The sequence below is a fragment of the Marichromatium bheemlicum genome (assembly GCF_012276755.1).
GTDB lineage: Bacteria > Pseudomonadota > Gammaproteobacteria > Chromatiales > Chromatiaceae > Marichromatium > Marichromatium bheemlicum.
In genome coordinates this window covers 285,676-343,088 of record NZ_JAAXKX010000001.1, presented here as the reverse complement: position 1 = coordinate 343,088, position 57,413 = coordinate 285,676, and the positions used below count along the sequence as shown (strand labels likewise).

Here is a 57,413-nt window from a genome sequence, read left to right as displayed (position 1 = left end):
GCGTTGCGCGAGGGGGGGCGAGAGCTGGCCTTGCCGTTGCTGGTCTCGACCCTGATCACCATCCTGGTGTTCCTGCCGCTGATGCTGGCCGAGCACACCGCCGGCGAGTACACCCGCTCCATCTCGCAGGTGATCCTGATCGCGCTGCTGAGTTCCTGGGTGCTGGCGATGACGGTGACGCCAACGCTCTGTCACCGCTTCATCGCCGTGGGCGAAGCCCGGAGCCTACCCGATCGCGTCTTCGCCTGGCTCGCCGCGATCTATGGGCGGCTGCTGCGTCGGGTGTTGCGTCACCGTATCTGGCTGCTGGCGATCATGCTCGGGCTGCTGGCGGTGGCCGTCGTCGGTATCGCCCAGGCGCCCAAGCGCTTCTTCCCCAACAGCGACCGCGCCCAGGTGCTGGTCTACATCGACCTGCCGGCCGGGGTGACCACGTGCACCACGGACGCCGCCATGCGCCGCATCCTCGCCGTGCTCGAACAGTCCCCGGGTATCCCCAACGTCGTCAGCCACGCCACCTACGTCGGACATGGCGGACCGCGCTTCGTGCTCTCGCTCACCCCCATCGATCCGGCGCCGAACGTGGCCTTCATGGTCGTCAACGTCGCCGGTATGGCGCACCTGGATCAGGTGGTGCACGACCTGCGGGCACTGTTCCGCACCCAGGCCCCGGAATTGGCCGCCCGCGTCAGCGAGATGTTCCTGGGTCCGAGCGACTCGACCCGGCTCGAGGTGCGGGTGCGTGGGCCGGATCCCGCTGTGTTGCGGGCTGCTGGGCAGCGTCTCGAACGCGCGCTGGCGGACCTGCCCGGGGCGATCGATATCCACTCCGACTGGTACAACCGCATCCCCAAGGTGGTGGTAGCGATCGATCAGGCGCGGGCGCGCCGCGCCGGGGTCAGTTCGGCCGAGATCGCCGAGGCGCTGGCGCGTGTGCTCGACGGCCAGCCCGTCACCGCGCTGCGCGAGACCGATGAGAGCGTCCCCATCCTGGTCCGTGCCCCGCGCGCCGAGCGCATCGACCTGGGACAGCTCGGCGCGCTGGAGATCTTCGCCCGCGAGCGCGCCACCAGCGTGCCGTTGGCGCAGCTGGCCGATTTGGAGCTGACCAGTGCGCAGGGGCGCATCGTCCGCGTCGACATGATGCGTACCCTCACCGTGTCGGCGCGCAACACCCGACTCACCGCTGAGGACATGGTGCCGCTGATCGCCCCGGCGCTGACCGCAATCGCCTCCGAGCTGCCGCCGGGACACTGGGTCGACTTCGATGGGGTCGTGGTCGACTCCGGCGAGTCGCGTGCCGCGCTCGCGGCCAACGTGCCCCTGGCGTTGGCAGTGATCCTGGTCCTGCTGGTGGGTCAGTTCAACGGCTACCGCCGTCCGCTCATCATCCTCGCGACCATCCCGTTGGTGTTGATCGGTGCCTCGGCCGGGCTGTGGGCCATGGGGGCGAGCTTCGGCTTCATGGTCATCCTCGGTCTGTTCTCGCTCTCGGGCATCATCACCATCAACGCCATCGTGTTGATCGAGCGCATCGACATCGAGCGCGCCGCTGCTGCCGATCCCCACGAGGCCATCGTCGTCGCCGCCACGCGGCGCCTACGGCCGATCCTCATGACCACCATCACCACCATCCTCGGCCTGATGCCGCTGATCCTCACCCAGGACCCGCTGTTCCACGGCATGGCCAGCGTCATCGCCTTCGGCCTGCTGGTCGGGACCCTGCTGACCCTGGGAGTGGTGCCGGTGCTCTATAGTCTGTTGGTGGTGGGACGGCTGGGGGCGGGCGCGGGCCTGTCACGGGCCAGGTCGGAGCGGGGCGGCGTCGGCGCAGGAACCGCACGCATCAGGTCGGCGCCGCACGGACGATCCATGTCTTGCGATCCGGGTCGAGGGAAAGCATGAGAATTGGTGGAGGTGTCGGCCATGGGGATGTCAGCATGCTGGGCGTGTTCATCGAGTGTATTGCGCCTTGTATGACATGACGATTCAGGGCTTGCATCCGTGAATCTTGCGCAGACGGCCTCCCCCGGCGCCCGTCGCTCAGGGCGACGACACCACTCCTGTCCATGACGCTCCGAGACCATCCTCCCCGCAGCCGCCAGCTCCCCGATCTCCCCGGGGTCGAGGTGCTGTGCGGGACCTTCCGTGACCATGCCTTTCCCCGTCACTGTCACGACGGGCTGATGATCGCCTTGATCGACGGCGGGGCGCAGCGGGTGGCGTCCGCCGGCGCCCGGCTGGTCGCCACGCCCGGGCAGATCGTCGCCATGCCGGCCGGCGTGGTCCATGCCGTCTCGGCGATCGACGCCGAGGGTTGGCGTTATCGCGTGCTAACCATTCCCGAGCGCCTGCTGCAGCAGGTGAGCGAGCGTCCACCCGCTGGGTTCGCGTCCGCCCCCGTCATCAGTGACCGGGCGCTTGCAGCGGCCTTGGCCGCCACGCATGAGGCGCTGACCGATCGCGTGACCTCGCTGAGCTTCGAGACCCGGTTGCTCGATGTGCTCGCCCACTTCCTCGCGCGGCACGCGCGCCCGTGCCCCACGATCGTGCGCAGCGGGCGCGAGCCCGAGGCGGTGCGCCGCGCGCTGGAGTATCTCGGCGACTGCCCGGAGCGCGGGGTCTCGCTCACCGAGCTGGCCACGGCAGCGCGGCTCGATGCCTACCGCTTGGTCCGTGCCTTTACCCGTGAGCTGGGGTTGCCGCCCCATGCCTGGCACCTGCAGCATCGGCTGCGTACGGCGCAGTCGCGACTCGCCCGGGGTGAGGCGGTCGTCGCCGTCGCCCTGGCGCTGGGGTTCGCCGACCAGGCCCACTTCACCCGCGCCTTCAAGCGCTTGACCGGGGTGACCCCGGGGCGTTATCGCGCCGACCACGGTCATCCGCGGACACGGTGCCGACGCTAGGCGCCAAGATCGTTCAAGACAGTGCCGTCGGCGCCTCCTAGCCTGCGTGCGTCTTGAGGCGATGAGGGGGGGCACTGTGCTGCGAGGGATGAGACTGACGGGTTCGGTCGAGGTGGTCGGACTGGGGGCCGCGCTGGTGACCCCGGTGGCCTGGGGGTTGACCGGGGTCTTCGTGCGCTTGTTGCCCGACCTGCCGGCGACGGAGATCGTCGTCGCCAGACTGGGTGTCGGGCTACTCGTACTGGCGCCCTTCCTGCTGATCCATCGGCGCCAGGCCGTGCAAGCACTGCGCACGCCCTTGCCGCTGACGATGGGGCTCTACTATGTGCTGGCCACCGAGGCCTTCGTGCGTGCGCCGGTCGTCGAGGTGACCCTGGTGATCGGTGCGGCGCCGGTGATTGCGGTGCTCCTACAGTGGGTTGGTGGCGTGGCGCCGAGTGGACGTCAGCTCTGGTGTGTCGCGCTTGCGCTCGCGGGGCTGGTGCTCTATCTCGCCCCGGCCTTGGGCACGGGTAGCCTGGGTGTCGGTCACGGGCTTGCGTTCGGCTGCGCCCTGGTCGCGGCGCTCTATGCGCTCGGGGTGCGCCGGCGCGCGCTCGCTGGGGGCTGTCCACACCCACTGGCGCTCACTGCGGTGGCCTGTCTCTGGGGGTTGGTCGTGAGCCTGCCCTGGCTGTGGGGCTCAGCCCCACGCTGGCCGGTTGCTGCGGAGTTGCCGGTGATCCTGGCGCTCGCCCTGGTCTCGACCGTGTTGCCGACCTTGTCCTATGGGATCGCTGCCGCTCGTCTGTCCCCGGTGATCACTACGACCCTGGGGCTGCTCACGCCCCTGGTCGCCGCCCTGGCCGCTGTCGCGGTGCTCGGTGAATGGCCGCACCCGGCCTCGCTGCCGGGTGCGGTGATGACGCTCGCGGGTCTGTTCCTGCTGGTACGGACACCGGCGCGGGGGTGACGCGCTTAGTCGCGCGCGCGCTGCGCGGCCTCGAGGTCGGCGAGCAGCTCCAGTGGGTCGACCACCATGCCACTGCCGTCGGGGGCGGCGAACACCGAGACCAGGCGCTCGTCGCGGTCCATGCCGGGGAGCCAGCGCTCCATGAAGATGTCGAGCGCGAGCGCCTCGGGGCGGCAGTCGGCCCAGTCGTCGTCGGCCAGGGCGGCGGCCAGCTCCGCGGCCGGCCAGAAGGGGAAGCAGTCGGTGTCGTCCTCGTCGCTGAAGGCGACGAAGCCGTCCTCGGCGCACAGCGTCCACACCTGGCCGTGCTCCAGCACCTCGGTGAGGAACAGGGTGTAGCGCTCGGGGGCCGGGAGGTCGAACAGGGCGGCGAGTTCCTGGGTGGAGCGTGGTGCGTTCATCGTAGGGCCCCCTTGCGGTCGGGTGGTTTGGGTTGCACTCCGCATTGTATGACAGCTGGGCGCATCCCGGGGGCTCAGGGTGCGGGCGCGGCGCGCACGACCCGCTGTCGCCAGCCGGCGTGGCAGGCGATGCAGGCATGATCGAGCCGGGCGAGGGCATCGAGTGCCGTGCCCCAGTCGGCCTCGCGCGCGGCCTCGAGTGCGGCGCCGGCATGGCGGTCGAGCTGCGGGTCGAAGACGAGCAGCGCCTGCTTGAAGGCGTCACGATCGGCCGGGGCCATGATCGTCCAGGGGCGATGACGCGGCGCCGGGTGGTCGAGGATCATGCGCGCGCCGATGGCCACCAGTTCGGCGTTCTCGCGCAGGATGCCGCGCTGGATGGTGCCGACGGCCTCGCCCATCAGCTCCATCAGCTGGCGGTAATCGATATCGGCGCGGGTCTTGCCCGCGACCAGTTCCTCGGCGCTCTCGGCATGCACCGTGGTGCCGAGCAGTGCGGTGACGAGCAGGATGGCGAGTCGTTTCATCGATCGGGCCCGGATCACCAGGGGACCATGGCGTCCATGACGCGGAAGGGCACGCCCATGGCTCGGGTGTCGCTGGCCATGCCGCCGACGCCCTGGCGCATCAGCAGGGTGTCGTACTGGATGCGGCCGATGGTGGCGTTCATCTGGGTCATGTCGCGGCTCATCGCGGTGATGTCGGTGGACAGGCCGTCGATGCTCACACGCATCCGGCTCATGTCCTCGCGCATCGCCTCGATGCTGGTGCGCATCGCGCCCATGTCCCCGGCCATCGTGGCCATGTAGCTCTCTCCCTGGGCCTTGAACTCGAAGGGGCGGGTGCGGGCGTCGTCGGCGGCATGGCCCATGTTGTACATGTAGTCCTCCATCCGGTTCATGTCACGGGCCATCATGAACACCAGGTAGAAGAGCACGGCGCCGATGAGCAGCGCAAACAGGCCGAGTACGCTGGTGTACCACTTGGCACGGGTGTGGCGTCGCTCCTCGATGCGCAGCTGTTGCTCGAGTCCGCGGATGTCGGTGAGCTGGCGCTCGGGGCCGCTCGCCGCGAGCAGCCGTTCGAGCTGTGCGCTGAGTCGGGTGCGCTGTGCGGTGTCTTCCCGCAACGCCTCGATCAGCGCCTCGATTCCGTGTCGGGGTGCGTTGTCCCCGGTAGTTGGCTCGGCCATGTGCCCCTCGTCCTGAGTGTTGCTGGGGGGGCGATTATAAGGGGATTGGTCGGGGGGAGAGGAGGCGAGGTGCGTCCCTGCACCGGGGCGTGCTCAGCGCTTGCGCGAGGTGAACTTCTTGAGCCGCTGGCGGCTCTTGATCTGGCGCGGGGTGAGCGGGTTGCGCTTGCCCTCGTAGGGGTTATCGCCGCTCTTGAACTCCAGGCGCAGCGGGGTGCCGAGGAGATCGAGTTCGCGACGGAAACGGTTGATCAGGTAGCGCTTGTAACTCGCCGGGGTCGCATCGGTCTGGTTGCCGTGGATGACCACGATCGGTGGGTTGCGCCCGCCCTGGTGGGCATAGCGCAGTTTGATGCGTCGCCCGCGTACCAGCGGTGGTTGGTGCTCCTGCACCGCCGCCTCGAGCAAACGGGTCAGCTCCGGGGTGGAGAGGTCGCGGGTGGCATTGGCATAGGCCTGGTCGACATCGTCGAGCAGCAGCCCGACGCCGCTGCCGTGCAGCGCCGAGATGCGGTGCAGCTTGGCGAAGTCGAGGAAGCCGAGCTTGCGGGTGAACTGTGCCTTGATCCGCTCACGCTCGTCGGCGTCGAGTCCGTCCCACTTGTTGATCGCCACCACCACGGCGCGACCGCTGTCGATGACATGGCCGGCGAGGGTGGCGTCCTGCTCGCCGATGCCGGCATGGGCGTCGATCACCAGGACCACCACGTTGGCCGCCTCGATCGCCTGCAGCGTCTTGATCACGCTGAACTTCTCGATCGCCTCCTTGACCTTGGCGCGGCGGCGCAGTCCGGCGGTGTCGATCAGGGTATAGCGTCGGCCCTCGCGTTCGAAGGGCACGAAGACGCTGTCGCGGGTGGTGCCGGGGCTGTCGAAGGCGACCACGCGCTCCTCGCCGACGAGACGGTTGATCAGGGTCGACTTGCCGGCATTGGGGCGACCGACGATCGCCACCTTGACGCCCCGCTCGTCGTCGTCCTCGGGGGGTTCCTCCTCGACGGACTCGGGGAGCTGGGCGAAGACGTGCTCGACCAGCGGGCGGATCGCCATCCCCTGGGTGGCCGAGATCGGTAGCGGATCGCCGAGCCCGAGGGCGTGAAACTCGGCACTGGCGAGCAGCGGGTCGAGGGCATCGCTCTTGTTGACCACCAGGGTCATCGGTTTGCCGATGCGGCGCAGCCGCTCGGCGATGGCGACATCCTCCGGGGTGCAGCCGTCGCGCGCGTCGACCACGAACAGCAGGTGGTCGGCCTCTTCGATGGCCAGCTGTACCTGACGCTCCATCAGCGTCTCGACGCCCTCGGCGACGGTGGCGATGCCGCCGGTGTCGACGATGACGTAGGGGCCGGGGCCGACGCGGCCGACCCCGTACTGGCGATCGCGGGTGAGCCCGGGGAAGTCGGCGACCAGCGCGTCACGGGTACGCGTGAGCCGGTTGAACAGGGTCGACTTGCCGACGTTGGGACGGCCGACCAGGGTGATGACGGGGAGCATGGTATTCAGGGACTCGCGTTGTCGGCTTGCTCGGGGGCGTGTTGCGCCGTCCGCGCCGGGATGGCGCCGACGCTGAGGGCGCTCAGTGTCCCGTCGTCGGCATAGACATAGAGCCGCCCATCGGCGGCCAGCGGCGGTGCGGTGATCGGGGCCCTCTTGGTGATGCGGATGCGACCGAGCAGTTGGCCGTCGGTGGCGTCGAGCAGGTGCACATAGCCCTCCAGATCGCCGACCGCGACCACCGGCCCGAGCAGCGCCGGCGCGGTGAGGCGGCGATAGCGCAGCGCCTCCTGCACCCAGCGCCCGGCGCCGGTGACTGGGTCGGCGCCCCACACCTGATCGCGCGAGTCGGTGACAAACAGCGCCTCGGGGGTGGCGGCGAGACCGGCGTGAGCGGAGAGCTCGCGGCGCCACAGCACGGTGCCGGTGATGGCGTCGACCGCCGCCAGGTCGCCATTGTAGGTGCCGACGAACACCGTGGTGCCGACCAGTACCGGGTCGGCGTCGATGTCGGCGATGCGCGAGAGCTCGGAACGCCCGCTCGGTCGGGTGATGGTGACCTCCCACAGCGGGGTCCCGTCGGCGACATCGAACTTCAGCAACTTGCCGCCGGAGAGCCCGACGATGACCCCGTCCGGGGCGACTGCTGGGGTGCTGCTGCCGCGCAGGGTGAGTACCGGGGCGGGATAGCTGAGGTGCCAGCGCTGCTCGCCACTGTTCGCGTCGATGCCATAGACGCTGTCGTCGAGGGTATGGACGACGATGGTCTCGGCGGCGGCGAAGCGCGGGATCGAGAGCACCTCGCTGCCGAGCTGAGTGCGCCACAGCTCGGTGCCGTCGGCGGCGGCAAAGGCCGCCAGTTCACCACCAGTGGTGCCCAGCACCAAGCGCTCGCCCCGAACCTCGGGGCCGCCGCTGAAGGCCAACTCGGTCTCCTGGCGCCACAGCACGCGACCACTGTCGGCGGCCACCGCAGCGAGGGTGCCGCGGGCGTCGGCGACATAGAGCCGGTCGGCGGCGAGCGCCGGCACCAGATACAGCCGTCGCCCATCGGTGCCCTCGGTGACACGCGCCGACCACAGCGTGGTCGGGGTCAGCGCCTGGTCGAGTTCGGGCAACTCGCTCGGTGGCGTCGGGTCCTCCTCGCCCCCGAACCAGGGGATGAGGCCGCAGCCACCGAGCAGGGTGCTCAACAGCAGTGCGCCGGCGCTGGTGATCGCCGCTCTGGTGTGGATCGCCATAGCTTCCTTCCGTGTGTCGTCTAGCCGGCCGAGGGCAGGTTGTCGAGCTTGAGCTGGATCAGTTGCGACAGCGCAGCGCCACCCTCGATGGCCGTCTGGTAGGCGTCGCGGGCGGTGGCGAGGTCGCCACGCGCGGCGGCCAGATCACCGCGTACCGCGGCGAAGTCGGCGCTGAACTCGGGGCTGTCGTCATGGGCCGCGATGGTCGACTCGGCGGCATCGAGCGCGCCCTCGGCGAGCTGGACCCGTGCCAGGCGCAGCGCGGCGAGGCGTGCCAGCGCCGCGTCCGGGGCGTCATCCACCACCCGTTCGAGTCGGGCGATGGCCGCCTCGGCATCACCCGCTTGATAGAGCCCCTTGGCCGCGATCAGGGCGCCGAGCGCGGCATAGGGCGTGGCGCCGAAGTCGGCGTCGAGCTGCTCGGATTGCTTGGCCAGCACCGTGGCCGCGTCCGTGTCCTCGGCGCTGTAGAGCATCTGCTCGAAGTGGGTCGAGGCCTGGGCGGCGAGGTCGTTGCGGTAGTCGGTCCAGTAGCGCCAGCCGAAGATGATGACCAGGCCGAGCGCGAGACCGGCGATCACGGCGACGCCGTTGTCACGCCACCACTTCTTGATGGCCTCGGCCTTTTCCTCGTCGGTTTGGTAACTCACGGGTCTGTCCTCTGTGGGTGCGCGCGCGCTGTCGAGCGGCGCGGATGGTCTCGATGGGGCTCAGGCCGCTGTCTCGGCGAGCAGCGCGGTCAGCGCGGTGAAGTCGAGTTCGCGCTGCTCGATTTGCTCGCGCAGCGCCTTGACGCCGACCACACCGCGCTCGACCTCGTCCTCGCCGAGGATCAGCGCATAACGCGCGCCGCTCTTGTCGGCGCGCTTGAATTGGCTCTTGAAGCTGCCGCCGCCGGCGTGCACCTGCAGGCGCACGCCGGTGACGGCGTCGCGCAACCGCTCGGCGAGCACCGGCGCCTCTTGCTGGGCGCGCTCGCCGAGTGCGACCAGATAGGCGTCGATGCCGGGATCGGTCTGCGCGCCGCTCAGCTCGAGCAGCTCGACCAGGCGCTCGATGCCCATGGCGAAGCCGACGGCGGTGGTCGGACGACCGCCGAGCTGGGCGACCAGGCCGTCGTAACGACCGCCGGCGCAGACCGTGCCCTGGGCGCCGAGTTCATCGGTGATCCATTCGAACACGGTGCGGTTGTAGTAGTCGAGCCCGCGCACCAGGCGCGGATTGACCTGATAGTCGATGCCGGCGCGTTCGAGCCCGGCGCGGATGTGGTCGAGATGGGCGCGACTGCTCTCGCCGAGGTGATCGAGCAGCGAGGGCGCGCCGGCGACGATCTCGCGGGTCTGCGGATGCTTGGAGTCGAGCACCCGCAGCGGGTTGCTGTGCAGTCGCTTGCGGCTGTCCTCATCGAGTTGGTCGATGCGCGCCTCGAGGTAGGCGATCAGCTCGGCGCGATAGGCCGCCCGCTCCTCGGCATCGCCGAGCGAGTTGATCTCCAGGCGAAAGCCTTCGAGTCCGAGCGCGCGCCACAGTCGCGCGGTCATCAGCATCAGCTCGAGGTCGATGTCCGGCCCCTCGAGCCCGAAGACCTCGACCCCGATCTGGTGGAACTGGCGATAGCGCCCGCGCTGCGGGCGTTCGTAGCGGAACATCGGGCCGCGATACCACAGCCGCTGCGGCTGCATCAGCAGACCGTGCTCGATGGCCGCGCGCACGCAGCTCGCCGTCCCCTCGGGGCGCAGGCTGAGGCTGTCGTCGTTGCGGTCGGCGAAGGTGTACATCTCCTTCTCGACGATGTCGGTGACCTCGCCGATGGAGCGCTTGAACAGGTCGGTGACCTCGACGACCGGGGTGCGGATCTCGCGATAGCCGTAGCCCTCAAGGACTTGGCGTGCGGTGTCCTCGAGACGGTGCCAGGTGGGGATGCGGTCCGGCAGGATGTCGTGCATCCCGCGGATGGCTTGGATCTTCTTGCTCATGCTGGGCGGATACTGATGGCCTGTGGGATCGCAGCGCGCCGGACTCAGTCGGGCTGGCTGGGATCGAGGGTGAAGCGGGCGACATTGCCGCGGGCGCGCGCATCCAGATCGAACGGCTCGCCGTCGATGGTGAGACGCGCCATGGCAGTGTTGCCGATGATGAAGCGATAGGGCGGCTCGCCCTCGAGCACGCGTCGATCGCCGGCACGCAGCTCGCCGGTGAGGATGATGCGGCGGTTGACGTCGCGCACCTCGATCCAGCAGTTGCCGGTGAACTCGAGGGCGACCTCGGGGGGCGCCGCCGGGGATGTCGGAGACTCGATCACCACCTCGGGCGGCGTCTCGGTGTCCACCGGTGCGGATTCGGCCGTGGCGAGCGTCCTCGGCAACGCCGTGCTGCGTGGTACGGGTTCCAGGGGCGCTGGCTGCACTGGAACGGTGGGGACGGGTGCGGGCGTCGGCCGCGGCTCCGCCTGGGGGGCCGCGCTCATCGGCTGCGCCGGTGCCGCCGGGGGGGCGGTGACGGGGGCTGGGCCCGGGGTCGATGGCGTTACCGCTGTCTGCTGTGGCGGTGTGCGCGGGGCGCTCTGCGGGGGCTCGTCGGTCTGTTCGGCGATCGGCTCGGGGGTGAGTTCGGGGCGGCTCTGCCACCACAGCGCGAGCATGCCGATGGCCGCAGCGACGAGCGCCAGGCTGATCAAGCGCATCATCCAGCGCGAGGTGGCTTCGGCGAGGTTGCGTTGTGGGCGCGACCGCGTGGGCAGTGTCTTCTGCTGTTGAGGCGCGGCACGTGCTGCCTCGATCAGCGGGGTCGGATCAACGCCGAGCAGCCGGGCGTAGTTGCGCAGATAGCCGATCGCGAACACGGGGCCGGGCAATTGGTCGTAGCGATCCTGTTCGAGCGCCTCGATGGTCTCCGGGCGCAGGTGTAGCTGCGAGGCCACGCGCGTGATCTCGAGACCACGTGCCTCGCGCTGCTGGCGCAACCGTTGGCCGGGGTGCATGACGGTGTCTGGCGTGCTCGGCGCCTCAGGACTCGGTGATCTGATCTCGCTCATCCAACTGGACTCCCTGGGGTTCTCTGGCTGCCGCCGCATCGGAAAAGCGCTCGCGCAGCGCTTGCTGATAGAAATCGGCGCGCTGGTGGTTGCCGAGCTGTCGCTCGATGCGTACGCCGAGTTGCAGGGCCTCGCGCGAACTGGCCGCGGTGCGCAGGGTCTCGGGACCGAAGTAACGGTCGATGTCTCCCTTCGCCGCCTCGATCTCGCCGCGCGCATAGGTCAGCGCGGCGCGCTTGACCAGGGCCGGGCCAAAGTTCGGGTTGGCCGCGACGGCGGAGCGATAATACGCCTCCGCCTTGCTCACGTCGCCTGCCTTGCGGGCGCAGTCACCGGCGTTGGTCATGGTCACCCAGGGGGTGGCATAGAGCGGATTGTCGAGCGCCCGCTGGAAGTGGGCATCGGCATCGGCGTAGCGTTCCTCGCGGCACAGATAGGAGCCGTAGGCGTGGAGGACGTCGGGGTTCTTCGGCGCCAGGGCGACGGCGCGGGCGTAGTGCTCGGCAGCGAGCGCGTCCTGACTCAGCTGTTCGTAGAGAAAGGCCATCCAGACGTGGGCGCGGGGATAGCGACCGTCGGCCGTGATGGCTTGACGCGCGCGCCGGAAGGCGATCTCCATCTGACCACGGGCATAATACTGCTCGGCCATGCGGACATAGATCTCGGCCGGGCTGTTGTCGGGGCTGAGGCCGAGCGGATCGTCCTCAGGGCGCACCTCGGATTTGTCGACGCAGGCGGTCAGAAGGGTCAGACACAACAGGGCCAGCGCGATCGGGCGAGGCCAGCGAAGGATCATGGCGTTCCTATCCAGTCCTGTTTGAGTTGTACCTGGGCCTGGCGACGGGTGCGGTCCTGCACCCGGCCAACGAGTTGGCCACAGGCGGCGGCGATCTCCTCGCCCCGGGTCTTGCGGGTGGTCGCGATCAGCCCGGAGCGGATCAGGCGCTGGCGGAAGGCCTCGACCTGTTCGGGGGGGCTGGTGGCGTAATCGACCCCGGGGAAGGGGTTGAAGGGGATCAGGTTGATCTTCGACGGCGTGCCCTCGAGCAGACGGATGAGCTGCTTGGCATGGGCGATGCTGTCGTTGAGCCCGGCGATCATGATGTATTCCCAGGTCACCTTGCGGCGCTTGTCGGCGGCGACATAGCGGCGGCAGGCCGGGATCAGGTCGGCGAGCGGATATTTGCGGTTGATCGGCACCAGTTCGTCGCGCAACGCGTCGTTGGGGGCGTGCAGCGAGACAGCCAGCGAGACGTCGCTGACCTCGCGCAGGCGCTCGATCGCGGGGACGATACCGACGGTGCTTACGGTTACCCGCTGCTTGGCGAGCATATAGGCGAGATCGTCCTGCATGACGGCCATCGCCTTGACCACCGCGTCGAAGTTGGCGAGCGGCTCGCCCATGCCCATCATCACCACGTTGGTCGGTGATGCCTGGAGGTGGCGCGTGGCATGCCACACCTGGGCGACGATCTCGCTGACCGCGAGGTTGCGGTTGAAGCCCTGCTTGGCGGTGGCGCAGAAACGGCAGTCGAGTGCGCAACCGACCTGCGAGGAGACGCAGATGGTACTGCGGCGGCCCTCGGGGATGAATACGGTCTCGATGTGCTGACCATCGGTCAGCTCCATCACCCACTTGATGGTGCCATCGGCAGAGGGGTGGGCGTGGACGATTCGCGGCAGGCGAATCTCGGTGCGCTCGCGCAGCTGTTGGCGCAGCGCGAGCGGCAGATCCGTCATGGCGTCGAAGTCGACGACGCCATGCTTGTGGATCCACTTGAACAGGTTGCGGCCATGGAACGCCTTGCGGCCGAACTCGACGGCGAGCGCCTCGCAGTCGGCGCGGTCGAGGTCGAGCAGATTGGTCTTGGTCTCACTGGCGTTCATGGCCGTCACCGGATCAGGATCAGCGGGTGCGCTCGCAGACGCCCTCGGGGAAGAAGAAGGCGATCTCCTCGGCGGCGGTCTCGGGGGCGTCGGAGCCGTGCGCGGCGTTCTCGGTGAAGGAGTCGGCGAAGTCGGCGCGGATGGTGCCCGGGGCGGCCTCGGCCGGGTTGGTGGCACCCATGATCTCACGGTTCTTGGCGATGGCGCCCTCGCCCTCGAGGACCTGGACCATGACCGGGCCGGAGGTCATGAAGTCGACCAGCTCACCGAAGAAGGGACGCTCCTGGTGCACGGCGTAGAAGGCCGAGGCCTGCTCACGGCTCAGGTGCATCATGCGCGCGGCGACGATGCGCAGGCCAGCGGCCTCGAAACGCCCGAGGATGGCGCCGATGGCGTCCTTGGCGACGGCGTTGGGCTTGATGATGGAGAGGGTACGTTCGATGGCCATGGGGGCTCCTGAAGAACTCTGTGTAAGGATGTTAGGACACACGGACTTCTCCGGCTCTGGCAGCCACCAAACACGGTACCGTCGCCGGTCGTGCGCGAGGTCGAGCGGGGGGCCGATGAACCTGAGAAGACTAAAGAAGTCGGTGAATCAGCAAGTCTAACGTCAGCGGCGATACCGGGCAATGCCGGCGCACGATTGTCAGGGGCCGCTGGTGCTGGTTAGGCTGATACGGTTTTGGTCGAAGTCAACCGGGCTGGTGACGGCCGCAATGGAGGTGCGCATGGCCCTGTACGATGTCTTCAACGGCGACGCGGACGGACTCTGCGCGCTCCTGCAGCTGCACCTGGCCGAGCCACGCGCGAGCGTGTTGGTGACCGGGGTCAAGCGCGACATCGCGCTGCTCGATCGCGTCGAGGCCGGTGCCGGCGATGAGGTGCGGGTGCTCGACCTCTCGCTCGACAAGAACCGCGCCGCGCTCGAGCGGTTGCTCGCCGCCGGCGTGCGGGTGCGCTACTTCGATCATCACTTCCCCGGCGAGATCCCCTCGCACCCCGGACTCGAGGCCCATATCGACATCGCCCCCGATCGCGGCACCAGCCTGCTGGTCGACGCCGCGCTCGGCGGCGCCCAGCGCGCCTGGGCGGTGGTCGGTACCTTTGGCGACAACTTCGACGCCGCCGCGCGCCAGGCCGCCGCGCCGCTGGGGTTCGACGCGCCGACGCTCGAACGGCTGCGCGAACTCGGCATCTATCTCAACTACAACGGCTATGGCGCGCGGGTCGCCGACCTCCACTTCGATCCGGCGCTGCTCTTCGAGCGGCTGCGCCCCTATGCCGATCCGCGCGAGTTCATCGCCGCCGACCCGGTCTTCGGCCAGCTCCGCGACGGCTATGCCGACGACATGGCCCGCGCTGAGGCGTTGCGCCCCGAGGTCGACGAGACGGCGGGGCGGGTATTCGTGCTGCCCGATGCACCCTGGGCGCGGCGGGTCAGCGGGGTGTTTGCCAACGCCCAGGCCCAGGCCGCCCCGGAGCGCGCCCATGCGCTGCTCACCCGGCTGCCCGAGGGCGGTTTCCTGGTCAGCGTGCGCGCCCCGCTGGCGCGCCCCGACGGGGCCGACGCGCTGTGCCGCCAGTTCCCGAGCGGTGGTGGCCGCAAGGCCGCCGCCGGCATCAACCGCCTCGCCGAGGACGACTATCCACGCTTCGTCGAGACTTTCCTCACAACTTTTACCCTGTGATGGGGAAGTGCGTCCCTGGGTTAGGTTGATGCCTGGATAATCTGATTCTATAGGGGTAGAGTCGAAGGCGTTTTCTGGTCTCTCATGATTGGAGCGCGAGTACGGTCGCGCCAGTGATCCCGGTTGCTGGCCTTGATTGTGCGCGGTGTGCACAGGACGCGATTGGATGCAGCCCCCCAAGGATTGTGATTGCTTCGCCCATTCCTCGGATTCGGGCCGTTGGCAGCCGCTCGCCGAGCACCTGCACGCTGTTGCGCGCCTGGCCGCCGCTCGCGCTGCCCCCTTCGGTTGCGAGACGCTCGCCGAGGTCGCCGGGCTGCTCCACGATCTCGGCAAGTACACCACCGACTTCCAGCGCCGCCTGGCGGGCGAGGCGGTGCGGGTCGATCACGCCACCCGGGGCGCGCAGCTCGCGCTGGAGCACTACCCGGGGCTCGGCCAGCTGCTCGCCTATGCCATCGCCGGGCACCACGGCGGACTCGCCAACGGCGCCGAGTCCGGTGAGCGCACCGCGCTGCGCGAGCGGTTGGCGCGAGACGGGCTGCCGCCGCTGCTCGATGTCTGGCGCCACGAGATCGCGCTACCCGAGACACTGGAGCGACCGCCGCTCGTCGCGCACAGCCGCGAGCGCGGCATGTTCCAGCTCTCCTTCCTGGTGCGGATGCTGTTCTCGTGTCTGGTCGATGCCGATTATCTCGACACCGAGGCCTTCTACGATCGGGTCGAGCGTCTGCCGGGCGTTCGTCGCGAGACCTTGCGCGCGGCGCCCTCGCCGTCGCTGGCGGCGCTGCGCGATCGGCTCGACGCGCATCTCCTGGGGTTTGCTGCGTCGCGCCCCGTCGATCGGCTGCGCGGCGACATCCTCGATCATGTCCGGGGCCAGGCCGCGTTGCCGCCTGGGCTGTTCTCGCTCACCGTCCCCACCGGGGGCGGCAAGACCCTGACCTCACTGGCCTTCGCGCTCGATCACGCGCTGGTGCACGGGCTGCGGCGGGTGATCTGCGTCATCCCCTTCACCAGCATCGTCGAGCAGACCGCCGCGAGCTTCCGCGCGGCCCTCGGCGAGCTGGGCGAGCGCGCGGTGCTGGAGCATCACAGCGCCTTCGTGCCCTCGGCCGTGGACGAGGGCACGAAGGTGAGCGACAAGCTACGCCTGGCGATGGAGAATTGGGATGCCCCGATCGTCGTCACCACCGCCGTGCAGTTCTTCGAGAGTCTGTTCGCGGCGCGCCCCTCGCAGTGCCGCAAGCTCCACAACATTGCCGGCAGTGTGGTGATCCTCGACGAGGCCCAGACCCTGCCGCTGAAACTGCTGCGCCCCACCGTCGCCGCCATCGACGAGCTGGCACGTAACTACGGCTGCACCCTGGTGCTGTGCACCGCCACCCAGCCGGCGCTGAACGCCCCAGAGTTTCGCGGCGGGCTGGATGACGTGCGCGAACTCGCGCCCGACCCGCCGGCGCTCTACCGCCGGCTCGAACGGGTACGGATCGGTCATCTCGGCGAGGTCGATGACGCCGCCCTGGTCGCGCGTCTACAAGGGCACGCGCAGGTGCTCTGCATCGTCAACAATCGCCGCCATGCCCGCGCGCTCTATCAGGCGATCGCCGAGCAGCCGGGCGCCTGCCACCTCTCCACCCTGATGTGCGCGCGCCACCGCAGCGCGGTACTCGCCGAGGTGCGCGCGCGGCTGGACCGGGGCGCGCCCTGCCGGCTGGTGGCGACCTCACTGATCGAGGCCGGGGTGGATGTCTCCTTCCCGGTGGTCTATCGCGCCGAGGCCGGGCTCGACTCGATCGCCCAGGCCGCCGGGCGCTGCAACCGTCATGGCGAGGACCGGGCCGAGGACAGCCCGGTGTGGGTGTTCGCGCCCGCCGGCGACGCCTGGGCGCCACCGCCCGAGTTGAAGCAGTTCGCCCAGGCCGGGCGCGAGGTGCTGCGTCGACACGGCGAGGCACCGCTCGCCCCGGCGGCGATCGACGCCTATTTCCAGCACCTCTACTGGCAGCAGGGCGACGAGGCCCTGGACCGGCACGACCTGCTCGGGCTGCTGCGGCGCAGCCGCCCCGATGGGCTGCCGCTGGAGATGCTGGCGGCGTGCTATCGCCTGATCGAGACCACCCAGGTGGCGGTCATCGTGCCCTATGACGAGGCGGCGCGCGGTGCACTCGCGGCGCTGGAACACGTGCCGCGCTGCGGCGGCGTGGCGCGGCGGCTACAGCCCTATCTGGTGCAAGTGCCGGGGCGCGCCCTGGCCGAGTTGCGCGCTGCCGGTGCGGTACAGCCGGTGGCCGAGACCCGTTGGGGTGAACAGTTCCTGGCGCTCATGAACCCGGATCTCTACAGCTCCGACTTCGGGCTGTGGTGGGAGGAGCCGACCTTCGTGAGCACGGCCAACACGATCATCTGAGAGGAGAACAGCCGTATGAGCTTCGGCGTCCGATTGCACGTCTGGGGGGAGCGCGCCTGCTTCACCCGCCCGGAGATGAAGGTCGAGCGGGTGAGCTACGACATCATCACGCCCTCGGCGGCGCGCGGCATCCTCGAGGCGATCCACTGGAAGCCGGCCATCCGCTGGCACGTCGAACGCATCCAGGTGCTCCGCCCGATCCGTTTCGAGTCGATCCGGCGCAACGAGGTCGGGGGCAAGCTCTCCGCGGCGACGGTGCGCAAGGCGATCAAGGCGGGGACCACCGCCGGCGTGGCGAAGTGGGTCGAGGAGGACCGTCAGCAGCGCGCCGCGACCGTGCTGCGCGATGTCGGCTACGTGATCGAGGCCCACTTCTCGCTGACCGAGCGCGCCGGTGACGAGGACAACGTGGGCAAGCACCTCGACATCTTCAACCGGCGTGCGCGGCGCGGGCAGTGCTTCCACATGCCCTGTCTCGGGGTGCGCGAGTTCCCGGCCAGCTTCCGCCTGCTGGAGGACGACGAGCCGTCCCCCGCGGTCGCCGAGGCGCTCGCCGGTGAACGCGACCTCGGCTGGATGCTCCACGACATCGACTTCGCCAGCGGCATGACGCCGCGCTTCTTCCGCGCCCGCATGATCGACGGCCAGGTCGATGTCCCGGCCTGGGACGACACGGAGGTCCGGGCATGATCCTGCAAGCGCTCTATCGTCATTACCAGCACCTGCTGGAACGCGACACCGAGGGCGTCGCCGCGCTCGGCTACAGCCAGGAAAAGGTGAGCTACGCCATCGTGCTCGACCCGACGGGCGCGGTCGTCGCCGTCGACGATATCCGCGACACCAGCGGTAAGAAGCCCCGGCCTCGGTTGCTGGAGGTGCCGCAGTCGCAGCGAACTTCCAATGTCAAGCCCAATTTTCTGTGGGATAAGACCAGCTACGTGCTGGGGGTGAGTGCCTCCAGCAAGCGCGCAGCACAGGAGCACGCAGCCTTCGTGGCGTTGCATGAGTCCGCCCTGGCCGGGACCGAGGACCCCGGCCTGCTGGCGCTGCTGCGCTTCCTGCAGTGGTGGACGCCGGAGCGGTTCGTCCCCCCCATGTTCACCGACGAGGTGCTCGATACCAACCTGGTCTTCCGCCTCGACGGCGAGCGGCGCTATCTGCACCAGCGCGAGGCGGCGCGTCAGGCACAGGCAGTCTTGCTGGCGGATACCTGTGATGATGGTGTGCGCTCGATCTGTCTGGTGACTGGGGGGTGGCAACCCTTGGCGCGACTGCACCCACTAATCAAAGGGGTTAAGGGTACGAAACCAACGGGAGCTGCGATCGTCTCCTTCAATCCCAAGGCTTCTGAATCCTACGGTAAAGAAAAGGGTGGCAACGCCCCGGTCTCCCAGGCGGCAGCCTTCGGCTACACCACGGCACTCAATCACCTGCTGCGCCCGGGCGAGCACAACCATCAGCGTCTGCTGATCGGCGACACCACCGTGGTGTTCTGGGCCGAGACCGCCGCTGGTGCGCCGGCGCCCGAGGCCGAACTGTTGTTCGACCTGTTGCTCGATCCGCCGAGCGGTGACGCACCGCCCGACGAGGCGCAGGAGACACAGCGGGTGCGCGAGGTGCTGGAGGACGTGCGCCGGGGACGCCCCCTGGTCGGGCGTGATCCCGGACTGGCGCCGGACACGCGGATGTTCGTGCTGGGGCTTGCGCCCAACGCCTCGCGGTTGTCGGTGCGCTTCTGGCAGGTCGATACCCTGGATGCATTGACCCGGCGTCTCGCCCAACATGCCGAGGACCTGCGGCTCGAACCCGTGCCCTGGCGCACCGCGCCCGGGGTGCGGCGGCTGGTGCTGGCGACGGTGCCGCATCGCGACGGCGCCATGCCGAAGATGGACGACGCCTTCGACAACCTGGTCGGTGAGCTGCTGCGCGCCATCCTCGGCGGTGGCCGCTATCCGCGTAGCCTGCTGGCCAATACCATCATGCGCATTCGTACCGACGGCCATCTCAGCGGGCTGCGCGTGGCCATCTGCAAGGCCGTGCTGACGCGCGAGCAGCGGCTCGGTAACCCACCGCGCCCGGCAGCGGCGCGCGGCTCGATACACACGTCCGAGGAGGAGATCCCCGTGAGTCTTGACACCCGATCGACCCAGCCCGGCTATCTGCTCGGGCGGCTGTTCGCGCTGCTGGAGCACATCCAGCGCGGCGCGCTCGGCACGCAGGTCAACGCTACCATCCGCGATCGCTATTACGGTGCAGCCTCGGCCACGCCGGCCTCGATCTTTCCGGTGCTGCTGCGCAACACCCAGAATCATCTCGCCAAGCTGCGCAAGGAGCGCACGGGGTTGGCGGTGACGCTGGAGCAACAGCTCGGCGCGATCGTCGACGGGTTGCCGGAGCGCTTCCCGCGCAGCCTGCGCATCGAGGACCAGGGGCGCTTCGCTATCGGTTACTACCACCAGACCCAGGCGTTCTATACCAAACGCGCCGCCGCCGACGATACCGACTCAGAAGGAACCGACGCATGACTGCCATCGCCCACCGCTACGAATTCGTCTATCTGTTCGACGTCACCAACGGCAACCCCAACGGTGACCCGGACGCGGGCAATCTGCCCCGACTCGACCCCGAGACCAACTGCGGTCTGGTCACCGACGTCTGTCTCAAGCGCAAGATCCGCAACTTCGTCGGCCTCGCCAAGGAGGCCGAGCCGGGGTACGAGATCTACATGCAGGAGAAGGCGGTGCTCAATCAGCAGCACCAACGCGGCTACGCGGCGATCGAGGTCGAGCCGGTCTCTAAGAAGCTGCCTAACGACAAGGCTAAGGCCCAGGAGCTGACCGACTGGATGTGCCGCAACTTCTTCGACGTGCGCACCTTCGGCGCGGTGATGACCACCGAGGTCAATGCCGGCCAGGTGCGCGGGCCGGTGCAGCTCGGCTTCGCCAGCTCGATCGAGCCGGTGTTGCCGCTGGAGGTCTCGATTACCCGCATGGCCGTGACCAACGACCGCGACGTCGACAAGGAGCGAACGATGGGGCGCAAGCACATCCTGCCCTATGGTCTGTATCGCGCCCACGGCTTCGTCTCGGCCAAGCTCGCCGAGCGCACCGGGTTCTCCGCTGCCGACCTGGAGCTGTTGTGGCAGTCGCTCATCAACATGTTCGAGCACGACCGCTCGGCCGCGCGCGGCGAAATGGCCGCGCGCAAGCTGATCGTCTTCGAGCACGAGAGTGCGCTCGGTAATGCCCCGGCGCACCAGTTGTTCGATGCCGTGGAGGTCTGCCGTGCCCCCGGCGAGGACGACCGACCCGCGCGCAGCTTCAAGGACTATCGTGTCGACATCGCGCATGCCGCCATCCCGCAGGGCGTGCGGGTGATCGAGAAGCTCTGACCCCGAGGAGGAGGGCCGGGACATGGACGACACCGATTTCATCCCGCTCTCGGCCCTCCAGCACTATCTCTACTGTCCGCGCCAGTGTGCGCTGATCCATCTCGAACGGCTCTGGGAGGAGAACGCCTATACCGCCCAGGGTCGCCTGCTCCACGATCGCGCCGACCGGCCCGGCGCCGAGCTGCGTCACGGCGTGCGGACCCTGACCGCGTTGCCGCTGGCCCAGGCCGAGCTGGGGATCGGCGGTGTCGCCGATATCGTCGAGATGCACCCTCGACCGGATGGGCCGTGCCCCTATCCGGTGGAGTACAAGCGCGGGCGACCGAAGTCGCACCGCGCCGACGAGGTCCAGCTCTGCGCCCAGGCGCTTTGTCTGGAGGCGATGTTCGGGCGGGCCGTGCCCGAGGGCGCGCTCTACTATGGTCGGGCGCGGCGGCGCAAGCTGGTGTGCTTCGATCCCGCCCTGCGCGAGCTGACGCTGGAGACCATCCAGGCGGTGCGTGCCATGTTCACCGCCGGATGCACGCCTACCGCACGCTATCTGGCGTCGCGCTGCGACGCCTGCTCGTTGATCGAGCACTGTCAGCCCCGGTTGCTGGGGCGCACGGACGGTGTCGATGCCTGGTTGCACGGCCAGCTCGACCGGGAGGACTGAGGGATGCGTCGTCTGCTCAATACGTTGTACGTGACCACCGAAGGGGCCTGGATCAGGAAGGATGGCGCCAATATCGTGGTCGAAGTCGAGGGGACCGAACGGGGACGGCTCCCCATCCACATGCTCGAATCACTGGTGTGTCTCGGGCGGATGATGGTCTCGCCTCAGTTGCTCGGTTATTGCGCCGAGCAGGGGGTCTGCGTCTCCTTCCTGTCACCGAACGGACGCTTTTTGGCACGCATGGAAGGACCGGTCTCGGGCAACGTGCTGTTGCGGCGCGAGCAGTACCGGCGCAGCGATGAGTCCTCGCGCTGTGCCGCACTCGTGCGCAACCTGCTGACCGGCAAGGAGCACAACCAGCGCGCCGTGATCGGTCGGGCACTGCGTGATCACGGCATGAACCTCGCACCAGAGGCGCGTGCCGCGTTGGAGCAGGTCCGCAAGGGGTTGCGACGCATCATCATCCGCCTCCGTGAGGAGGCGTCGCTGGAGGTGCTGCGCGGGCTCGAAGGAGATGCGGCGCGCGCCTACTTCGGTGTCTACGGTCATCTGGTGCGGGTCGATCTGGGCGAGCATGCCTTCAACGGTCGCAACCGTCGCCCGCCACGTGACCCCGTCAACGCGCTGCTGTCCTTCCTCTATACACTGCTCACCCACGACTGTCGCTCGGCGCTGGAGACCGTCGGGCTCGATCCGGCGGTGGGATTCCTGCACCGTGACCGACCCGGACGGCCCAGCCTCGCGCTCGATCTGGTCGAAGAGCTGCGTCCGGTCGTCGCCGACCGTCTGGCGCTGACCCTGCTCAATCGCAAGCAGCTCACCAGGCGCGACTTCATCGTCCTCGACAATGGTGCCGTGTTGCTCGAAGAGGGGGCGCGCAAGACGTTGCTGAGCGCCTATCAGGAGCGCAAGCGCGAGATGGTGCAGCATCTCTTCTTCGAAGAGCAGGCGCCGCTCGGCCTGTTCCCGCTGCTCCAGGCGCAACTGCTCGCCCGCCACCTGCGCGGCGATCTCGACGCCTATCCGCCCTGTCTGTGGAGGTGAATCCACCATGATGGTGTTGGTCAGCTATGACGTCAGTACCCGCGAACCGGAAGGGCCGAAGCGGCTGCGGCAGGTGGCCAAGGCATGCCTCGATTATGGGCAGCGTGTTCAGTTCTCGGTCTTTGAGATCGAGGTCGAGCCGGGACAGTGGGCGCTGCTCAAACAACGGTTGCTAGACCTGATCGACCCGCAGCAGGACAGCCTGCGCTTCTACTATCTCGGCAAGAATTGGCAGCGTCGTGTCGAACACATCGGCGCGAAGGAGACGCTCGACCTGCATGGCCCCTTGATCCTCTAGCGGGAAAAACGCGAACCACAAGTGACCGGCGAAACCCCGGGAGGTTCGCGAATTTTCATCTCGATGATTTTTAAGCGTATTTTTTCGTGGTTCGCCGGTTCAAGCCTGGTTTGACAAAAAATCACCGCCGGTTCGCGAAATCGGCCGAAGTGCCATCGGCGTTTCAGTGAGTTAGGATGACCGCGTCGCGCCCTATACGGGCGCGTGGATTGAAACTGCGGCTCCGGCAAGAGGGGGATGGTAGGCGCGTGTCGCGCCCTATACGGGCGCGTGGATTGAAACCAACCGCATCCATGTCGGCCGGCACGACATCGGCTGTCGCGCCCTATACGGGCGCGTGGATTGAAACAGCAGGGAGTTTAGCAGGACTAAACATGCTGTCAAGTCGCGCCCTATACGGGCGCGTGGATTGAAACGCACATCAGCAGGTTCGCGAACGCCTCGGCGCTGGTCGCGCCCTATACGGGCGCGTGGATTGAAACGCGGCACGCGCCCCTCAGGCGCGCTCAGCTGCGCGTCGCGCCCTATACGGGCGCGTGGATTGAAACGATGTCGACCCGGTCGATCACGCGCGCGTCGACATGTCGCGCCCTATACGGGCGCGTGGATTGAAACCGGGCCTATGGTGACGTGCTCGGCGTCAAGACCGGTCGCGCCCTATACGGGCGCGTGGATTGAAACTGCTCGCGAGCGCCGGTATCGGCGCACTGACTCCGGTCGCGCCCTATACGGGCGCGTGGATTGAAACCTGCGGTAGAGCATCTCTCACTCCTCGGCTCCGCCGCGTCGCGCCCTATACGGGCGCGTGGATTGAAACAATGGCGTCGCGGTCCAGCTCGAAGACCCTGACGTCGCGCCCTATACGGGCGCGTGGATTGAAACCAAAGGGAATTATCGCCGAGGACGAAAACAAGAATCGGTCGCGCCCTATACGGGCGCGTGGATTGAAACACTCCGCCGTATCCGGCCGAGCACATCACCTTCCGGGTCGCGCCCTATACGGGCGCGTGGATTGAAACTCTGGCGCCGGGATATAGAGGTTGCGGCGCCACGGTCGCGCCCTATACGGGCGCGTGGATTGAAACCCTTGGCCGATGTGGATTCGTCCGCCTCCGAGAAGTCGCGCCCTATACGGGCGCGTGGATTGAAACAATTACCCCGGCGCCGCCTACCCCAAGGTCTGGCGGTCGCGCCCTATACGGGCGCGTGGATTGAAACGCGAGCAGGCGGTCGAACTGCTCAGTGTCGTCTCGTCGCGCCCTATACGGGCGCGTGGATTGAAACATCCGCGCCACCTGATCCTCTGTCATCCCGGTAAAGGTCAGGGCTATCGCATCAAGCACCTCTAATATTCGATTACGCTAATATTAGATATAATTCAAAGCGATAGGGGGTTCTGCACTCGTTGCTTAAGACGAGGTTTCGCCGAGGGCTCGCTTCTTGGCGCCATGATCAAGACGAAGCCTCGCTCCAGTTGCGGATCTTGTCTTGCACAGTCCGAGATCTTTCGTGGGAATAAGGACGGAGTTTCGATGCACGATGGCGACAATAGACTGATATCAAAAGATATTGGCATCTTATAATATTAGAGATCCTTGATGCGATAGCCCTGCGGTAAAGGTCGCGCCCTATACGGGCGCGTGGATTGAAGCCTGGGTCTCGATCCCGGTAGAACTCCGGGGCCGTTGGGGCGTGCCCTATTGTTCGTGATACGGATTTACGGGCCTGTGTCTGGGTGGGGCGGGGGACTTCGGGCTCGGGTCAAGTGACCGGCTCTGTGGCTTGTAAAGGCTCTCGTCGTGGGTGCTGCTCGCCGGGGGCTGGACAGGTTACGGGGACGATGGCCTCCTCGATCGAGGTCTGTCGGAGCCGGGGACCTTTCTCTTGCTTCTTACAGGCCGTGTTCGCGGCCTGTCGCGCGGCAAGGGTCGGCAGAGGAACTGCATGAGCGGTTCGAGATCATGCGGTTTGTACCCGGGTCGTCCTCGGTGCGGTTGCGTTCTACAAATGTCTCGTTCAGCGCTCCTGTCATCTCGGTCTGTCCTGCGTCGTCTGGATCCTAGTGGTGCGGGCGGAGTACCATCGGCCGCGCCCTTGCCGGAGCGACGCGCATGAGCGTGTCGGGACTAGGATTGCTCCGGGGTCTCCCCGCTGCGGGTGCGGCGGATGTGTCTGACTCGCGGAGACCGGCTGCGGCTGACTGGAGTGCCGCGTTCCATCTTGAAGCCACCACCCCGACAAGCAGAGACCACATGCCTACGATCGGAACCCCCTTCTCTCCCAACGCGACCAAGGTCCTGCTCTGCGGGGCGGGTGAACTCGGCAAGGAGGTCGTCATCGAGTTCAAGCGCCTCGGGCTCGAGGTCATCGCCTGTGATCGCTATGCCAATGCGCCGGCCATGCAGGTCGCCGATCGCGCCTACAGTTTCTCGATGCTCGACGGTGCCGAGCTGCGCCGGGTGATCGAACTCGAGCGCCCCGACTACATCGTCCCCGAGATCGAGGCGATCGCCACCGACACCCTGTTGGAGCTGGAGGCCGAGGGCTTCAATGTCGTGCCGACGGCGCGGGCGACTCGATTGACGATGAACCGCGAGGGCATCCGCCGGCTGGTCGCCGAGGAGTTGGGGCTGCCGACCTCACCCTATCGCTTCGCTGACACGCGTGAGGCGTTCGGGCAGGCGGTCGCCGAGATCGGGTTGCCCTGCGTGGTCAAACCGATCATGAGTTCCTCGGGCAAGGGGCAGAGCCTGGTGCGCGATGCCGCTGAGCTCGATCATGCTTGGGGCTATGCTCAGGCCGGTGGACGCGCCGGTGGCGGGCGGGTGATCGTCGAGGGGTTCATCGCCTTCGATTACGAGATCACCCTGCTGACCGTGCGTCACCGTGACGGCACCGCCTTTTGCGCGCCGATCGGGCATCGTCAGGAGGACGGCGACTATCGTGAGTCCTGGCAGCCGCACCCGATGACCCCGACGGCACTGGCGCGGGCGCGTGAGATCGCGGCGCGGGTGACCGAGGCGCTGGGTGGGCGCGGGATCTTCGGGGTCGAGCTGTTCGTGCGCGGCGACGAGGTGATCTTCAGCGAGGTCTCGCCGCGTCCTCACGACACCGGCATGGTCACCCTGATCTCGCAGGATCTCTCGGAGTTTGCGCTCCACGCTCGCGCCATCCTCGGGCTGCCGATCCCAGAGATCCGCCAGCACGGCCCGGCGGCCTCTGCGGTCATTCTGGTCGAGGGGGAGTCGCCCCGACCCCGTTTCACCAATCTGGCCGAGGCCCTGGCCGAGCCGGGTACGGATCTGCGCCTGTTCGGTAAACCCGAGGTGTTGGGACGTCGTCGCATGGGGGTGGCGCTGGCGTGTGGCCATGATATCGAGGATGCCAAGGCGCGGGCGCTGCGGGCTGCATCGCGGGTGCGGGTCGAACTTTGAGCGAGGGGCTGCGGTGTCGCCGGCTCGGGCCCTGGCCTCGGTCGGTGTCACCGGGTCCCTGCCGCGCTGCGGTGGGTAACACGGGTAGGCGCGGGTGTGCTGGGCTGGGAATCACCCCGGGGCGTGTCGTCGTCTCGAACACGTTAAGAGGACGTGAGGCGTGGCCTGAGGTGTCTGTGGTGGGTGCCCGCCAGGTAAATCGGTCGGCGATTGCGATGGGCTGACGGGAGACGCGAGGCTTACCGCTGGTGGTGGGGTTGCCTGTCTTGCGAAGTGGGGGCGCTGGTGAGCCGGGACGGGAGGACGGCATGCCCGCCGTCGCCGGCTCGTCGCCTGTGAGGCCCTCAGCTGGGGTGGTTGGCGAGGGTCTCGGTGGTGATGGGCTGCGGCTCCGTGGCGCAGAACGGGGGGCATCCGGCGACCCAACCCGCGACGGGTTCGAGCATCTGGTTATCGGCCGCGTCCTTGTCCCATCCTTGATCTTGTGCAGGGATGGGCAGCTGGGTGGAAAGGCTGAATGAAAGCGCGGCTAGCGTAATCAGGTTGATCATTGGCTGATCCTTTTCCTTGGTTGACGGTTGGTCCAACTTGAGCGCAATGAGTGGTCGCGTTTTTATTTATTACAGTCGATGATAGCATTCAAATCAAGTCTATTTGAAGACGGTTGCGGATCGATTCTCATTGCGCGCTTCGACCGCCTGTCTGTGCCCTGGCGCCGGGCCAGGGGTAGGATTTGCCCGCCTGTCAGCTGACCATTTTGCGCGTACTCTTTGCGTGTTCTAATCGGCCGCCGAGACCCGAGAAGGAATCGCTTCTCGATATCTTTCGGGGTAATGGGTCATGTTCCCGTGCTCGATTGCTGAATGGGGATGAGGGCTCAACTCGAAGAAGCGTCGAATCCGTATGAATCTTTTTCGTTTCGTGTCCGGCTGGCGCGAGGGGTGTGCGTGTTCCCAGTGGGGACTGCGGCTCGGTCGGTTGATCTGTGCGAGTGCCCTGGCGTGGGGTGCGGGGCTGCTGACCGGCGCCGCGCTGGCCGGAGACGAGGAGCAGATCGAGGGGCTGCTGGATCTGCTGGAGACCGAGACGCGGCTGGCGACCCGGAGTGGTATGAACGCCGATTTCGTCCCCGGGATGGCGACTATCCTGCTCGGCGACGAGATGTTGGCGCGTGGTGCGCGCACCGTCTGGGAGGCATTGGCCCTGGTTCCGGGGATCAGCCCCGCACTCGAGGTCACCGGTGAGCGCCAGGTGCTCAGTCGCGGTGTCGGGCATGGCTATGGTTCGGGCAACATCAAGATCTTGCTCGATGGGGTGTCGATGAACTCGACCCTGATGGCCACCGCCAACCCGGTACTCAATATCCCCCTCGAGCAGATCGAGCGCATCGAGGTGATCCGTGGCCCCGGTTCCTCGGTGCATGGTGAGTATGCCTTTGCCGGCGTGGTTAACCTCATCACCCGCACCCGTGATCGTGCACTCGGGGTGATGGCAGGGGAGGGGGCCGAGCGGGGAATCAACGGGCGTTGGTTCTGGGAGGACCCGACCCGCGATCTGGCCTTCTCGATCAACCTTGCCGGTGTCGAGGCCGATGGGGTCGAGGCTTGGGTCGAGCGCGATGCCCTCGGCCCCCTCGCGCTCGATGGGCTGTCCAATGCCCCGGGGCCGGCCAATACCGCATTGCGCCACCATGCGCTCTTCTCGGATCTGCGCTGGGGGGCGAGCTTTGCCAAGCTGCGCCTGATCGATGATGCCACCGGTGACCATTTCGGCATCAATCACTTCCTTCCCCCGGATGATGGCAACCTGGCCGCGCGCCAGCGTTATCTGGCGCTCCAGCTCGGACACCGGTTGACGCTCACCGAAGAGGGCGAGGTCGAGTTGCGCGCCGAGGCGATCAGTCACGAGCGTGACCGCGATCGCTTGTTCGTCTTCCCCGCCGGTTATCTCGGCGAGGCGGCGGTGTTCATGGATCAGGATTATCGTGAACGACGCTACGAACTCGCTGCCGACCTGCACTGGTATGGCGTGCAGGGCCATGCCTTGCTGCTGGGGCTGGAAGCGGCCCATGTCGAGGTCGATGAGGCGCGTTGGACGTGGTCGGGCTATCCGCTCGCGCTCGATCCCGATTGGCTCGACGACGATCGCTCGCGGCGGATCCTCAGCGCCCTGGTGCAGGACCAGTTCAACCTCGGTGAGCGGGTGATGCTGACCGCGACCCTGCGCTATGACGACTACAGTGATGTCGGCGGGCTGTTCAGCCCGCGTCTTGCCGCGGTCTGGCGGATCGATGCGTCGAACATTCTCAAGCTACAGTATGCCCGGGCCTTTCGGCCGCCGACCTTCTACGAACTGGACTACGCGCGCAGCCCCAGGCTGCGGGCTGGCGAGATCGCCAGTTACGAGTTCGGCTACATCTTCAAACGCCCGAGTTGGGAGACGCGCCTGATCCTGTTCCACTCCGATCTCACCCGGCCGATCCAGTTCGACGATCGCGACCTCGATGGTTTCATCAACGGTCCGGATGCCGTGCTACAGGGTGTCGAGCTGGAATATCAGCATCGCTTCGGTGCCCACTTCAAGGTCGATGCCAACCTGTCGTTGGTGAACGCGCGCCGGCGTGATGGCGATGAGCCACTGGCCGGTGGTGCCGATCTGTTGGCTAACCTGGCGCTGTTGTGGCGTCCGCGTGAGCGCTGGACGGCGGCGTTGCAGTTGCGTCACGTCGGTGCGCGGCATCGTGCCGAACATGATCCGCGCGATGCGATCGATGCCAGTACCCAGATCGACCTGACGTTGAGCTATCGTCAGGTGGGGCGTGGCCCCTTTGTCCATCTGGGGGTGAAGAATCTCGCCGATGCCGAGGTGTGGTACCCCGATCAACTCACCAGTTACGATGGTATTGGGCTGGTCTATCCCGATGGTTATCCCACCCCCGGGCGCCGTTGGTGGCTGTCCCTCGGATATACCTTTTGAGGCGAGCAAGGATGTCCCCAGCGGTTGTTTCGGGTGTGCGTCTCCCACCCTGGTGGGCGGTGCTGTTGTGCCTTTTTCTCCATACCTCTCAGGCGTTGGCCGAGCGCACTGGGCTGTGGCCCGAGGACGAGCAGCGGCTGCGGGTCGGCCTGAAGCTCTTTCCCGCCTGCATGGGGGCGCTCGAGGACTTCGAGGGATATCTCGGTGCCGATGGCGGTTTGCAGGTCGTGGTGGTCTACGAGGGGGCGCTGGAGACGGCGCGGCAGGCGGCGTTGGTGTTGGGGGGGATCACGGGGGTACGTGGTCATCCGCTGCGGGTCGAGACCCTGGCCGCCCACGAACTCGATGTCGGCAACTGGCGACGGGCACCACCGGGCGCGATCTTCGTCGCGACCCCGGGGCTGGCGTCGGGGCAGTTGCGTGGCTGGTCGGAGCGTCACGGCGTGCTGGTGTTCTCGCCCTTTGCCGGGGATGTCGAGCGCGGGGCGGTGGCGGGGCTGCACGTCGCCGATCGTATCCTGCCGCTGATCAATCTCGGGCAGGCCGGGCGCGCCGGGATCGGCTTCCGCTCCTTCTTCCTGCAGGTGGCCAAGATCCATGAATAGAGACGCAATGGCGACGGCGAGTCAGGAGTCGCTGAGATTCGAGCGGCTGTTGGCGCTGATCTTTGCGTTGCTGGGCGCGACCATCATCGCGCTCAGCAGTCTCTACTGGGTGCTGGCGCTCGAGCCGTTGTTGCGCGAGCACTACGAGAGCCAGTCACGTGCCTTCGCGCAGGCCCAGGCCCCAGGGCTCGAGCGCCTGTTCGACGGTGGCGCTCGCCCCGAGTATCTGCGCGGTGAGTTGCAGGCCGCGCTCGATGCCATCCTGCTGCTCCAGGACCAGTCCACCGGTATCGCCTTCATCCACCGTGTCGAGCTGATACTCGACTACGACATGCTCGCCCTGCCCAAGAGCAGCCTCGATATGGTTCGGGGCGCGAATGGTTGCGAGGGCTGTATCCAGGTGCCGATCGCGCTCTATCATCCACGTGATCATGTGCTCATCGGCGTGGTGACCTTCTATGCTAACCCGGAGTTCCTGCAGCGCCTGGTCGCCGGGGTGCGCGGCAAGCTGCTGTGGGGCGCGGGGGCGATGCTGGTATTGATCATGCTGGCCTGGATCGGTGCCAGTCGGTGGTTGCGTCGACTCGGCGAGAGTGAGTCGAATCTGCGCAACGTCTTCGAGGCCGCCTCCTTCCCGATGGTGCTCCACGAGCCGGGACGGCGTGGTCTGGCGCGGGCCAACGAGGCGGCGCGGCGCTATCTCTCGCTCGCTGGTCATGGCGATGAGTTGATCAGCGAGGACTGGCGTTATCTGCTCGCCGCCGGGCTGCCGAACGGCGACGGTGAACAGCGCGAGATGTGTATCCCTGTCGAGGGTGGCGGGCTGCGCTGGGCCTTGGTGTCGGTGGTCAGGTTGCGTTTCTCGGGGGGGGTGAGCCGGCTGATCTCGCTGGTCGACATCTCCGAGCTGAAGGCGGTCCAGGAGGAGCTGCGAGCGGCCTCTTTCACCGATGGACTCACTGGTCTCTACAACCGCCGCTATCTGTTCTCGATGCTGGGCAAGGAGGTGGACATGTTCCGCCGCTATCACCAGCCGCTGTCGCTCTTTCTCTTCGATCTCGACGACTTCAAGAAGATCAACGATCGCTATGGCCATCCCGTCGGCGATCAGGTGCTGGTGCGGGTGGCCGAGGAGTTGCGTCAGTGCGTTCGCGAGGTCGATGTGATCGGCCGCTATGGTGGCGAGGAGTTCATGGTGATCCTGCCGCACGCGCGCCTGCATGCCGCCTGGGAGGTGGCCGAACGGGTGCGTGTCCAGATCAGCGGACTCGACTGGGCGGAGCACGCCGGTCTGCGGGTGAGCATCAGCGGTGGCGTCTGTGAGTACAATGGTGTCTCCGTCGATGCCTTCGTCAAGCTCGCCGACGACAGCCTCTATCGGGCCAAGAAGGGGGGCAAGGATCGAGTCGTCGCGGAAACCATGCCGACAGGGGTTGATTTGCTCGAGCAGCGCCCCGACATGGTCGGCGCTCGCCAGCATGGGCGAGACGGATGAATCCTCAGTCTAAGTCTTAAGGGAGATAGTCAATGAAACGCATGCCAGCCAGCGCTGTCGCCGGTGTCCTCACCGTTGCGCTCGCCAGTGCCGCTACCGCCGCCGAGCTCAAGCCCGAGGAGCAGATCCAGTATCGCCAGGCCGGTTACAGCTTCATGGCTTGGAACATGGGGAAGATCAAGGCCAACCTGCAGGGTGATTTCGATCAGGGTCAGGTCGAGGCCGCGGCCAATGCCATCGCCGCGATCGCCAACTCGGGGATGGGCGCGCTCTACGGGCCCGGCACCGACAAGAACGTTGGCGACGTCGAGACCGCCGTCAAGCCCGAGTTCTTCCAGAACATGGAAGAGGCCGGCAAGGTGGCGCGTAACTTCATCGCCGCCGCCAACAACATGGCCGAGGTGGCCGCTGGTGGCGATCAGGGTGCGGTGAAGGATGCCTTCGGTGAACTCGGTCAGAGCTGCAAGTCCTGCCACGACAAGTTCCGCGCTGACGACTAAGGCTCATCCTGGTCCAGTGATGGACCCATGAGACGACGAGGCCGCCCACGGGCGGCCTCTTGCGTTATCGCGTCACCACGACGGGATGGTGCCCGGCGGGGGCGGCGGGGGCGGGGCGGGCAACAGTCCTCCCGCCGCGACCCAGACCACCAGTGCCGCGATCAACAGCGCGAACACGAAGGCGATCGGGCCACCGCCACGGGCCGAGGGGATGTCGGGGTCATCCACCTCCTTGACGCCGTTGATCATCGGGATGACCAGGTTGTTCTTGCGCACCAGGGCGTAGAACAACATCGCCGCGACGTGCAGCGACACCAGCGCGACGATCAGCCAGTAGGCCTGGCGGTGCAGCCCGATCAGCCAGTCGCTGACGCCCTTCGAGACCAGCGGATAGAGCGGTCCCTCGAAGGCGATGTCGTCGTTGCCGAACAGTCCGGTGAGGGTCTGGATGGCGAGGATGCCGAGCAGCACCAGTACCGAGACCGCACCGAGCGGGTTGTGGCCGACGCCGTGCCAGCGTCCACGCAGGTAGTCGAGCACCGCGTCAGGGCCACGCACGAACTGGCTGAAGCGGGCGTAGGTCGAGCCGACCACCCCCCAGGTGATGCGAAAGGCGATCAGACCGGCGATCGCCAGCCCGATCCAGCCGTGCCACGTCATCAGGTTACCGCCGATCTCGCCGGTGACGTAGGCCGCTACCACCAGTACGAACAGCAGCCAGTGCACGACCCGGGTCGGCAGATCCCAGAGACGGATACGGTATGCTTGCATGATGATCGATCCATGGTTCGGTTGAGCCCGGGGCGTGGTCGAGCACGGCCCCGAGCGGTGTCCGTCGCGCCGGGGCGGCGACGGTTCCGGGTGGCGGGCGCTGACGATCGTCGTTGCGCACGCGCACCACGTGGCGGGACAATCCCGGCGCGGGCACACGACCCGCGCCCGCCGCGGGATTCGACGCCCGCGCTCGTCATCAGTTTCACCCACGGGGCCGAGCCCTGCCAAGCGCGCCCCGGCGGACAATCGCTTTTTTTCGGAGACACGACCCAATGACCCCTGCAGTGGTGCTGCTCAGCGGCGGCCTCGACTCGACCACCGTGCTCGCGATCGCCAAGGACCAGGGCTTTGCCCCCCATGCGCTGTCGTTTCGCTATGGTCAGCGCCATAGCTGCGAGCTCGACGCCGCGGCGCGGGTGGCCGCGCACCTCGGGGTGGCCGAACACATCATCGCCGACATCGACCTGCGTCGCTTCGGTGGCTCGGCGCTGACCGCCGACATCGCGGTGCCCAAGGGCCGAGCCCCGGAGGAGATGGACTCGGCGATCCCGGTCACCTATGTGCCAGCGCGCAACACGGTGTTTCTCTCCTTCGCCCTGGCCTGGGCCGAGACCCTGGGGGCGAGCGACATCTTCATCGGCGTCAACGCCCTCGACTATTCGGGCTATCCCGACTGCCGTCCCGAATACATCGCCGCCTACGAGCAGATGGCCAACCTCGCCACCGTTGCCGGCGTTGAGGGGCGCCAGCGGTTGCGTATCCACACCCCGCTGATCGACCTGACCAAGGCCGGGATCATCCAGCGCGGGCTGGCGCTCGGTGTCGACTACGCCCTCACCTCCAGTTGCTACGATCCCGACGAGTACGGCCGTCCCTGCGGTGGCTGCGACTCTTGCCTGCTGCGCGCCAAGGGCTTCGCCGAGGCCGGGGTCGCCGATCCACTGCTCAACCGATTTGAGAACCCATGACCGAACGTCTCCTACACGTCGCCGCCGCCCCCTTCGAGGCGGCCCGTCACGTCGCCGTGCTGCCCGCCGAGCACCGTTGCCGCGCGCTCCACGGTCACAGCTTCCTCGCCCGGGTGCGTACTGAGCTGACGCCTGGCTGGGCGTCCTTCGCCGGTGCCGAGACCGATACCCTGAGCGCGCACTTGGCCGAGGCGATCGCGCCGCTCGACTACGCCGACCTCAACACCCGGCTACGGGTGCCCACCGACGAGAACCTGGCGCGCTGGGTGCGCGATCATCTCGGGCTCGACGGGGTCGAGTCGGTCGGCATCCACAGCACCCGCCACCAGGGCGTCGACCTCGACGCCGACGGTCACTGTCACCTGTGGCGGCGCTTTCGCTTCGAGTCCGCCCACCAACTGCCCAATGTTCCCGAGGGACACCAGTGCGGGCGGATGCACGGCCACGGCTTCGAGGTCATCCTCCATGCCGACCAGACCCTGGCCGAGGATCAGGACATGGGCGTCGACTACGACCGTATCGACGCCCTCTGGGCGCCGCTCGGCGCCACGCTCGATCATGCCTGTCTCAACGACATCCCCGGGCTCGAGAACCCCACCAGCGAGATGCTCGCCGCCTGGATCTGGGCGCGGCTCAAGCCCGAGTTCGCGCCGCTGTCTTGGGTCAGCGTCTACGAGACGGCGACCGCCGGTTGTCAGTTCGACGGCAGCAGCTATCGGATCTGGAAGGAGCTGCGCTTCGAGAGTGCGCTCCGTCTGAGCGCCGCCCCCGAGGGCGATGCGCGGCGGCGGCTGCACGGTCACAGCTATCTGCTGCGGTTGCACCTGTGCGCGCCGCTCGACCGGGTGATGGGCTGGACGGTCGACTACGGTGACGTCAAGCGGTTGTTCAAACCGGTCTATGCGCGGCTCGACCATCATCGTCTCGATACCCTGACGGGGCTCGACCTGGCCGCGCCGGGCGCGCTGGCGCGTTGGATCCGCGCCGAGGTGGGTGATGCGTTGCCCGCGCTCGATCGGATCGACCTGCACCAGACCCCGGGCTGTGGCGTGGTGCTCAGCTGGGGGCCGCAGGGCCCGGCGTTGCCGGTATGAGTTACAGCGTCAAGGAGGTCTTCTACACCCTCCAGGGCGAGGGCGCTCAGGCCGGGCGCGCGGCGGTGTTTTGTCGTTTCGCCGGCTGCAATCTGTGGTCGGGGTTGGAGCGCGACCGCGCCACCGCCCGCTGCCGTTTCTGCGACACCGACTTCCGTGGCACCGATGGTGCCGGCGGTGGGCACTTCGCCGACGCCGAGCAGTTGGCCGCCGCGATCACCGCGTGTTGGCCGCACGATGCCGTCCCCGGGGTCGTGCCCTACGTGGTGTGCACCGGCGGCGAGCCGGCGCTGCAGCTCGACGCCGCCCTGGTTGCGGCGTTGCAGGGGCGCGGTTTCGAGGTCGCGGTCGAGACCAACGGCACCCTGGCGTTGCCGCCAGGGATCGATTGGATCTGCGTCAGCCCCAAGGCCGGGACCGAGCTGGCGGTGCGCCGTGGCGACGAACTCAAGTTGATCTATCCACAGCCCGGCGCCGAGCCCGAGCGCTATGTCGGGCTCGACTTCGAGCACCGCATCCTCCAGCCGCTCGACGATGCCGAGCGTGCGGCCCACACCGAGGCCGCTGCCGCCCACTGCCTCGCCGACCCGCGCTGGCACCTCGGTATCCAGATGCACAAGCTCGTCGGGTTGCCCTGAGGGCGGCTGCCAGGGGGTTGAACCGCAAAGTCGCCAAGGACGCTAAGAGAGGCAAGGCTTCCTGCTGTCAGCAGCCTCCAGCGAGCGGGGCAGGTTTGTCTCGTACTGTTCAGGGTGACTGCAAACCGACACCGGAGGCTGCTTGCTGAAGGCCGGTCGCTTTCTTTGCGTGTGTCGCGTCTTGGTGGTTCGAATCAGCATCCAGCATCCAGCGATCAGCTGACAGCCTCCAGCCCCGATGTTGGGTTAACCGTCGACGAACGCCGCAGATTCGTCGATAGCATGGTGGACGGACGGTTAACCCAACCTACGAGACTGGCAGCTCTTCTCCCCTTCGCGCCCTTCGCGGCTTTGCGGTTCAAATCAGCAGCCAGCGGCCAGCTGATGGCCTCCAGCCCGATGTTGGGTTAACCGTCGACGAGCGCCGCAGATTCCTCGATGACATGATGGACGGACGGTTAACCCAACCGACGAGACTGGCAGCTCTTCTCCCCTTCGCGCCCTTTGCGGCTTTGCGGTTCAATCTCTGGCCGCTGGCCTTGGCGGTTGCTTTCTGCTCAGGAATCAAGCTGTAAATCGTTATTGACATTGCTGGGTGTCAATATAAGATGACACGCTCAAGATCTCAGTGCGGGTCCATCCGAACGTGTGTCGTGCGTGAACGGGTGAGCCGCGCCAGCTGTCGCGGTCGGGATCATGGCGTCTCCCTTTGCGCATGATTGAGGCGGCGACGTCATCTCTAACCCCCGTCAGGAGGCCACTGTGGCTGATCAAAAATCCTTCTCCGCTCCCAAGGGTGGCGCCGGCAAATCGCGTGGTGCAGCTAAGCAGCAGGCGCCCGCACGGCAGCAGGCACCCGCCCCGCAGCAGGCAGCGCCGGCCGCCCAGCAGGCAGCACCTGCTCAGCAGGCCAACGCCCCCGTGATCACCGAGGCGCAGGCGAAGGAGTTCCACGAACAGTTCAAGGTGACCTACACCGCGTTCGTCGGGCTCGCAGCCGTCGTGCACCTGTTCATCATCGCGACCAACCCCTGGTTCTGATCCTCTCGCCTAAGGGCCAACTCACATGAGCGAAAACACCATGAAGCCGAGCAACCCTCAGGACGACTGGAAGATCTGGATGGTGGTCAACCCCGCGACCTGGTTGATGCCGATCCTCTACGCCGTGCTGGTGATCGCGCTGGCGGTGCATGCTGTCGTGTTCGCGGCTGGCTTCGGCTGGAATTGATCACGCCTTGAGCCCGACCTCGTCCCGCGCGAGGTCATCGCTCCCAACGGCCCCGACGGTCTTCGACCGTCGGGGCCGTTGTCGTTTGGGAGCACGCTGACAGTCTCGTAGGTTGGGTTAACCGTCCGTCCACCATGCCATCGAGGAAGCGGCGGCGTTCGTCGACGGTTAACCCAACATCGGGGCTGGAGGCTGGTCGCTGAAGGCTTTTCTCCCCTTTGCGCGCTTCGTGTCTTCGCGGTTCAAACCAGCTTCCAGCCTCCAGTCGGGGAGGCTGGTGTTGCATGATCGTCGATTGACAGGCAAGACGGTATCTTGGCGGTTCAATCCCCTGGCGGCTGGCGACTTTTTCTGTCTCAGACGCCCGCCCAGAAGGCGTCGAGCGTGGCGATGGTCGCCTCGGGTCGCTCCCAGTGCGGCAGGCCGAGGTGGGGGGACAGGGTCTCGCTGCGCCAGTTGGGGTGATTGGCGATGAAGGCGGGCAGGGCGGTGAAATCGATGTAGGGGTCGCGGTCGGCGATCACCAACACCGGTCGATCGGTGAGCCGGCCATAGAGTCGTTCGCGGGCCTCGCGGGTGAACAGCAGGGTGGAGAGGAAGTGGAGTGGCGCGTGATGGGCGCCGGGTTGGTGCGAGGTGGCGTGGGCGTAGTCGATCAACGCCTGTGGCGGGGTGGCGGTGAAGGAGCGCCCGAGATAATGACGGATGCTCGGGCGTGAGGCGACCAGGGCGTAGAGCGCGCGCCCGAGGCGCGGTAGGGTCAGTATCCGACGGAGGACGTGGCCGGTGCGCTCGCTGGGCAGGCGACGCGTGGAGAAGCCGGTGGGCGAGATCAGGGTGAGCGAGGCGACGCGCGCGGGTGCTGCGAGTGTGGCCCGGGCGGCGAATTCACTGCTCAGCGAGAGTGCCAGGAGGTCGGCGGGGGCGTCGAGCACCTGCTCGAGGAATTCAGCGATTGCGGTGGCGAACAGCTCAGGGGTGTAGGTGCGTGTTGTTCGGTCCGAATGACCGAAACCGGGCAGCTCTAGGCTGTAGACTGGGCGTTGGCCACGATAGTGCTCGAACAGCGGGCGCAGCTCGTAGCTGCTGGGCGCGGCATTGATGCTGTGGATCAGTACCAGGGCGCGTCCCGAGGCCGTGGTGTCGGCGTAGTAGGCGAGCCTGCCGCTGCTGGTCTCGAGGCTGAGACGCTGGGCGTCGAGTGCCTCGGGCAGTGGTGCGCGGTGGCTGATGCGCGGTGATTGAAGCGTGGTGGTCGAAGGGGTTGGCATGGCCGGCCTCTGGCGGATTCGTTGCTGATGGCCCGGATCCTACCCGATGTGAGACGAAGGCGTTTATAGTTCGATGCGATCCAAATCGAGATACTCCTTCGTCCCAGGGAACGGGGCGTGGGAACGCGTGGAGGTCCACCGCGTGTCGGCACTCATGGGCAAGCCACAGTGTTTGCGGATTGATCCGAGGTGGGGCCTGCTCCTGCTCTGGGCCCTGATGTCGTTGCCGGTCTGTGCCGAGGACCTGACCGATCTCAGCCTCGAGGAGCTGCTCGATGTCGAGGTGACCTCGGTCGGCAAGAAATCACAGGCGCTGGCCGATGCTGCAGCGGCGGTGTTCGTGATCGACGCCGAGGACATTCGCCGCAGTGGGGCCACGGCAATCCCTGAGCTGCTGCGTATGGTCCCGGGGTTGCAGGTCGGTCGACTCGATGCCAACAAGTGGGCGATCTCGGCGCGCGGTTTCAACGGTCGTTTCGCCAACAAGCTGCTGGTGCTGATCGACGGCCGCACCCTCTACACGCCGAGCTTTTCCGGGGTCTACTGGGAGCAGCAGGATCTGCTGCTCGCCGATATCGAGCGCATCGAGGTGATTCGTGGTCCTGGCGCGACCCTGTGGGGCGCCAATGCGGTCAACGGTGTGGTCAACATCATCACCCGTTCGGCCGAGTCCACCCAGGGCGGTCTGCTGAGCGTGGCGGCGGGGGGCGAGGAGCGTGGTGCGGCGGCGGTGCGCTATGGTGCCGAGATCGCCCCGGAGACCTTCGCTCGGTTCTATGCCCAGTATCGGGAGCGCGACGCCCTGGTCACGATCAACGGTGAGGCCGGGCGCGATGGGTGGGACAGCGGTCAGGGTGGTTTCCGGATCGATGCCCGCCTTGCCGGCGGTGACCTGTTCACCCTCCAGGGCGACCTCTATCGCAACAATCTGCGCCAGCAGCTGCGTATCCCCAGCCCGGAGGTGTTGCCCGAGCGTTATATGCTGGTCGATGATCGGCTGCAGGCCTCGGGGGCCAATCTGCTGGCCCGCTGGGAGCGGGCGCTGTCGGTCAGTTCGCAGGTGTCGCTGCAGCTCTACTACGACCACGTCGAGCGTGACGAATACTACGTGGCGCAGCGTCACGACATCCTCGATATCGATTTTCAGCACCGGGTGATGCTGGGCGCGCGCCACGATCTGGTGTGGGGGGTGGGGTATCGGCACGTCGCCGATGACTTCTCGACCACGCGCCTGGTCTCCTTGGTCCCGGATGCGGACGCGCGCGCGCTCTGGAATGGCTTTCTCCAGGACGAGATCACGCTGCTCCCCGGGCGCCTGAACCTGACCCTCGGTAGCAAGTTCGAGCACAACGACTATACCGGGGTCGAGCTGCAGCCCAATGCCCGTCTGTTGTGGCGGGCCTCACCGCGCTCATCGCTGTGGGCCTCAGTCTCGCACGCGGTGCGGACCCCGTCGCGCGCCGAGCGTAGCGCCAAGGTCTGGGCGCGGGTGGTCGACTCCGGGCTGCCGCCCCCGGCCCCGGCATCGCTGGTGGCGGCCACGGTCGGTAACGACGATGTCGTCTCCGAATCACTCACCGCCTACGAGCTGGGGTGGCGGCTGATGCCGATGTCGCGCCTGAGCCTCGATCTGGCACTCTTCTACAACGATTACGATGAGCTGCGTACCTCGGGTGACGCCCCGGTGGTGGTCGGTGCGGATCGTGATGCGCTCTATCTCGATCTACCCTTTGCCAACCAGGGCCGTGGTCACAGCTATGGTGCCGAACTGGCCGGCGAGCTGCAGCTACGCGACTGGTGGCGGCTGGCGTTCGCCTATGGCTTCCTCGAGATCGATCTGGAGGTCCCCGAGAGTAGCCGCGATCGCAGTAACGATAGTCTGGCGCGCGCCGATCCACGCCAGCAGCTCTCGCTGCGTTCGCTGATGAGTCCGCGTCAGGATCTCGACCTCGACCTCTGGTTGCGCTATGTCGATGGCAACTATCCGGCCTTCGACATCGGCCAGTTCAGCAGTCTACGGATCCCCGCTTATTGGGAACTCGATGTCCGTCTGGCATGGCGCCCGCGCCCCGGGCTGGAGTTCGCGTTGGTGGGGCAGAACCTGCTCAGCCCCTCTCATCAGGAAGGCTATCCAGAGGCCTTCGCTGCCTTGCCGCTGGAGGTCCAGCGCGGCGTCTATGCTTCGGTCCGAGTGGATTTCTGAGTCATGGCGCCGGTGGCGGCGACGACCTTGCGTGTTCGGCGCGGCGCTGGTGCTGATACTACATGGTGCCCCGGTGCGTGCCGGGGTCGATGAGGGGGAGCTGGTGGCAGCCTACCTGTATAACTTCTCGAAGTTCATCCAGTGGCCGACGCGCGCCGAGCTGCCACTGCGCTTGTGCGTCTACGGACGTACCGAGGCGGCGCCGGCGCTCGAGGCGCTCGCCGGCAAGCGGGTGCAGGGGCGGCGGGTGACGGTGAGGCGACGCATACGAGGTGAGGCGCTCGAGGGTTGCCACATCGTCTATGTCGCCGACTCTGAGCGCCCCTTTCTCGCGCCCTTGCTGCACTCACTCGCTGGCCGGCCGGTGTTGACGGTGAGCGAGATCCCGGAGTTCGTTGCCGCCGGTGGGATGGTGCGCTTCGTGCGCATCGAGCGCCGGCTCAGGTTCGAGATCAATGCCGCTAGCGCCCGGGCCGCGGGACTCGGGATCAGCTCCCAGTTGTTGCGTCTGGCGGTCGATGTGGTGAAGGAATGAGGATGATGCGCTGGCTCGGACAGCTCTCGATCCGCTACAAGCTGATGCTACTGATGTTGGTGGTGGCGTTGGTGGTGTTGGTGCTCTCCGGCGCCAGCCATGCGCTCAACCAGCGTCAGACGCTGCAACGTACTGCCATCGATGAACTCAATGCCCTGGCCGGCATGCTCGCCTATAACGTCGCCGCGGCCTTGACCTTCGATGACCCTGATGCCGCGACCCGGACCCTGGCAGCGCTTGCCGGGCGCTCGCAGCTGCGTGGTGCCTACGTCTATGATCGCGATGGCGATTTGTTTGCTCGCTATCCGCTGCAGGTCGCGCCACTGCCGCCGAACGAGTACGGTGCCGATGGCAGCGGCCACCAGGGGATCGGCATCGAGCCCGATCACCTGCATGTGGTGCGCGATATCGTCGTCGACGGCGAGGTCATCGGTCATGTGCACCTGCTCGACAGCCTCACCCGGGTGCGGGCGGCGCTCAACCATTCGCTGACCATCAGCGCGCTCATCCTGGTGGTGGCGGTGAGCGCGGCGTTGCTGCTCGCGCACTGGTTACAGCGGCTGGTCTCCACCCCGATCATCTCCCTGACCCGTGCGATGGAGCGGGTCTCGAGTGCGCGTGACTACGGGGTACGGGTGCAGCGCTCACGCGGTGATGAACTCGGCTCGCTGGTCGATGGTTTCAACGACATGCTCGACCAGATCCAACAGCGCGATCTTGCCCTCGAAGGGTACAAGGACGATCTCGAGCGTCAGGTCTCGGCGCGTACCCGCGAACTCGAGCGCACCGTGGCCGCGTTGGCCGAGGCGCGCGATCGGGCCGAGGCGGCGAGCCGGGCCAAGAGCGATTTCCTCGCCACCATGAGCCACGAGATCCGCACCCCGATGAACGCGGTGCTGGGGATGGCCGAGCTGCTGCGCAAGAGTGGTCTGGACGCGCGTCAGACGCGCTTTGCCGAGACCATCCAGCGTTCGGGTGAGGCCTTGCTCGAGATCATCAACGACATCCTCGATTTCTCCAAGATCGAGGCCGGGCGATTGGATCTGGAGGGTTACGACTTCGATCTGCGCGCCCTGATCCAGGGGACGGTGCAGTTGTTCGCCGAGTCGGCCAGCATCCAGGGGCTGCGGCTCGAGACCGATCTGGCCGCTGATCTGCCCGCGCAGGTCCACGGTGATGGGGCACGGCTGCGCCAGATCCTGATGAACCTGATCGGCAATGCGGTCAAGTTCACGGCCGCCGGTGAGATCCGGGTGCGCGCGACGACCCGGTCGCGGGCGCCGGGCGGGCTGACCTTGATCGTCGCCGTCAGCGATACCGGTCCTGGCATCGATCCCGCTCAGCAAGAGGAGATCTTCGCCGCCTTCTCCCAGGCTGACGGTTCGATCACCCGCAACTATGGAGGGACGGGGCTGGGGTTGGCGATCTGCCGGCAGCTGGCGAGGATGATGGAGGGGGACGTGCGGGTCTGCAGCACCCCGGGCCAGGGCGCCACCTTCACCCTCGAGATCCAGCTCGCCGAGGCCTGCGGTTGTCCGCCCCCGGAGACGCTGGCGCTGGAGCAGCCGCCGCCCGCCGCAGTCTCGGTGATGCGCGGGCGTATACTGCTGGTCGAGGACAATCCGGTGAACCAGGAGATGGCGACGCTGATGCTCGAGGACCTCGGGCTCGAGGTGACCATCGCCGATAACGGCGAGGAGGCGATCAAGGCGTTCGCGCACGATGCCTTCGACCTGATCCTGATGGACTGCCACATGCCGGTGATGGATGGCTTCAGCGCCACGGCGAGGATTCGTCGGCTTGAACGTGAGCGCCGCGCAGTTGCCCCGACCCCGATCATCGCCCTGACGGCGAATGTGCAGAAGGGGATCGGCCGTCGCTGTGAGCAGGCCGGCATGAATGGCTATCTGAGCAAGCCCTTCTCGCAGCGTCAGCTCAGTGCCAGCATCGCCCCCTGGATCGGGTTGCAGCCCTCGGCGCCCGATACGTCCCCCGGTGTCGAGCACCACACAGCTGCCACGGCCGTGCTCGATCCCGAGGTACTCGACTCGATCCGTGCACTGCGGCGCAGTGGTCGTCCGGACCCGCTGCGGAAGGTGATCGGCCTCTATCTCGACAGTGCCCCGGGGTTGATGGCGCGATTGCGCCAGGGCCTGGAGGCCAGGGCCGCCGATGAGGTGCACCTCGCCGCGCACACCCTCAAGTCGAGTAGCGCCAATCTCGGTGCCCACGGTTTCGCCGCCCTCTGTCGCGCGCTCGAGCAGCAGGCCCATGGCGGTGCGATCGAGCAGGCCAGGGCGACCTTTGCGACCACCGAGACGCAGTTCCGCACCCTCGTCTCCGCGCTCGAGCGGTTGCAGCACGACGACCCATGAGGAGTTCGCTGCCGATGCACGTACAGCCCACGACATCCCCGATCCGCGTCCTGCTCGTCGACGACGATGTCACCTCGCGCTATCTCCTCGCCGAGGCCCTGGAGCAGGCGGGGATGGTGGTCACCGAGGTCGATGGTGGGCAACAGGCGCTTGCCTGGGTGGCCGCCGAGGGGTTGCCCGAGATCGTGTTGCTCGATGTGATGATGCCCGGTATCGACGGCTTCGAGACCTGTACGCGGTTACGGGCACATCCCGGTGCCGAGTATCTGCCGATCCTGATGATGACCGGCCTCGATGATCGTAGCTCGATCGAGCACGCCTACCGCGTCGGCGCGACCGACTTCGCGGTCAAACCCGTCCTTGCCTCGGTCATGGTGCACCGCATCCGTTATATGGTTCGTGCCGGTGAGGCCACCAGGGCGCTCCTGCACAGTGAGCAGCGGCTCGCCGCCGCACAGCGCATGGCGCGCATCGGGGACTGGGAGTGGCTGCCGGAGGTCGGGCGAATTCGGTGGTCGGCCCGCGCGCTCGAGATCCTGGACTGTGCCGACCCGACCGGGGATTGTGGCCTCGAGACCCTGATCGAGCGGGTGCCGTTCGATGAGCGGGGTGAGGTGGCGGCCTGGTTCGCGACCCTCGAACAGGGCGATCAGGACGCCGAGCTGCGCCACCGGGTGTTCACCCGCGACGGCAGGGTTCGTCACCTGCGTCAGTTCGTCGAGCCCTCGCACCCCGAGGGGCAGGAGGGTGCGTGCTGTTATGGTGCGGTCCAGGATATCACTGCGTTGCAGGAGGCCCAGGCCCATATCCATCGGCTCGCCTTCTTCGACAGCCTCACCGGTTTGCCCAATCGGGTGCTGTTCCAACAGCGTCTGGAGCAGGTGCTGGGGCTGATGCGCATGCGTCGTCACGCTTGTGCGCTGGTGTTCCTCGATCTCGACAACTTCAAGCAGATCAACGACACCTTGGGACACCATATCGGCGATCGCTTGCTGCAGACCATCGCCACGCGGCTCGCTGCGAGCCTGGCCGCCGCCTGGCCGACACGCTGCGAGGTCGATCCCGATGGCCATCAATGTCTGGCCCGGCTCGGGGGGGATGAGTTCGCCTTGCTGCTGCCCGATGTCGGCGGGGTGCGTGGCGCGATCCGGGTGGTGCGCCAGCTCCACCACGACTTGAGCGAGTCGCTCGACCTCGATGGCACCACCGTCGTGGTCACCCCGAGTATCGGCATCACCCTGTTTCCACAGGATGCCCAGAACGCCGCCGATCTGTTGCGCAACGGTGATCTGGCGATGTATCAGGCCAAACGCGCCGGTAAGAATACCTATCGGCTGTTCGATGCGCGCATGACCGAGACCATGCGTCAGCGGATGCGCATCGAAACGGCGTTGCGCCAGGCGCTCGCCAACGACCAGTTCAGCCTGCACTATCAACCCCAGGTCGATCTCGGCAGCGGTGAGCTCAGCGGGGTCGAGGCGCTGCTGCGCTGGCACCACCCCGAACTCGGTACGGTCTCGCCTCAGGTCTTCGTCCCGGTCGCCGAGGAGAGTGGCTTGATCCTGCAGATCGGTGACTGGGTGCTGCGCGAGGCCTGCCTGCAGCTGGCGCGCTGGCGCGCGGCGGGGGTGTTCATCCCGCGCGTGGCGGTCAACGTCTCGGCCAATCAGTTCGCCCGTCCCGGTTTCCCCGAACGCGTCGCCCAGGTACTGCGCGAGAATGCGCTCGACCCGGGCTCACTGGAGCTGGAGTTGACCGAGACGGTGCTGATGAACCAGGCCCGCGAGGCGGTGACGACGCTACGCGCGCTCAAGACCATTGGGGTACACCTGGCCATCGACGACTTCGGCACAGGCTATTCGAGTCTGAGTTATCTGCGTCGCTTCCCGATCGATCGGCTCAAGATCGACAAGTCCTTCCTGGTCGACATCGAGCGTGACCGCGACAATGCCGCCATCGCCCAGGCGGTGATCGCCATGGCCGAGACCATGGGCCTGGAGGTGACCGCCGAGGGAGTGGAGCGCGACTCGCAGCTCGAGTTGCTGCGGGTGCATCGTTGCGACGAGGTGCAGGGATTCTTGTTCAGCCGCCCGATCGTGCCCGAGGCGATCCCGGATTTCTGCCAAGCGCTGCGCGCCATCACGCGTGCAAGGGACGAGGAACGGGGGTGAGCGAGAAGGGGAGTTGGCGCGCCCGGCAGGATTCGAACCTGCGACCCCAGCCTTCGGAGGGCTGTACTCTATCCAACTGAGCTACGAGCGCGTGGAGATCCGATCGCCACGGATGACGATCGAGTGCTCGATTATGACGAATCCTTCCGCATTCGTCAAAGGCCGGCGCCCGGCGCCGAGCCTCGATCCACCGAGGTGTCAGGGACGCAACCCGCTTGCGGCGACCTCGCCGGCCCCCGATGCCCGATGATCACGCATCGGTCGGCTGCCCCGAGGTGCCGAAGACCTTGCTGCAGGGGGTGCCCCGGGTGATCCAAACCGCCCCTCTCAGCTGCTGCTCGCCGGGCGAGGTGGTGCGCCACCCGACGGACTCAGTCCGCCTTGGGGGCATCGCCGTCCGTGTGCCCGTTGGCCGGGGCGGCCTCATCGGCGACGGTCTCCGGCGTGGCCGGGCAGACGCTGGCCAGCACCTTGTCGATGCGCTTGCCGTCGAGGTCGACGACCTCCAGGCGCCAGTCCTCCCAGTGGGCGACGTCGCCAGTCACCGGCAGGCGCCCGAGCAGCCACATCATCATCCCCGAGAGGGTGTGATAGCGCCCGCGCTCCTCCTCGGGCACGGTGCGCAACCCCAGTCGGTCCTTGAGTTCGACCACCGGGATCAGGCCATCGAGCAGCCAGGAGCCGTCCTCGCGCTCCACCGCCCAGGCATCGTCCTCGTCACCGAGGGCATGGAACTCCCCGGCGACCGACTCGAGCAGGTCGTGCAGGGTCACCATGCCCTGTACCTCGCCGTATTCGTCGACCACGAAGGCGAGATGGGTGCCGCAGTCGCGGAACTGGCCGAGCAGCTCCATGGCATTGAGCGACTCGGGGACGTAGAGCGGTTCCTGCAGGTCGCGGGTGAGGTCGATCGCGCCGCCCTCGAGCTGCTGGTTGAACAACTGCTTGGCGCCGATCACCCCGAGTACGTCACCGAAGCCGCCGCGACAGACTGGGAAGCGCGAGTGCCCGGCCTGCGCCACCTGCGCCAGGTTGTCGTCGAGCGGGCGCTCCAGATCGAGCCACACCAGCTCCGAACGCGGGGTCATCACCGAGCTGATCGGTCGGTCGTCGAGCCGGAAGACGTTGCGCACCATCTCGTGCTCGACCTTCTCGATGGTGCCCGCTTGCGAGCCCTCCTCGAGCAGCGCCTGGATCTCGTCCTCGGTCACCGTCGGCGAGACCAACTCGCGCTGACCGAGCAGACGCAAGGTCACCGCCGTCGAGCGCGAGAGCATGAACACGAACGGCCGCGAGGCGCTGGCCAGCAGGTTCATCGGTCGCGCTACCAGCCGCGCGATGCCCTCGGGATCGATCTGACCGATGCGCTTGGGGACCAGCTCGCCGATCACGATCGAGACATAGGTGATCACCATCACCACCAGTACGGTGGCGCCGAATTCACTGCTCGCCTGCTCGACCCCGAGTGTCTGCAGCCAGCCGGCGAGCGGTGCGGCCAGTGCCGCCTCGCCGACGATGCCGTTGAGGATACCGATCGAGGTGATGCCGATCTGGATGGTGGAGAGGAAGCGGGTGGGGTCCTCGCCGATCTCGATGGCGACCTGGGCGGCGCGATCCCCGTCACCGGCGAGGCGCGCGAGTCGTGCGCGACGCGCGGTCACCAACGCGATCTCGGACATGGCGAAGACGCCGTTGAGCAGGATCAGGGCGGTCAGCAGTAACAGTTCCATGAGGTCTCGGATGAACAGGATGAGGGGTTCCCGGGGACGTGCGTCGATGCACGCCCGGCGTGGATGCTGGACACGTAGGGGCTGGGGACGCGCGCTCGGGGCGGGAGGGGCACCGGGGGCGGGCGCGCATCGGCCGTCTGCGCCCTGGAGGTGGCGCGACGGGCACGGGCTCGGTGCCGACGACGCGGTCTGCGACCGCCGTTGAGGCGAAGGGGGACGATCATGGCACGAGGCCTCGCCTCGCTCGACTCCTCGTTCGATGATGACCGCCCAATCATCGCCCAACCCTCGATGCTTGTCACCTGCGCCCCGCTGCCCCATCAGTGGGGCATAATGATCGATTGGCCCAATCCTGCATGCCTCCACCCCATGAGCGGACTCAATCCCCGACAGCGCCAGGCCGTGCGCTATACCGACGGCCCCCTGTTGGTGCTCGCCGGCGCCGGCTCCGGCAAGACCCGGGTGATCACCCGCAAGATCGCCCACCTGATCGACCACGGTGGCCTCAAGCCGCGCCACATCCGCGCCGTCACCTTCACCAATAAGGCCGCGCGCGAGATGCGCGCGCGCATCGGCCAGCAGCTCCAGGGCACCGACACCCGTGGTCTGGCGATCTCGACCTTCCACACCCTTGGACTCGAGATCCTGCGTCGCGATCCCGAACCGGCCGGGCTGCGCCCCGGCTTCTCGCTGCTCGACGCCCAGGACGTCGAGTCGGTGCTCAAGGAGCACCTGCGCCAGTCGCGTGCGCCCGACAGCATCGCCCCGGGTGCGCTGCAGCAGCGCATCTCGCGGTGGAAGAACGACACCATCGGCCCGGCCGAGGCACTGAGTCGTGCCGAGGACGCCTTCGAGGCCGAACTCGCCGCGCTCTATGCCGACTACGAGCGCAGCCTGCGCGCCTACAATGCGGTCGACTTCGACGACCTGATCCTCGCCCCGGCGCGACTGCTCACCGAGTGCCAGCCGGTGCGCGAGGCCTGGCGCGCACGCATCCGCTACCTGCTGGTCGACGAGTACCAGGATACCAACGGCGCCCAGTACGAACTGGTGCGACTGCTCGCCGGCCCCGAGGGCGCCTTCACCGTGGTCGGCGACGACGACCAGTCGATCTACGCCTGGCGCGGTGCCCGCCCGGAGAACCTGGCGCGGCTGCGTGAGGACTACCCGCGGCTCGAGATCATCATGCTCGAGCAGAACTATCGCTCCAGCGCCGGTATCCTCGGGCTTGCCAACACTCTCATCGCCAACAACCCGCACGTGTTCGAGAAGCGGCTGTGGAGCGAACTCGGTCCCGGTGAGCCGGCGCGTGTGCTGCGCTGTCGCGACGAGCGCGACGAGGCCGAGCGGGTCACCGCCGAGATCCTCCATCTCCACCACGCCGAGCGCGTCGCCTTCGGCGATATCGCCATCCTCTATCGCGGCAACCACCAGGCGCGGTTGTTCGAGCAGGCGCTCCGGGTCCACGACATCCCCTATTTCCTCAGCGGCGGCACCTCCTTCTTCGCCCGCACCGAGGTCAAGGACGTGATGGCCTATCTGCGCCTGCTCGCCAACCCCGAGGACGACGCCGCGCTGCTGCGCGTGGTCAATACCCCGCGCCGCGAGATTGGCCCGAGCACCCTGGAGCGTCTCGCCGCCCACGCCCGCGCCGAGGGCAGCAGCCTGTTCGCCGCCTGCGCCGACCCGGCCCTGGCCGAACACCTCAACCCGCGCCAGCGCGACCGGCTCGGCGCCTTCACCGCGCTGATCCGCGAGCAGGCGCGTGCCGCCGCCGGCGACCCGCCGACGGCCCTGCGCACCCTGGTCGAGCGTATCGACTATCCCACCTGGTTGCGCGAGAACGCCTCCAGCCAGCAGGTCGCCGAGCGTCGCTACGAGAACGTCGAGGACCTGCTGAAATGGCTCGCTACCCTGCACCGCGACACCGAGCGCGGTCGCGGGCTGGGCGACCTGGTCGCCCACCTCACCCTGCTCGACGTGCTCGAACGCCAGGACGAGGAGGAGGGCGGTGACCGGGTCTCGCTAATGACCCTGCACGCGGCCAAGGGGCTGGAGTTCCCTCATGTCTTCCTGGTCGGCATGGAGGAGGAGCTGCTCCCCCATCGCACCAGCATCGAGGAAGACACCATCGAGGAGGAGCGCCGCCTGGCCTATGTCGGTATCACCCGCGCCCAGCGCGGCCTCACCTTCACCCTGGCGCGCCGGCGTCGGCGCTACGGCGAGTGGGTGCGCAGCGAACCGAGTCGCTTCCTCGCCGAGTTGCCCGAGGACGAGCTGATCTGGGAGGGCGGCCCCAAGGCCGACCCCGAACGCAGCAAGGCCCGCGGTCGTAGTCATCTCGACATGCTCAAGAACATGCTGGGGTCGTAGGGCTGACGGCCGTCAGCGACCTGCTGTCAGTGGGGCGGGGCGCTGTTGCGGCGCCGGGTGGGGGGCCCGGGGATGGCTGGGGACGTTCCACCCGAGGGTGTCTTGGCGGTTCGCTCTCCTGTACCGCTGAGCGCGCACGCGGCGGGCGTTTCGTAATACCATTGGGGCTTCGTATACGCCGAGGAGAAGGGTGACGCCGTGAACAGGTTGCTCGCGATCATCGTCCTGGCCGTGATGGCCGGGACGCTTCATGCCCAGGAGGCGGCAGCGGATAGGGCAGGTGGTGGTTTCCTGGAGGCCCCGACCGTCGTCCCTTCGCCGGTCACCGGCGAGGCCGTCGAGCCCGACATCACCATCCGCGAGGACGGTGATGCCGTGGTCTACGAGTACCGGGTGCGCGGCGCCCTGTACATGGTCAAGGTCCAGCCCCAGGTGGGACCGCCCTATTATCTGTTCGACACCGATGGTGACGGGGTGATGGACGCGCGGGACAACTCGCCGGACAATCTCGCCGTCCCCCAGTGGGTACTGTTCCGCTGGAACTGAGCGGCTGAGCCCCGGTCGCTGGAGGCGGCCGGATCCCTGTCGACGAGACGCCTCGCTTCGTCTCCGTCTCATCCCCGTCCTTGATGTCGCCCCGACATCCGGGGATTCGATCGTCCTGTAACGCATGGACGCGAGCACAGGACGGGTTCGCGTCCCCGAAAATCGAAAAATCGACTGATGAACAATCACTCTGCAACCCGCGCGGCGCATCTGCTCGCCGTCGCCGACCGGGTCGAGTACGGGATCCGACGCATCGGCGAGCTGGTCGCCTGGCTGACGTTGGCGATGGTGCTGGTCACCTTCACCGTCGTGATACTGCGCTATGTCTTCGACCTTGGCTGGATCGCACTCCAGGAGTCGATCACCTACCTCCATGGGGTGATGTTCATGCTCGCCATTGCTTACACCTTCGGTGCCAATGGGCATGTACGAGTCGACATCCTCTACCAGCGCTGGTCTCGGCGTACCCGTGCCTGGATCGACCTCGGCGGCACCCTGCTGCTGCTGTTGCCGGTGTGCGGCTTCATCCTCTGGCTCGGCTGGGACTATGTGGGTGAATCCTGGCGGGTGCGCGAGGCCTCGCGCGAGGCCGGCGGGCTGCCCGGGGTCTATCTGCTCAAAACGCTGATCCTGGTGATGCCGGCGCTGCTGTTGGCCCAGGGGCTGTGCTATGCGCTGCGCAACGCGCTCTATCTCGCCGGTGTCGACTCGGCACTGCCCGCCATCGAGGGGGAGGCCGCCCGTGTCTGAGCTGATGCCGTTGTTTCTGTTCATCGGGGTGGTGGCGGTGCTGTTGCTCGGCTACCCGGTGGCGCTGTCGCTCGGCGGTACCGCGCTCGCCTTCGCGCTCGCCGGCGAGGCGCTCGGCTGGTTCGACCCGAGCTTTCTCGAGGCGCTGCCCAATCGGCTCTACGGGGTGATCACCAACGAGACCCTGATCGCGGTGCCGCTGTTCGTGTTCATGGGGGTGATGCTCGAGCGCTCGCGTATCGCCGAGCACCTGCTCGACACCATGGCGATGCTGTTTGGCTCGGTGCGCGGCGGCCTGGGCATCTCGGTGACCCTGGTCGGCATGCTGCTGGCGGCGAGCACCGGTATCGTCGGGGCCACTGTGGTCACCATGGGGCTGCTGTCGCTGCCGGTGATGCTCCGACGCAACTACGACCCGGCGGTGGCCGCCGGCACCATCTGCGCCTCCGGCACCCTGGGGCAGATCATCCCGCCCTCGATCGTGTTGGTGCTGCTCGGCGACGTGCTTTCCTCGGCCTATCAGCAGGCACAGCTGGAGATGGGGGTGTGGTCGCCCGATACCGTCTCGGTCGGTGATCTGTTCGTCGGTGCGCTGGTGCCGGGGATGCTGTTGGTCGGGCTCTATCTGCTCTATCAGGTTGGGCTGGCGATCACCCGTCCGCAGGCGGTGCCGGCGATCCCCGCCGACGAGCGTCCCGCCGACCGGGGAGAGCTGGCGCGACGCGTGGTCTCGGTGCTACTGCCACCGCTGTTGCTGGTGGTGGCGGTGCTCGGCTCGATCCTCGGCGGTCTGGCCACCCCGACCGAGGCGGCCTCGGTGGGTGCGGTCGGTGCCATCGTGCTTGCGGCGACGCGCCGTCAACTGTCGCTGAAGATCTTGCGCGAGGTGGTGCGTCAGACCGCGACGGTCACCAGCATGGTGTTCCTGATCTTCGTCGGCGCGGCGATCTTCTCGCTGGTGTTCCGCGGTTTCCACGGCGATGACCTGGTCACCGAGTTCCTCACCGGGCTACCCGGTGGTGTGGTCGGGGCCGTGGTGGTGGTGATGCTGGTGATGTTCCTGCTCGGATTCATCCTCGACTTCATCGAGATCACCTTCGTGGTGGTGCCGATCGTCGGTCCGGTGCTGCTGGCGATGGGGCTCGATCCGGTGTGGCTGGGGGTGATGATCGCGCTCAACCTGCAGACCTCCTTCCTCACCCCGCCGTTCGGCTTCTCGCTGTTCTATCTGCGCGGCGTGGCACCGGCTGGTGTGGGTACGGCGCAGATCTATCGCGGGGTGCTGCCCTACATCCTGATCCAGCTGGTGATGCTGGCGATGCTGGCGCTGTGGCCGGCGTTGGCGACCTGGTTGCCGGGGATGATCTACGGCTGAGGGCATTGCGCCCTGGTCCCACACCTGGCGAGTTCGGCCCCGCTGGGGTTGAGCCGGTGAGGACCTCTCGCGGTGGATCGGGAGGGGGGATCAGCAGCCGCAGGCGTGTGGCTGGGTGGAATCGGTGGCGCAACAGGGGCGGCTGGTGGTGGCCTGTGGCAATGATCGATAGAGGTCGTTGTGCTCGTCGCGGAACATCACCCCGACCCCGCCGTCATGGTGATGGACCACGATCGCCGGCACCAGCCAGTGACGACCGAGTGCCTGGAACTCCAGCTCGACCAGGGTGCCGCTGGGCAGGGTGATGTTGCGGACATCCAGAGACATCCCTTGATTGGACAGGTTGCGTGCGGTAGCGCTGCAGAAGCGGCGCTTGCGATAGAGGATCTGGACCTGCAGATCGAGCGGCAGGCGCGCGCAGTAACGGCGTTCGACGGACATCGCGGGTCGGCTCCATGTGGTTGACGGTTCAGGCCATCTTAGCCAGCGATCTTGACGGTGCCGTGACCGGTGAGGTCGGTCGCCAGCTTCAGCCTTCAGCCGCCAGCCCCGTAGGTTGGGTTGTCGCGCAGCGGCAACCCAACATCTGTGTCAAGGTCTCGGGATTGACGCCGATCCCTGAGACAGGTCCGCGCGGGTGTTGGGTGACCCACCGATCAAAGGTCATCGCTCCGACGCTGGGGCAACGCATCGGTGGGTCACCCAACCTACGACGCTTCAGCCTTCAGCCTCCAGCGATCAGCCTCCAGTCGGGCGGGCTGGACATGACCGGCGGTTGACGGACAAAGACGCTCTTTCGTGTTTGCGGTTCACAATTTCCTGGCTCCTGGCTCCTGGCTCCTGGCTCCTGGCTCCTGGCTCCTGGTGGCTGGCAGAGCCCCCCAAAAAAAACCCCCGACGGCCCAGGGGGAGAGGGCTGCGGGGGAGTCGCTTCCCCGGCGAGGGCTGCCGGGCACTGGGCCGCTCCCAGGGGGGAGAAGCGGCCCGTATCGCACACGTCGATTGTGACCGACTATTTTAGTCGGAGTTCCCCGAGGGTGCGTCTCAGTGCGCGGCCTGCCAGTTCTCGCCCACGCCGATGTCGACCACCAGGGGTACGTGCAGCTCCGCGGCCTGCTCCATGGCGACGCGAATCCGTGCCCCGACCGCCTCGACTGCGTCGGCGGCGACCTCGAACACCAGCTCGTCGTGGACCTGCATGATCATCCGTGCAGGCGGTCGCTCGCGCTCGATCCAGTCGTCGAGGGTGATCATCGCGCGCTTGATGATGTCGGCGGCGCTGCCCTGCATCGGCGCGTTGATGGCGGTGCGCTCGGCCGCGGCGCGGCGGTTCTGGTTGCGGCTGGCGATCTCGGGGAGGTGCAGGCGGCGGCCGAACAGGGTCTCGACATGACCGTCTTCGTGCGCCTGGGCGCGGATCCGCTCCATGAAGGCATGCACCCCGGGGTAGCGCTCGAAGTAGCGGTCGACATAGTCCTGGGCGGCGGCGCGGCCGATGCCGAGCTGGCGCGCCAGGCCGAAGGCCGACATGCCGTAGATCAGCCCGAAGTTGACCGCCTTGGCCGAGCGGCGCTGCTCGGCGTCGACCGCCTCGGGGGCGATGCCGAGGATCTTGGCGGCGGTGGCGCGATGGATGTCCTGGCCGCTGGCGAAGGCGGCGAGCAGGCGCTCGTCGCCGGAGAGATGGGCCATGATCCGCAGCTCGATCTGCGAGTAGTCGGCGGCGATCAGCAGGTTGCCCGGCTCGGCGACGAAGGCGCGACGGATGCGCCGTCCCTCCTCGGTGCGGATCGGGATGTTCTGCAGGTTGGGATCGCTCGAGGACAGCCGACCGGTGGCCGCGACCGCCTGATGGTAGGAGGTGTGCAGCCGCCCGCTGTCGGGGTTGACCAGTTGCGGCAGCTTGTCGGTGTAGGTCGAGCGCAGCTTGGCCAGACCACGGTGTTCGAGGATCAGCCGCGGCAGCTCGTGGCCCTCGGCGGCGAGCTGTTCGAGCACCGACTCCGAGGTCGAGGGCGCGCCCTTGGGGGTCTTGGCCACCACCGGCAGCCCCAGCTCGTCGAACAGGATGGCGCCGATCTGTTTCGGCGAGCCCATGTTGAAGGGCCGCCCGGCGACCTCGTGGGCCTGGGTCTCGAGCGCCTGGATGCGTGCGGCGAGGTCCTGGCTGTGCGCGGCGAGCTGCTCGCAGTCGATGCGCACGCCGTGGCGCTCCATGCGCGAGAGGATCGGCACCAGCGGGATCTCCAGGTCGCGATAGAGGGCCGTCAGTCCCGCCTCGCTCTCCAGCCGGGGCCACAGGTGTCGGTGCAGGCGCAGTGTCACCTCGGCGTCCTCGGCGGCATAGGGGCCGGCCTGTTCGAGCGGGATCTGGTCGAAGGTGAGCTGTTTGACGCCCTTGCCGGCGATGTCCTCGAAGGCGATGGTGTCACAGTCGAGATAGCGCTTGGCCAGCGAGTCCATGTCGTGTCGCCCGGCGGTGCTGTCGAGCACATAGCTCTCGAGCATGGTGTCGTGGGCGATGCCGCGCAGGGTGATGCCGTGGCGCGCCAGCACGCTCATGTCGTACTTGAGGTTCTGACCGACCTTGGCGCGCTCGGGGTCCTCGAGCAGCGGCTTGAGCGTGTCGAGCACCCAGTCGCGATCGAGCTGCTCCGGGGTGCCGGGGCAGGTGTGGGCGAGCGGCACATAGGCCGCGGCGCCCGGCTCGATCGCGAAGGAGACGCCGACGATCTCGGCGCGCATGTAATCGAGCGCGGTGGTCTCGGTGTCGAAGGCGAACAGCGGCGCGGCACGCAGCCGCTCGACCCAGTCGAGGAACCCGTCGCGATCGAGCACCACCTGGTAGTCCGCCGCCGTGCCCTGTGGGGCCTCCGGCGCGGTCGGCGCCGGGACCGCCGGGTCGAGGCGGTCGAGGTCGGCGAGCAGCTTGCGCGACTCGATGCGCTCGAACCACTCGCGCAGTCGCTCGCGATCGGGCGTCCCCGGCACCAGCTCGGTGGGGCCAAGCGGCAGCGCGACGTCGCACTTGATGGTGGTGAGCTGGCGTGACAGCGGCAGCTGGTCGAGCGCGGCGCGCAAGTTGTCGCCGACCTTGCCCTTGATGGCTGCGGCATTGGCGATCACCCCGTCGAGGTCGCCGTGGGCGGCGAGCCACTTGACCGCGGTCTTGGGGCCGCACTTGGGCACTCCCGGCACGTTATCGACGCTGTCGCCCATCAGGCTCAGGTAGTCGACGATGCGCGCCGGCGGCACGCCGTACTTCTCCTCCACCCCAGCGGCATCGAGCAGGGCGTCGGTCATGGTGTTGATCAGGTGCACCTGGTCGTCGACGAGCTGCGCCATGTCCTTGTCGCCGGTCGAGATCAGGGTGCGGATGCCGGCTGCGGCGGCCTGGGTGGCGAGGGTGCCGATGACGTCGTCGGCCTCGACCCCGGGCACGCACAGCAGCGGTAGGCCCATGGTCTCGATGATGGTGTGCAGCGGTGCGATCTGTTCGCGCAGATCCTCGGGCATCGGCGGGCGATGGGCCTTGTAGTCGGCGTAGAGGTCGTTGCGGAAGGTCTTGCCGCTGGCGTCGAACACCACCGCGAGATAGTCCGGTCGGTAGGTCTCGATGAGCTTGCGCAGCATGTTGAGCACGCCGATCAGCGCCCCGGTCGGTTCCCCCCGCGAGTTGGTCAGCTTCGGCATGGCGTGATAGGCGCGGAACAGATAGCTCGAACCGTCGACCAGGATCAGGGGGTAGGGGGCTGCCATGGATGGGATCTCTCGCGAGTCAGGGTGGATCGGGGCGAAGACGGTAGCATAGCTCGCGCTTCGGTCTGCCGGGAGATTGAACCGCCAAGACACGAAGAGCGCGAAGATGAGGAAAGGCTTCCAGCCGCCAGCCTCCAGTGAGGGGGCAGGGTTGTCTCGTCGCGTCGCGGTTAACCGCATACCGACGCTGGAGGCTGTTTGCTGAAGGCTGGTCGCTTTCTTCGTGTCCTTTGGGTCTTTGCGATTCAATCCCCTGGCGGCCACCCTCAGTCTCGTAGGTTGGGTTAACCGTCCGTCCACCATGCCATCGACGAATCTGCGGCGTTCGTCGACGGTTAACCCAACACCGAGGCGTGATCGCAGAGCTTCGGCGCATGGACTGCAAAGGCATCAAGGATGCTAAGGCTGGTCGAGCGATTGGCCGCCAGCCGCCAGCTATCAGCATCCGGTCATGCGTGCCGTCTGCGGTGGTGGTTGGATCGATGCGCCACTACTGATGGCCGACGGCCGATAGCCGGAAGCCTTGTCCCCTTTGCGTGCTTTGTGTCTTGGCGGTTCTCCCCGATCTCGATCGCTCGGATCGATGGGTATCCCTAGTAGGGGTGGGTCTATAATGGCCGCGCAGTCAATGCTATGGTGGTGCAGCGATGACCACCAGGGTCGCAGACCTCGGGTCTGTGTTCCATGTCGCGGGGAAAAGCGGGCCGGGGACCCTGGCCGTGTGCTGCCCCGCATTCGGCTCGTCCAAGCTTGCAATACAGGAGTTGACTCATGAATTTGCCCAAGAACGTTGGCAAGACCGATCGTAACTTCCGCCTCGCCGCCGGCGGTGTGCTGGTGCTCGGCGGTATCGCCAGCGGTAGCTGGATCCCTAGCCTCATCGGGCTGGTGGTGCTCGCGACCGGCTTTTTCGGTACCTGCCTGGCCTACGTGCCCTTCCATATCGATACCCGCAAGGAAGGCGAGGAATAATCCCCGCGCGCCGATGCTGCGGGCGGCACTGCGTGCGCTCGTAGCGAACGGACGGGCCTGACCCGTCCGAGATGATCCGGTCGCGATCGGACTGGGCGCCGACCCGGAGGTCGGCGCCTGTTCTTTGGTGCCACTTGACGTGGCCGCAGAGACTGCTGTGATCGGGCGTGACCTTGAGATGGTCAGTCCGATTTACGGTTCACTGGTCCAGCGGCCTGTGTCGCTGAGGCCGGGGCCGAGGGCGGTGTCGTCGTCCCATCGTGCGGTTGACCGGGGTCCGACCGACCAACGGGACACGACCCCCTTCACTTATCGTCGAAGTGTTCACTTATCGTCGAAGTGCGCACGGATGCGCGCGAGTGCGTCACGGGTCCCGCGCTTGAGCTGATCCCACTTCTCCTCGGCCTCCTCGCGGACATCCTCCCAGCGTTCATCGGCCTGCTCGCGAATCTGCTCGCGTTTGTCGTGGCCGGCCTGCCACTTCTCGCGCAGCTCACCGAGTTGCTGCTGCAGTCGTTCGCGCGCCTCACCCGAGGCGTGGCCGGCCTTCTCCTGCAGTTGGTCGAGTTCCTCCTTCCATTCGTCGAGCTGTTGCTTGAGGCGGGCGAGATAAGCGTCTTTGGTTGGCATCTGCATCCTCCTGTTGCGCTGTGCGAACCACGGCGCGGATGGCCTCCGCGCCCTCCTCTCGGGATATGGTTGATCCGATGCAGATCTGCAAGGTGCCCGCCGGGGCGGGCACCGGCCCGGTTCAGCGCCCGTTGACCTCGGCCGGTAGGACCGTTTCGCGGCAGGCGCCGGTGAGTCGCCGCCACCACTGGCAGTTGCAGTCACCTCCGTACTCGCGTGCGTGCAGCCAGAGTGCGAGTCCCAGGGTCAGGGTCAGTGCCAGGGCCGCGCCGAGGACCACCCCGGACCAGCCCGCCAGATGCCAGTACGGTCCGAGGTAGAAGCCGCCGAGGCTGGCACCGCCGTAGTAGAACACCAGGTAGAGCGAGGAGGCGCTGGCGCGTGCCCGGGTGGCCTTGTGGCTGACCCAGCTCGCGGC

General features: G+C 67.1%; 49 protein-coding genes, 1 tRNA gene and 1 CRISPR repeat array (2 of these 51 only partly in view). Of the genes, 30 read left to right on the top strand and 20 right to left on the bottom strand.

The genetic code is table 11. The annotated features are described in order from the left end of the window. The 3 genes from HF203_RS01465 to HF203_RS01455 all read left to right on the top strand — a co-directional run. Positions 1-1,905, top strand: the 3' portion of a protein-coding gene (locus HF203_RS01465) for an efflux RND transporter permease subunit (RefSeq protein ID WP_168665839.1). The gene continues 1,263 nt to the left of window position 1, outside the view; only the last 1,905 of its 3,168 coding nucleotides appear in the window; its start codon lies beyond the left edge, outside the window; it ends in the stop codon at positions 1,903-1,905. A 164-nt stretch (positions 1,906-2,069) separates the two neighbouring features. After that, on the top strand, positions 2,070-2,906 hold the full coding sequence (locus HF203_RS01460) for a helix-turn-helix transcriptional regulator (protein ID WP_168665837.1): 837 nt from the start codon (positions 2,070-2,072) through the stop codon (positions 2,904-2,906). Positions 2,907-2,994: 88 nt separating this feature from the next. Further along, positions 2,995-3,858: a DMT family transporter gene (locus tag HF203_RS01455; RefSeq protein WP_168665835.1), complete on the top strand. Its 864-nt coding sequence runs from the start codon at positions 2,995-2,997 to the stop codon at positions 3,856-3,858. A 5-nt stretch (positions 3,859-3,863) separates the two neighbouring features. Here HF203_RS01455 and HF203_RS01450 read toward each other — a convergent pair whose 3' ends face one another. The 11 genes from HF203_RS01450 to ndk form a co-directional block, all read right to left on the bottom strand. Beyond that, positions 3,864-4,259 carry a DUF2750 domain-containing protein gene (locus HF203_RS01450; protein ID WP_168665833.1) on the bottom strand — a complete coding sequence of 132 codons (396 nt, stop codon included), beginning with the start codon at positions 4,257-4,259 and terminating at the stop codon, positions 3,864-3,866. A 74-nt stretch (positions 4,260-4,333) separates the two neighbouring features. After that, positions 4,334-4,786: a hypothetical protein gene (locus tag HF203_RS01445; protein ID WP_168665831.1), complete on the bottom strand. Its 453-nt coding sequence runs from the start codon at positions 4,784-4,786 to the stop codon at positions 4,334-4,336. A gap of 14 nt (positions 4,787-4,800) precedes the next feature. Next, entirely contained in the window at positions 4,801-5,451 is a 651-nt protein-coding gene (locus tag HF203_RS01440; RefSeq protein WP_168665829.1) for a hypothetical protein, read from the bottom strand. A gap of 93 nt (positions 5,452-5,544) precedes the next feature. Continuing rightward, positions 5,545-6,945: a ribosome biogenesis GTPase Der gene (gene der / locus HF203_RS01435; protein WP_168665827.1), complete on the bottom strand. Its 1,401-nt coding sequence runs from the start codon at positions 6,943-6,945 to the stop codon at positions 5,545-5,547. Positions 6,946-6,950: 5 nt separating this feature from the next. Then, the gene (bamB, locus tag HF203_RS01430; protein ID WP_168665825.1) at positions 6,951-8,186 is read right to left on the bottom strand and encodes an outer membrane protein assembly factor BamB; all 1,236 of its coding nucleotides are present in this window, start codon (positions 8,184-8,186) and stop codon (positions 6,951-6,953) included. Between the two features lie 20 nt (positions 8,187-8,206). After that, positions 8,207-8,836 (bottom strand): tetratricopeptide repeat protein, encoded by a 630-nt coding sequence (locus tag HF203_RS01425; RefSeq protein ID WP_168665823.1) that lies wholly within the window; start codon positions 8,834-8,836, stop codon positions 8,207-8,209. A gap of 60 nt (positions 8,837-8,896) precedes the next feature. Beyond that, positions 8,897-10,162, bottom strand: coding sequence for a histidine--tRNA ligase (gene hisS / locus HF203_RS01420; protein ID WP_168665821.1), 1,266 nt, complete (start codon positions 10,160-10,162; stop codon positions 8,897-8,899). 44 nt (positions 10,163-10,206) lie between these two features. Continuing rightward, the gene (locus HF203_RS01415; protein ID WP_168665819.1) at positions 10,207-11,220 is read right to left on the bottom strand and encodes a RodZ domain-containing protein; all 1,014 of its coding nucleotides are present in this window, start codon (positions 11,218-11,220) and stop codon (positions 10,207-10,209) included. Next, entirely contained in the window at positions 11,192-12,016 is an 825-nt protein-coding gene (gene pilW, locus HF203_RS01410; RefSeq protein WP_168665817.1) for a type IV pilus biogenesis/stability protein PilW, read from the bottom strand. Before pilW ends, HF203_RS01415 begins: the two co-directional genes overlap by 29 nt. Beyond that, positions 12,013-13,107 carry a dual-specificity RNA methyltransferase RlmN gene (rlmN, locus tag HF203_RS01405; protein ID WP_168665815.1) on the bottom strand — a complete coding sequence of 365 codons (1,095 nt, stop codon included), beginning with the start codon at positions 13,105-13,107 and terminating at the stop codon, positions 12,013-12,015. The genes pilW and rlmN overlap by 4 nt, the downstream gene beginning before the upstream one ends. Before the next feature lie 19 nt (positions 13,108-13,126). Beyond that, the gene (gene ndk, locus HF203_RS01400) at positions 13,127-13,555 is read right to left on the bottom strand and encodes a nucleoside-diphosphate kinase (protein WP_005221611.1); all 429 of its coding nucleotides are present in this window, start codon (positions 13,553-13,555) and stop codon (positions 13,127-13,129) included. Between the two features lie 280 nt (positions 13,556-13,835). Here ndk and HF203_RS01395 point away from each other — a divergent pair, with 280 nt between their 5' ends. From HF203_RS01395 to purT, 9 genes are all read left to right on the top strand, one after another. Beyond that, positions 13,836-14,795 (top strand): acetyltransferase, encoded by a 960-nt coding sequence (locus HF203_RS01395; protein WP_168665814.1) that lies wholly within the window; start codon positions 13,836-13,838, stop codon positions 14,793-14,795. A gap of 166 nt (positions 14,796-14,961) precedes the next feature. After that, positions 14,962-17,205, top strand: coding sequence for a CRISPR-associated endonuclease Cas3'' (locus HF203_RS01390; RefSeq protein WP_168665812.1), 2,244 nt, complete (start codon positions 14,962-14,964; stop codon positions 17,203-17,205). 15 nt (positions 17,206-17,220) lie between these two features. Beyond that, on the top strand, positions 17,221-17,895 hold the full coding sequence (cas5c, locus tag HF203_RS01385; RefSeq protein WP_168665810.1) for a type I-C CRISPR-associated protein Cas5c: 675 nt from the start codon (positions 17,221-17,223) through the stop codon (positions 17,893-17,895). Then, positions 17,892-19,730, top strand: coding sequence for a type I-C CRISPR-associated protein Cas8c/Csd1 (gene cas8c, locus HF203_RS01380; protein ID WP_168665808.1), 1,839 nt, complete (start codon positions 17,892-17,894; stop codon positions 19,728-19,730). The genes cas5c and cas8c overlap by 4 nt, the downstream gene beginning before the upstream one ends. Then, positions 19,727-20,596, top strand: coding sequence for a type I-C CRISPR-associated protein Cas7/Csd2 (gene cas7c / locus HF203_RS01375; protein WP_168665806.1), 870 nt, complete (start codon positions 19,727-19,729; stop codon positions 20,594-20,596). Before cas8c ends, cas7c begins: the two co-directional genes overlap by 4 nt. Positions 20,597-20,618: 22 nt before the next feature. Then, positions 20,619-21,251, top strand: coding sequence for a CRISPR-associated protein Cas4 (gene cas4, locus HF203_RS01370; RefSeq protein WP_168665804.1), 633 nt, complete (start codon positions 20,619-20,621; stop codon positions 21,249-21,251). Between the two features lie 3 nt (positions 21,252-21,254). After that, positions 21,255-22,295: a type I-C CRISPR-associated endonuclease Cas1c gene (gene cas1c, locus HF203_RS01365; RefSeq protein WP_168665802.1), complete on the top strand. Its 1,041-nt coding sequence runs from the start codon at positions 21,255-21,257 to the stop codon at positions 22,293-22,295. Between the two features lie 7 nt (positions 22,296-22,302). Further along, positions 22,303-22,593, top strand: coding sequence for a CRISPR-associated endonuclease Cas2 (gene cas2, locus HF203_RS01360; RefSeq protein ID WP_005221626.1), 291 nt, complete (start codon positions 22,303-22,305; stop codon positions 22,591-22,593). Positions 22,594-22,777: 184 nt separating this feature from the next. Continuing rightward, a CRISPR array of direct repeats spans positions 22,778-23,877; the repeat unit is 32 nt; unit sequence GTCGCGCCCTATACGGGCGCGTGGATTGAAAC. 968 nt (positions 23,878-24,845) lie between these two features. Continuing rightward, on the top strand, positions 24,846-26,027 hold the full coding sequence (gene purT, locus HF203_RS01355) for a formate-dependent phosphoribosylglycinamide formyltransferase (protein ID WP_168665799.1): 1,182 nt from the start codon (positions 24,846-24,848) through the stop codon (positions 26,025-26,027). 344 nt (positions 26,028-26,371) lie between these two features. Here purT and HF203_RS01350 read toward each other — a convergent pair whose 3' ends face one another. Next, positions 26,372-26,578: a hypothetical protein gene (locus HF203_RS01350; RefSeq protein WP_168665797.1), complete on the bottom strand. Its 207-nt coding sequence runs from the start codon at positions 26,576-26,578 to the stop codon at positions 26,372-26,374. Between the two features lie 352 nt (positions 26,579-26,930). Between HF203_RS01350 and HF203_RS01345 the strand changes: the two genes are divergently transcribed. From HF203_RS01345 to HF203_RS01330, 4 genes are read left to right on the top strand one after another with little or no spacing between them, the layout of a single operon-like run. Continuing rightward, the gene (locus tag HF203_RS01345) at positions 26,931-29,003 is read left to right on the top strand and encodes a TonB-dependent receptor plug domain-containing protein (RefSeq protein ID WP_168665795.1); all 2,073 of its coding nucleotides are present in this window, start codon (positions 26,931-26,933) and stop codon (positions 29,001-29,003) included. Between the two features lie 35 nt (positions 29,004-29,038). Continuing rightward, entirely contained in the window at positions 29,039-29,608 is a 570-nt protein-coding gene (locus HF203_RS01340; RefSeq protein WP_343043859.1) for a YfiR family protein, read from the top strand. Beyond that, positions 29,601-31,103 (top strand): sensor domain-containing diguanylate cyclase, encoded by a 1,503-nt coding sequence (locus tag HF203_RS01335; protein ID WP_246221596.1) that lies wholly within the window; start codon positions 29,601-29,603, stop codon positions 31,101-31,103. The genes HF203_RS01340 and HF203_RS01335 overlap by 8 nt, the downstream gene beginning before the upstream one ends. A 32-nt stretch (positions 31,104-31,135) precedes the next feature. Next, entirely contained in the window at positions 31,136-31,603 is a 468-nt protein-coding gene (locus tag HF203_RS01330) for a c-type cytochrome (protein WP_168665792.1), read from the top strand. A gap of 72 nt (positions 31,604-31,675) precedes the next feature. Here HF203_RS01330 and HF203_RS01325 read toward each other — a convergent pair whose 3' ends face one another. After that, positions 31,676-32,374, bottom strand: coding sequence for a cytochrome b/b6 domain-containing protein (locus HF203_RS01325; protein ID WP_168665790.1), 699 nt, complete (start codon positions 32,372-32,374; stop codon positions 31,676-31,678). Between the two features lie 275 nt (positions 32,375-32,649). Between HF203_RS01325 and queC the strand changes: the two genes are divergently transcribed. The 5 genes from queC (at position 32,650) to pufA (ending at position 36,305) form a co-directional block, all read left to right on the top strand. Then, positions 32,650-33,345 (top strand): 7-cyano-7-deazaguanine synthase QueC, encoded by a 696-nt coding sequence (gene queC, locus HF203_RS01320; RefSeq protein ID WP_168665789.1) that lies wholly within the window; start codon positions 32,650-32,652, stop codon positions 33,343-33,345. Beyond that, positions 33,342-34,439, top strand: coding sequence for a 6-carboxytetrahydropterin synthase (locus HF203_RS01315; protein ID WP_168665788.1), 1,098 nt, complete (start codon positions 33,342-33,344; stop codon positions 34,437-34,439). Before queC ends, HF203_RS01315 begins: the two co-directional genes overlap by 4 nt. Beyond that, positions 34,436-35,077 (top strand): 7-carboxy-7-deazaguanine synthase, encoded by a 642-nt coding sequence (gene queE / locus HF203_RS01310; protein ID WP_168665787.1) that lies wholly within the window; start codon positions 34,436-34,438, stop codon positions 35,075-35,077. The genes HF203_RS01315 and queE overlap by 4 nt, the downstream gene beginning before the upstream one ends. A gap of 921 nt (positions 35,078-35,998) precedes the next feature. Further along, positions 35,999-36,118 (top strand): light-harvesting protein, encoded by a 120-nt coding sequence (locus HF203_RS01305; RefSeq protein WP_168665914.1) that lies wholly within the window; start codon positions 35,999-36,001, stop codon positions 36,116-36,118. Positions 36,119-36,143: 25 nt separating this feature from the next. Further along, complete coding sequence (pufA, locus tag HF203_RS01300; RefSeq protein WP_123140879.1) at positions 36,144-36,305, top strand: light-harvesting antenna LH1, alpha subunit; 162 nt, start codon at positions 36,144-36,146, stop codon at positions 36,303-36,305. A 356-nt stretch (positions 36,306-36,661) separates the two neighbouring features. On the opposite strand, the gene HF203_RS01295 is transcribed toward pufA, so the two are convergent. Further along, positions 36,662-37,576, bottom strand: a complete 915-nt coding sequence (locus HF203_RS01295; RefSeq protein WP_168665786.1) for an alpha/beta fold hydrolase — start codon at positions 37,574-37,576, stop codon at positions 36,662-36,664. A 142-nt stretch (positions 37,577-37,718) separates the two neighbouring features. Here HF203_RS01295 and HF203_RS01290 point away from each other — a divergent pair, with 142 nt between their 5' ends. From HF203_RS01290 to HF203_RS01275, 4 genes are read left to right on the top strand one after another with little or no spacing between them, the layout of a single operon-like run. Then, entirely contained in the window at positions 37,719-39,779 is a 2,061-nt protein-coding gene (locus HF203_RS01290) for a TOL_0244 family TonB-dependent receptor (RefSeq protein ID WP_343043858.1), read from the top strand. Between the two features lie 49 nt (positions 39,780-39,828). Continuing rightward, positions 39,829-40,314: a TOL_0243 family YfiR-like periplasmic protein gene (locus HF203_RS01285; protein ID WP_343043857.1), complete on the top strand. Its 486-nt coding sequence runs from the start codon at positions 39,829-39,831 to the stop codon at positions 40,312-40,314. 2 nt (positions 40,315-40,316) lie between these two features. After that, positions 40,317-42,689, top strand: a complete 2,373-nt coding sequence (locus tag HF203_RS01280; RefSeq protein WP_168665785.1) for an ATP-binding protein — start codon at positions 40,317-40,319, stop codon at positions 42,687-42,689. Positions 42,690-42,703: 14 nt separating this feature from the next. Then, positions 42,704-44,860, top strand: a complete 2,157-nt coding sequence (locus HF203_RS01275) for a putative bifunctional diguanylate cyclase/phosphodiesterase (protein WP_168665784.1) — start codon at positions 42,704-42,706, stop codon at positions 44,858-44,860. A gap of 14 nt (positions 44,861-44,874) precedes the next feature. On the opposite strand, the gene HF203_RS01270 is transcribed toward HF203_RS01275, so the two are convergent. Then, positions 44,875-44,951 (bottom strand) — tRNA-Arg (locus HF203_RS01270). Positions 44,952-45,231: 280 nt separating this feature from the next. Further along, positions 45,232-46,590: a hemolysin family protein gene (locus tag HF203_RS01265; RefSeq protein ID WP_168665783.1), complete on the bottom strand. Its 1,359-nt coding sequence runs from the start codon at positions 46,588-46,590 to the stop codon at positions 45,232-45,234. Between the two features lie 369 nt (positions 46,591-46,959). Here HF203_RS01265 and HF203_RS01260 point away from each other — a divergent pair, with 369 nt between their 5' ends. From HF203_RS01260 to HF203_RS01245, 4 genes are all read left to right on the top strand, one after another. Beyond that, complete coding sequence (locus HF203_RS01260; RefSeq protein WP_168665781.1) at positions 46,960-48,963, top strand: UvrD-helicase domain-containing protein; 2,004 nt, start codon at positions 46,960-46,962, stop codon at positions 48,961-48,963. Positions 48,964-49,161: 198 nt separating this feature from the next. Then, positions 49,162-49,509 (top strand): DUF2782 domain-containing protein, encoded by a 348-nt coding sequence (locus tag HF203_RS01255; RefSeq protein WP_168665779.1) that lies wholly within the window; start codon positions 49,162-49,164, stop codon positions 49,507-49,509. Between the two features lie 177 nt (positions 49,510-49,686). Next, positions 49,687-50,259 carry a TRAP transporter small permease subunit gene (locus HF203_RS01250; protein ID WP_168665777.1) on the top strand — a complete coding sequence of 191 codons (573 nt, stop codon included), beginning with the start codon at positions 49,687-49,689 and terminating at the stop codon, positions 50,257-50,259. Next, positions 50,252-51,634, top strand: coding sequence for a TRAP transporter large permease (locus tag HF203_RS01245; protein ID WP_343043856.1), 1,383 nt, complete (start codon positions 50,252-50,254; stop codon positions 51,632-51,634). The genes HF203_RS01250 and HF203_RS01245 overlap by 8 nt, the downstream gene beginning before the upstream one ends. A 90-nt stretch (positions 51,635-51,724) precedes the next feature. Here HF203_RS01245 and HF203_RS01240 read toward each other — a convergent pair whose 3' ends face one another. Continuing rightward, positions 51,725-52,075 (bottom strand): PilZ domain-containing protein, encoded by a 351-nt coding sequence (locus HF203_RS01240; protein WP_168665775.1) that lies wholly within the window; start codon positions 52,073-52,075, stop codon positions 51,725-51,727. 603 nt (positions 52,076-52,678) lie between these two features. Further along, positions 52,679-55,393 carry a DNA polymerase I gene (gene polA, locus HF203_RS01235; protein ID WP_168665773.1) on the bottom strand — a complete coding sequence of 905 codons (2,715 nt, stop codon included), beginning with the start codon at positions 55,391-55,393 and terminating at the stop codon, positions 52,679-52,681. A gap of 771 nt (positions 55,394-56,164) precedes the next feature. Between polA and HF203_RS01230 the strand changes: the two genes are divergently transcribed. Continuing rightward, complete coding sequence (locus HF203_RS01230; protein WP_168665771.1) at positions 56,165-56,365, top strand: YgaP family membrane protein; 201 nt, start codon at positions 56,165-56,167, stop codon at positions 56,363-56,365. A 324-nt stretch (positions 56,366-56,689) separates the two neighbouring features. Here the strand turns inward: HF203_RS01230 and HF203_RS01225 are convergent, their stop codons facing one another. Next, positions 56,690-56,995 carry a sll1863 family stress response protein gene (locus HF203_RS01225; RefSeq protein WP_168665769.1) on the bottom strand — a complete coding sequence of 102 codons (306 nt, stop codon included), beginning with the start codon at positions 56,993-56,995 and terminating at the stop codon, positions 56,690-56,692. A 121-nt stretch (positions 56,996-57,116) separates the two neighbouring features. Next, positions 57,117-57,413, bottom strand: partial view of an MFS transporter gene (locus HF203_RS01220; protein ID WP_168665767.1) — the 3' end only. 972 nt of this gene lie beyond the right edge of the window; the window shows 297 of its 1,269 coding nt (coding positions 973-1,269); its start codon lies beyond the right edge, outside the window — the gene reads right to left on this strand; the stop codon is at positions 57,117-57,119.

Excerpts from the sequence above, each read along its gene's own strand:
- HF203_RS01460 (WP_168665837.1), top strand. The coding sequence starts at position 2,070 with ATGACGCTCCGAGACCATCCTCCCCGCAGCCGCCAGCTCCCCGATCTC.
- HF203_RS01455 (WP_168665835.1), top strand. The coding sequence starts at position 2,995 with ATGAGACTGACGGGTTCGGTCGAGGTGGTCGGACTGGGGGCCGCGCTG.
- HF203_RS01450 (WP_168665833.1), bottom strand. The coding sequence starts at position 4,259 with ATGAACGCACCACGCTCCACCCAGGAACTCGCCGCCCTGTTCGACCTC.
- HF203_RS01445 (WP_168665831.1), bottom strand. The coding sequence starts at position 4,786 with ATGAAACGACTCGCCATCCTGCTCGTCACCGCACTGCTCGGCACCACG.
- HF203_RS01440 (WP_168665829.1), bottom strand. The coding sequence starts at position 5,451 with ATGGCCGAGCCAACTACCGGGGACAACGCACCCCGACACGGAATCGAG.
- der (WP_168665827.1), bottom strand. The coding sequence starts at position 6,945 with ATGCTCCCCGTCATCACCCTGGTCGGCCGTCCCAACGTCGGCAAGTCG.
- bamB (WP_168665825.1), bottom strand. The coding sequence starts at position 8,186 with ATGGCGATCCACACCAGAGCGGCGATCACCAGCGCCGGCGCACTGCTG.
- hisS (WP_168665821.1), bottom strand. The coding sequence starts at position 10,162 with ATGAGCAAGAAGATCCAAGCCATCCGCGGGATGCACGACATCCTGCCG.
- HF203_RS01415 (WP_168665819.1), bottom strand. The coding sequence starts at position 11,220 with ATGAGCGAGATCAGATCACCGAGTCCTGAGGCGCCGAGCACGCCAGAC.
- pilW (WP_168665817.1), bottom strand. The coding sequence starts at position 12,016 with ATGATCCTTCGCTGGCCTCGCCCGATCGCGCTGGCCCTGTTGTGTCTG.
- rlmN (WP_168665815.1), bottom strand. The coding sequence starts at position 13,107 with ATGAACGCCAGTGAGACCAAGACCAATCTGCTCGACCTCGACCGCGCC.
- ndk (WP_005221611.1), bottom strand. The coding sequence starts at position 13,555 with ATGGCCATCGAACGTACCCTCTCCATCATCAAGCCCAACGCCGTCGCC.
- HF203_RS01395 (WP_168665814.1), top strand. The coding sequence starts at position 13,836 with ATGGCCCTGTACGATGTCTTCAACGGCGACGCGGACGGACTCTGCGCG.
- HF203_RS01390 (WP_168665812.1), top strand. The coding sequence starts at position 14,962 with ATGCAGCCCCCCAAGGATTGTGATTGCTTCGCCCATTCCTCGGATTCG.
- cas5c (WP_168665810.1), top strand. The coding sequence starts at position 17,221 with ATGAGCTTCGGCGTCCGATTGCACGTCTGGGGGGAGCGCGCCTGCTTC.
- cas8c (WP_168665808.1), top strand. The coding sequence starts at position 17,892 with ATGATCCTGCAAGCGCTCTATCGTCATTACCAGCACCTGCTGGAACGC.
- cas7c (WP_168665806.1), top strand. The coding sequence starts at position 19,727 with ATGACTGCCATCGCCCACCGCTACGAATTCGTCTATCTGTTCGACGTC.
- cas4 (WP_168665804.1), top strand. The coding sequence starts at position 20,619 with ATGGACGACACCGATTTCATCCCGCTCTCGGCCCTCCAGCACTATCTC.
- cas1c (WP_168665802.1), top strand. The coding sequence starts at position 21,255 with ATGCGTCGTCTGCTCAATACGTTGTACGTGACCACCGAAGGGGCCTGG.
- cas2 (WP_005221626.1), top strand. The coding sequence starts at position 22,303 with ATGATGGTGTTGGTCAGCTATGACGTCAGTACCCGCGAACCGGAAGGG.
- purT (WP_168665799.1), top strand. The coding sequence starts at position 24,846 with ATGCCTACGATCGGAACCCCCTTCTCTCCCAACGCGACCAAGGTCCTG.
- HF203_RS01350 (WP_168665797.1), bottom strand. The coding sequence starts at position 26,578 with ATGATCAACCTGATTACGCTAGCCGCGCTTTCATTCAGCCTTTCCACC.
- HF203_RS01345 (WP_168665795.1), top strand. The coding sequence starts at position 26,931 with ATGAATCTTTTTCGTTTCGTGTCCGGCTGGCGCGAGGGGTGTGCGTGT.
- HF203_RS01335 (WP_246221596.1), top strand. The coding sequence starts at position 29,601 with ATGAATAGAGACGCAATGGCGACGGCGAGTCAGGAGTCGCTGAGATTC.
- HF203_RS01330 (WP_168665792.1), top strand. The coding sequence starts at position 31,136 with ATGAAACGCATGCCAGCCAGCGCTGTCGCCGGTGTCCTCACCGTTGCG.
- HF203_RS01325 (WP_168665790.1), bottom strand. The coding sequence starts at position 32,374 with ATGCAAGCATACCGTATCCGTCTCTGGGATCTGCCGACCCGGGTCGTG.
- queC (WP_168665789.1), top strand. The coding sequence starts at position 32,650 with ATGACCCCTGCAGTGGTGCTGCTCAGCGGCGGCCTCGACTCGACCACC.
- HF203_RS01315 (WP_168665788.1), top strand. The coding sequence starts at position 33,342 with ATGACCGAACGTCTCCTACACGTCGCCGCCGCCCCCTTCGAGGCGGCC.
- queE (WP_168665787.1), top strand. The coding sequence starts at position 34,436 with ATGAGTTACAGCGTCAAGGAGGTCTTCTACACCCTCCAGGGCGAGGGC.
- pufA (WP_123140879.1), top strand. The coding sequence starts at position 36,144 with ATGAGCGAAAACACCATGAAGCCGAGCAACCCTCAGGACGACTGGAAG.
- HF203_RS01295 (WP_168665786.1), bottom strand. The coding sequence starts at position 37,576 with ATGCCAACCCCTTCGACCACCACGCTTCAATCACCGCGCATCAGCCAC.
- HF203_RS01280 (WP_168665785.1), top strand. The coding sequence starts at position 40,317 with ATGATGCGCTGGCTCGGACAGCTCTCGATCCGCTACAAGCTGATGCTA.
- HF203_RS01275 (WP_168665784.1), top strand. The coding sequence starts at position 42,704 with ATGCACGTACAGCCCACGACATCCCCGATCCGCGTCCTGCTCGTCGAC.
- HF203_RS01265 (WP_168665783.1), bottom strand. The coding sequence starts at position 46,590 with ATGGAACTGTTACTGCTGACCGCCCTGATCCTGCTCAACGGCGTCTTC.
- HF203_RS01260 (WP_168665781.1), top strand. The coding sequence starts at position 46,960 with ATGAGCGGACTCAATCCCCGACAGCGCCAGGCCGTGCGCTATACCGAC.
- HF203_RS01250 (WP_168665777.1), top strand. The coding sequence starts at position 49,687 with ATGAACAATCACTCTGCAACCCGCGCGGCGCATCTGCTCGCCGTCGCC.
- HF203_RS01240 (WP_168665775.1), bottom strand. The coding sequence starts at position 52,075 with ATGTCCGTCGAACGCCGTTACTGCGCGCGCCTGCCGCTCGATCTGCAG.
- polA (WP_168665773.1), bottom strand. The coding sequence starts at position 55,393 with ATGGCAGCCCCCTACCCCCTGATCCTGGTCGACGGTTCGAGCTATCTG.
- HF203_RS01230 (WP_168665771.1), top strand. The coding sequence starts at position 56,165 with ATGAATTTGCCCAAGAACGTTGGCAAGACCGATCGTAACTTCCGCCTC.
- HF203_RS01225 (WP_168665769.1), bottom strand. The coding sequence starts at position 56,995 with ATGCCAACCAAAGACGCTTATCTCGCCCGCCTCAAGCAACAGCTCGAC.